Origin of the sequence: Isoptericola sp. NPDC056134 (assembly GCF_042264825.1) — a bacterium.
GTDB lineage: Bacteria > Actinomycetota > Actinomycetes > Actinomycetales > Cellulomonadaceae > Isoptericola > Isoptericola nanjingensis.
On record NZ_JBHJVM010000012.1, the window covers coordinates 41702 to 97714 of the forward strand.

Annotated in this window: 52 protein-coding genes (1 of these 52 running past the window's edge); 28 read left to right on the forward strand and 24 right to left on the reverse strand. The window is 74.8% G+C overall.

Going from position 1 to position 56013, the window contains the following annotated elements; genetic code table 11:
• Window positions 1-265 precede the first annotated feature (265 nt).
• Genes ACFCZN_RS12990 through ACFCZN_RS13000 form a run of 3 tightly spaced genes read left to right on the forward strand, consistent with a single transcriptional unit; the run spans window position 266 to window position 5180 of the window.
• Complete coding sequence (locus ACFCZN_RS12990) at window positions 266-1489, forward strand: XdhC family protein (protein ID WP_430557050.1); 1224 nt, start codon at window positions 266-268, stop codon at window positions 1487-1489.
• Window positions 1480-2334: an FAD binding domain-containing protein gene (locus tag ACFCZN_RS12995; protein WP_429762606.1), complete on the forward strand. Its 855-nt coding sequence runs from the start codon at window positions 1480-1482 to the stop codon at window positions 2332-2334. Before ACFCZN_RS12990 ends, ACFCZN_RS12995 begins: the two co-directional genes overlap by 10 nt.
• A complete protein-coding gene (locus ACFCZN_RS13000; protein WP_430557051.1) occupies window positions 2331-5180 on the forward strand; it encodes a molybdopterin-dependent oxidoreductase in 2850 nt (949 codons plus the stop codon). The genes ACFCZN_RS12995 and ACFCZN_RS13000 overlap by 4 nt, the downstream gene beginning before the upstream one ends.
• A 26-nt stretch (window positions 5181-5206) precedes the next feature.
• Here ACFCZN_RS13000 and ACFCZN_RS13005 read toward each other — a convergent pair whose 3' ends face one another.
• Both ACFCZN_RS13005 and ACFCZN_RS13010 read right to left on the reverse strand, forming a co-directional pair.
• The gene (locus ACFCZN_RS13005) at window positions 5207-5827 is read right to left on the reverse strand and encodes an NTP transferase domain-containing protein (RefSeq protein ID WP_430557052.1); all 621 of its coding nucleotides are present in this window, start codon (window positions 5825-5827) and stop codon (window positions 5207-5209) included.
• Complete coding sequence (locus ACFCZN_RS13010) at window positions 5824-6252, reverse strand: winged helix-turn-helix transcriptional regulator (RefSeq protein ID WP_430557053.1); 429 nt, start codon at window positions 6250-6252, stop codon at window positions 5824-5826. The genes ACFCZN_RS13005 and ACFCZN_RS13010 overlap by 4 nt, the downstream gene beginning before the upstream one ends.
• Before the next feature lie 160 nt (window positions 6253-6412).
• On the opposite strand from ACFCZN_RS13010, the gene ACFCZN_RS13015 reads away from it, so the two are divergent.
• The 3 genes from ACFCZN_RS13015 to ACFCZN_RS13025 all read left to right on the forward strand — a co-directional run bounded on the left by ACFCZN_RS13015 (window position 6413) and on the right by ACFCZN_RS13025 (window position 9184).
• Window positions 6413-7279: an SDR family oxidoreductase gene (locus ACFCZN_RS13015; protein ID WP_430557054.1), complete on the forward strand. Its 867-nt coding sequence runs from the start codon at window positions 6413-6415 to the stop codon at window positions 7277-7279.
• 91 nt (window positions 7280-7370) lie between these two features.
• Window positions 7371-8255, forward strand: coding sequence for a LysR family transcriptional regulator (locus ACFCZN_RS13020; protein WP_429762600.1), 885 nt, complete (start codon window positions 7371-7373; stop codon window positions 8253-8255).
• Window positions 8252-9184, forward strand: a complete 933-nt coding sequence (locus ACFCZN_RS13025; protein WP_430557055.1) for a serine hydrolase — start codon at window positions 8252-8254, stop codon at window positions 9182-9184. The genes ACFCZN_RS13020 and ACFCZN_RS13025 overlap by 4 nt, the downstream gene beginning before the upstream one ends.
• Window positions 9185-9197: 13 nt before the next feature.
• On the opposite strand, the gene ACFCZN_RS13030 is transcribed toward ACFCZN_RS13025, so the two are convergent.
• Window positions 9198-10169, reverse strand: a complete 972-nt coding sequence (locus tag ACFCZN_RS13030; protein ID WP_430557056.1) for an MBL fold metallo-hydrolase — start codon at window positions 10167-10169, stop codon at window positions 9198-9200.
• A 160-nt stretch (window positions 10170-10329) separates the two neighbouring features.
• Between ACFCZN_RS13030 and ACFCZN_RS13035 the strand changes: the two genes are divergently transcribed.
• The 4 genes from ACFCZN_RS13035 (at window position 10330) to ACFCZN_RS13050 (ending at window position 14844) form a co-directional block, all read left to right on the forward strand.
• Complete coding sequence (locus tag ACFCZN_RS13035; protein WP_430557057.1) at window positions 10330-11310, forward strand: bile acid:sodium symporter family protein; 981 nt, start codon at window positions 10330-10332, stop codon at window positions 11308-11310.
• A 230-nt stretch (window positions 11311-11540) separates the two neighbouring features.
• Window positions 11541-12815, forward strand: a complete 1275-nt coding sequence (locus ACFCZN_RS13040) for a GAF domain-containing protein (RefSeq protein ID WP_430557058.1) — start codon at window positions 11541-11543, stop codon at window positions 12813-12815.
• Between the two features lie 90 nt (window positions 12816-12905).
• Entirely contained in the window at window positions 12906-14429 is a 1524-nt protein-coding gene (locus tag ACFCZN_RS13045; RefSeq protein ID WP_430557059.1) for an aldehyde dehydrogenase family protein, read from the forward strand.
• Window positions 14430-14433: 4 nt separating this feature from the next.
• The gene (locus ACFCZN_RS13050; protein ID WP_429762594.1) at window positions 14434-14844 is read left to right on the forward strand and encodes a DUF779 domain-containing protein; all 411 of its coding nucleotides are present in this window, start codon (window positions 14434-14436) and stop codon (window positions 14842-14844) included.
• A gap of 18 nt (window positions 14845-14862) precedes the next feature.
• Here ACFCZN_RS13050 and ACFCZN_RS13055 read toward each other — a convergent pair whose 3' ends face one another.
• A complete protein-coding gene (locus ACFCZN_RS13055; protein WP_429728096.1) occupies window positions 14863-15228 on the reverse strand; it encodes a DoxX family protein in 366 nt (121 codons plus the stop codon).
• Window positions 15229-15400: 172 nt separating this feature from the next.
• On the opposite strand from ACFCZN_RS13055, the gene ACFCZN_RS13060 reads away from it, so the two are divergent.
• The gene (locus ACFCZN_RS13060) at window positions 15401-16393 is read left to right on the forward strand and encodes a hypothetical protein (protein ID WP_430557060.1); all 993 of its coding nucleotides are present in this window, start codon (window positions 15401-15403) and stop codon (window positions 16391-16393) included.
• Between the two features lie 2 nt (window positions 16394-16395).
• Here the strand turns inward: ACFCZN_RS13060 and ACFCZN_RS13065 are convergent, their stop codons facing one another.
• Window positions 16396-16875: an HNH endonuclease gene (locus ACFCZN_RS13065; protein ID WP_429762592.1), complete on the reverse strand. Its 480-nt coding sequence runs from the start codon at window positions 16873-16875 to the stop codon at window positions 16396-16398.
• A 146-nt stretch (window positions 16876-17021) separates the two neighbouring features.
• Between ACFCZN_RS13065 and ACFCZN_RS13070 the strand changes: the two genes are divergently transcribed.
• Together ACFCZN_RS13070 and ACFCZN_RS13075 are read left to right on the forward strand one after the other, a co-directional pair.
• A complete protein-coding gene (locus ACFCZN_RS13070) occupies window positions 17022-17681 on the forward strand; it encodes a dihydrofolate reductase family protein (protein ID WP_430557061.1) in 660 nt (219 codons plus the stop codon).
• 97 nt (window positions 17682-17778) lie between these two features.
• Window positions 17779-18936, forward strand: coding sequence for a glycosyltransferase (locus ACFCZN_RS13075; protein ID WP_430557062.1), 1158 nt, complete (start codon window positions 17779-17781; stop codon window positions 18934-18936).
• 20 nt (window positions 18937-18956) lie between these two features.
• On the opposite strand, the gene ACFCZN_RS13080 is transcribed toward ACFCZN_RS13075, so the two are convergent.
• From ACFCZN_RS13080 to aceA, 4 genes are all read right to left on the reverse strand, one after another.
• A complete protein-coding gene (locus ACFCZN_RS13080; protein ID WP_430557063.1) occupies window positions 18957-19379 on the reverse strand; it encodes a hypothetical protein in 423 nt (140 codons plus the stop codon).
• Window positions 19380-19455: 76 nt separating this feature from the next.
• Complete coding sequence (locus ACFCZN_RS13085; protein WP_430557064.1) at window positions 19456-20382, reverse strand: DinB family protein; 927 nt, start codon at window positions 20380-20382, stop codon at window positions 19456-19458.
• An 88-nt stretch (window positions 20383-20470) separates the two neighbouring features.
• The gene (gene aceB, locus ACFCZN_RS13090) at window positions 20471-22192 is read right to left on the reverse strand and encodes a malate synthase A (protein WP_430557065.1); all 1722 of its coding nucleotides are present in this window, start codon (window positions 22190-22192) and stop codon (window positions 20471-20473) included.
• 159 nt (window positions 22193-22351) lie between these two features.
• Window positions 22352-23665 carry an isocitrate lyase gene (gene aceA / locus ACFCZN_RS13095; protein WP_429762586.1) on the reverse strand — a complete coding sequence of 438 codons (1314 nt, stop codon included), beginning with the start codon at window positions 23663-23665 and terminating at the stop codon, window positions 22352-22354.
• Between the two features lie 150 nt (window positions 23666-23815).
• On the opposite strand from aceA, the gene ACFCZN_RS13100 reads away from it, so the two are divergent.
• Window positions 23816-25327: a helix-turn-helix domain-containing protein gene (locus ACFCZN_RS13100; RefSeq protein WP_429762585.1), complete on the forward strand. Its 1512-nt coding sequence runs from the start codon at window positions 23816-23818 to the stop codon at window positions 25325-25327.
• Between the two features lie 9 nt (window positions 25328-25336).
• Here ACFCZN_RS13100 and ACFCZN_RS13105 read toward each other — a convergent pair whose 3' ends face one another.
• The gene (locus ACFCZN_RS13105) at window positions 25337-26020 is read right to left on the reverse strand and encodes a TetR/AcrR family transcriptional regulator (RefSeq protein ID WP_430557066.1); all 684 of its coding nucleotides are present in this window, start codon (window positions 26018-26020) and stop codon (window positions 25337-25339) included.
• A 128-nt stretch (window positions 26021-26148) separates the two neighbouring features.
• Here ACFCZN_RS13105 and ACFCZN_RS13110 point away from each other — a divergent pair, with 128 nt between their 5' ends.
• Window positions 26149-27573, forward strand: a complete 1425-nt coding sequence (locus ACFCZN_RS13110; protein WP_430557067.1) for an MFS transporter — start codon at window positions 26149-26151, stop codon at window positions 27571-27573.
• A 21-nt stretch (window positions 27574-27594) separates the two neighbouring features.
• Here the strand turns inward: ACFCZN_RS13110 and ACFCZN_RS13115 are convergent, their stop codons facing one another.
• Genes ACFCZN_RS13115 through ACFCZN_RS13130 form a run of 4 tightly spaced genes read right to left on the reverse strand, consistent with a single transcriptional unit; the run spans window position 27595 to window position 31225 of the window.
• Window positions 27595-28260 carry a 3-oxoacid CoA-transferase subunit B gene (locus ACFCZN_RS13115; RefSeq protein ID WP_430557068.1) on the reverse strand — a complete coding sequence of 222 codons (666 nt, stop codon included), beginning with the start codon at window positions 28258-28260 and terminating at the stop codon, window positions 27595-27597.
• A 3-nt stretch (window positions 28261-28263) separates the two neighbouring features.
• Entirely contained in the window at window positions 28264-29070 is an 807-nt protein-coding gene (locus ACFCZN_RS13120) for a CoA transferase subunit A (RefSeq protein WP_430557069.1), read from the reverse strand.
• Window positions 29067-29846, reverse strand: a complete 780-nt coding sequence (locus ACFCZN_RS13125; RefSeq protein WP_430557070.1) for a 3-hydroxybutyrate dehydrogenase — start codon at window positions 29844-29846, stop codon at window positions 29067-29069. The genes ACFCZN_RS13120 and ACFCZN_RS13125 overlap by 4 nt, the downstream gene beginning before the upstream one ends.
• Window positions 29843-31225, reverse strand: a complete 1383-nt coding sequence (locus tag ACFCZN_RS13130; RefSeq protein WP_430557071.1) for an MFS transporter — start codon at window positions 31223-31225, stop codon at window positions 29843-29845. The genes ACFCZN_RS13125 and ACFCZN_RS13130 overlap by 4 nt, the downstream gene beginning before the upstream one ends.
• Window positions 31226-31373: 148 nt before the next feature.
• On the opposite strand from ACFCZN_RS13130, the gene ACFCZN_RS13135 reads away from it, so the two are divergent.
• Together ACFCZN_RS13135 and ACFCZN_RS13140 are read left to right on the forward strand one after the other, a co-directional pair.
• Window positions 31374-32291 (forward strand): LysR family transcriptional regulator, encoded by a 918-nt coding sequence (locus ACFCZN_RS13135; RefSeq protein ID WP_429762577.1) that lies wholly within the window; start codon window positions 31374-31376, stop codon window positions 32289-32291.
• Between the two features lie 96 nt (window positions 32292-32387).
• On the forward strand, window positions 32388-33155 hold the full coding sequence (locus ACFCZN_RS13140; protein ID WP_429762576.1) for a DedA family protein: 768 nt from the start codon (window positions 32388-32390) through the stop codon (window positions 33153-33155).
• On the opposite strand, the gene nhaA is transcribed toward ACFCZN_RS13140, so the two are convergent.
• Complete coding sequence (gene nhaA / locus ACFCZN_RS13145) at window positions 33121-34416, reverse strand: Na+/H+ antiporter NhaA (RefSeq protein ID WP_429762575.1); 1296 nt, start codon at window positions 34414-34416, stop codon at window positions 33121-33123. The genes ACFCZN_RS13140 and nhaA overlap by 35 nt on opposite strands.
• A gap of 124 nt (window positions 34417-34540) precedes the next feature.
• Window positions 34541-35125: a DUF1697 domain-containing protein gene (locus ACFCZN_RS13150; protein ID WP_429762574.1), complete on the reverse strand. Its 585-nt coding sequence runs from the start codon at window positions 35123-35125 to the stop codon at window positions 34541-34543.
• A 345-nt stretch (window positions 35126-35470) separates the two neighbouring features.
• On the opposite strand from ACFCZN_RS13150, the gene ACFCZN_RS13155 reads away from it, so the two are divergent.
• Window positions 35471-36754 carry a PhoH family protein gene (locus ACFCZN_RS13155; protein WP_430557108.1) on the forward strand — a complete coding sequence of 428 codons (1284 nt, stop codon included), beginning with the start codon at window positions 35471-35473 and terminating at the stop codon, window positions 36752-36754.
• A 51-nt stretch (window positions 36755-36805) separates the two neighbouring features.
• Here ACFCZN_RS13155 and ACFCZN_RS13160 read toward each other — a convergent pair whose 3' ends face one another.
• On the reverse strand, window positions 36806-38128 hold the full coding sequence (locus ACFCZN_RS13160) for an FUSC family protein (protein WP_430557072.1): 1323 nt from the start codon (window positions 38126-38128) through the stop codon (window positions 36806-36808).
• A 69-nt stretch (window positions 38129-38197) separates the two neighbouring features.
• Between ACFCZN_RS13160 and ACFCZN_RS13165 the strand changes: the two genes are divergently transcribed.
• Window positions 38198-38686, forward strand: coding sequence for a MarR family winged helix-turn-helix transcriptional regulator (locus ACFCZN_RS13165; protein ID WP_430557073.1), 489 nt, complete (start codon window positions 38198-38200; stop codon window positions 38684-38686).
• Window positions 38687-38877: 191 nt separating this feature from the next.
• Here ACFCZN_RS13165 and ACFCZN_RS13170 read toward each other — a convergent pair whose 3' ends face one another.
• Entirely contained in the window at window positions 38878-40314 is a 1437-nt protein-coding gene (locus ACFCZN_RS13170) for a class II fumarate hydratase (protein WP_430557074.1), read from the reverse strand.
• 94 nt (window positions 40315-40408) lie between these two features.
• Here ACFCZN_RS13170 and ACFCZN_RS13175 point away from each other — a divergent pair, with 94 nt between their 5' ends.
• Entirely contained in the window at window positions 40409-40963 is a 555-nt protein-coding gene (locus ACFCZN_RS13175) for a DUF1697 domain-containing protein (protein WP_430557075.1), read from the forward strand.
• A 25-nt stretch (window positions 40964-40988) separates the two neighbouring features.
• Here the strand turns inward: ACFCZN_RS13175 and ACFCZN_RS13180 are convergent, their stop codons facing one another.
• Genes ACFCZN_RS13180 through ACFCZN_RS13190 form a run of 3 tightly spaced genes read right to left on the reverse strand, consistent with a single transcriptional unit; the run spans window position 40989 to window position 42888 of the window.
• Window positions 40989-41630: a carbonic anhydrase gene (locus ACFCZN_RS13180; RefSeq protein WP_429762569.1), complete on the reverse strand. Its 642-nt coding sequence runs from the start codon at window positions 41628-41630 to the stop codon at window positions 40989-40991.
• Window positions 41627-42589, reverse strand: a complete 963-nt coding sequence (locus ACFCZN_RS13185; protein ID WP_430557076.1) for a carbohydrate kinase — start codon at window positions 42587-42589, stop codon at window positions 41627-41629. The genes ACFCZN_RS13180 and ACFCZN_RS13185 overlap by 4 nt, the downstream gene beginning before the upstream one ends.
• On the reverse strand, window positions 42586-42888 hold the full coding sequence (locus ACFCZN_RS13190; RefSeq protein ID WP_430557077.1) for an exodeoxyribonuclease VII small subunit: 303 nt from the start codon (window positions 42886-42888) through the stop codon (window positions 42586-42588). Before ACFCZN_RS13190 ends, ACFCZN_RS13185 begins: the two co-directional genes overlap by 4 nt.
• 102 nt (window positions 42889-42990) lie before the next feature.
• On the opposite strand from ACFCZN_RS13190, the gene ACFCZN_RS13195 reads away from it, so the two are divergent.
• Complete coding sequence (locus tag ACFCZN_RS13195) at window positions 42991-44610, forward strand: ABC-F family ATP-binding cassette domain-containing protein (protein ID WP_430557078.1); 1620 nt, start codon at window positions 42991-42993, stop codon at window positions 44608-44610.
• Window positions 44611-44613: 3 nt separating this feature from the next.
• Here ACFCZN_RS13195 and ACFCZN_RS13200 read toward each other — a convergent pair whose 3' ends face one another.
• Window positions 44614-45762: an epoxide hydrolase family protein gene (locus tag ACFCZN_RS13200; RefSeq protein ID WP_429762565.1), complete on the reverse strand. Its 1149-nt coding sequence runs from the start codon at window positions 45760-45762 to the stop codon at window positions 44614-44616.
• A gap of 73 nt (window positions 45763-45835) precedes the next feature.
• Here ACFCZN_RS13200 and ACFCZN_RS13205 point away from each other — a divergent pair, with 73 nt between their 5' ends.
• Complete coding sequence (locus tag ACFCZN_RS13205; protein ID WP_430557079.1) at window positions 45836-46798, forward strand: helix-turn-helix transcriptional regulator; 963 nt, start codon at window positions 45836-45838, stop codon at window positions 46796-46798.
• On the opposite strand, the gene xseA is transcribed toward ACFCZN_RS13205, so the two are convergent.
• Complete coding sequence (gene xseA / locus ACFCZN_RS13210; RefSeq protein ID WP_429762562.1) at window positions 46764-48059, reverse strand: exodeoxyribonuclease VII large subunit; 1296 nt, start codon at window positions 48057-48059, stop codon at window positions 46764-46766. The two genes, ACFCZN_RS13205 and xseA, sit on opposite strands and share 35 nt — an antisense overlap.
• A gap of 63 nt (window positions 48060-48122) precedes the next feature.
• Here xseA and ACFCZN_RS13215 point away from each other — a divergent pair, with 63 nt between their 5' ends.
• Window positions 48123-49166: a 4-hydroxy-3-methylbut-2-enyl diphosphate reductase gene (locus tag ACFCZN_RS13215; RefSeq protein ID WP_429762561.1), complete on the forward strand. Its 1044-nt coding sequence runs from the start codon at window positions 48123-48125 to the stop codon at window positions 49164-49166.
• Between the two features lie 10 nt (window positions 49167-49176).
• On the opposite strand, the gene rmuC is transcribed toward ACFCZN_RS13215, so the two are convergent.
• The gene (gene rmuC, locus ACFCZN_RS13220) at window positions 49177-50751 is read right to left on the reverse strand and encodes a DNA recombination protein RmuC (protein WP_430557080.1); all 1575 of its coding nucleotides are present in this window, start codon (window positions 50749-50751) and stop codon (window positions 49177-49179) included.
• A 72-nt stretch (window positions 50752-50823) separates the two neighbouring features.
• Between rmuC and ACFCZN_RS13225 the strand changes: the two genes are divergently transcribed.
• From ACFCZN_RS13225 to ychF, 5 genes are all read left to right on the forward strand, one after another.
• A complete protein-coding gene (locus ACFCZN_RS13225) occupies window positions 50824-51648 on the forward strand; it encodes an ABC transporter ATP-binding protein (protein ID WP_430557081.1) in 825 nt (274 codons plus the stop codon).
• The gene (locus ACFCZN_RS13230) at window positions 51618-53219 is read left to right on the forward strand and encodes a hypothetical protein (protein WP_430557082.1); all 1602 of its coding nucleotides are present in this window, start codon (window positions 51618-51620) and stop codon (window positions 53217-53219) included. The genes ACFCZN_RS13225 and ACFCZN_RS13230 overlap by 31 nt, the downstream gene beginning before the upstream one ends.
• A gap of 79 nt (window positions 53220-53298) precedes the next feature.
• Window positions 53299-54339: a GNAT family N-acetyltransferase gene (locus ACFCZN_RS13235; RefSeq protein WP_430557083.1), complete on the forward strand. Its 1041-nt coding sequence runs from the start codon at window positions 53299-53301 to the stop codon at window positions 54337-54339.
• 29 nt (window positions 54340-54368) lie between these two features.
• The gene (locus ACFCZN_RS13240) at window positions 54369-55169 is read left to right on the forward strand and encodes a DinB family protein (RefSeq protein WP_430557084.1); all 801 of its coding nucleotides are present in this window, start codon (window positions 54369-54371) and stop codon (window positions 55167-55169) included.
• Window positions 55170-55194: 25 nt separating this feature from the next.
• Window positions 55195-56013 carry the 5' portion of a redox-regulated ATPase YchF gene (ychF, locus tag ACFCZN_RS13245; protein ID WP_429762555.1) on the forward strand. It continues 267 nt past the right edge of the window, so only the first 819 of its 1086 coding nucleotides appear in the window; it begins with the start codon at window positions 55195-55197; its stop codon lies off the right edge, out of view.

Consider the following 56013-nt stretch of genomic DNA (forward strand, 5'->3'; position numbering starts at 1 on the left):
GTCATGGGCCGATCGTAGACGTTCCCGCCCGCGGACCCGTGACCCACGTCCGCTCGCGTGCTAGCGTGGAGTCCATCGGATGGAAGTTCAATTCCATTCAGCGGAACATCTTTCCTCTCGCGGGAGAGCGGTCCAAGGGCGGATTCAAGCCCTGTGTTTCCGGCGCGTCACAGCCGACGCGACCTCGGACACGCAGGGGACTCACCGCAAGGGTTCACTGGAAGGACGCCGGTTCGCCGGCACCCTGGCGGAAGCGAGGCCCACGATGCTCCAGATCGTCGACCAGCTCGCCCCGTGGCTCGGCCCGGGGCAGCCCCCGTTCGCCGTCGCGACGGTGGTCGGCGCGTCCGGCTCGGTGCCGCGGCCCGTCGGCACCGCGATGGCCGTGCGCGCCGACGGCGCCGTCGTCGGCAGCCTCTCCGGCGGCTGCGTGGAGGCGGCCGTGCACGCGGCCGCGCTCGACGCGATCGCCGTCGGCGAGTGCCACCGCGAGACCTTCGGCTACTCCGACGACGACGCGTTCGCCGTCGGGCTCACCTGCGGCGGCAGCCTCGAGGTGCACGTGCAGCCCGTGCGGCCGGGCGACCCGGACGACCCCGCCGCCGTCGCGCTCGCCCGCCTCGTCACCGCCGACGTCGGAGCCCCCGCCGCCCTCGTGCGGCGCCTCGACGTCGCGCGCCCCACCGCCGTGCTCCTCCCTGACCTGTCAGACAACCCGTTGCGCGGGCTGGTGGACGACGGCGCGCTGCCCGCGGTGTCCGCACAGGTCGCGGCCGTGCTGCGCGCGGGCGGGGCCGCCACCGTGCACGCCGCCCCCGGCGTTCCCGCCGGCGCGTGCGACGACGGCGCCCCGGAGGAGCCCGTCACGCTGCTCGTGGAGACCCGGCTGGCGCCGCCGCGGTTCGTGGTGGTGGGTGCCAACGACTTCGCCGGCGCGCTCGTGCGCGCCGTGCGCCTGCTCGGGTACCGCGTGACGCTCGTCGACGCCCGCGAGGTGTTCGCCGCGCCGCGCCGGTTCCCGCAGGCGGACGAGGTGGTCGTGGACTGGCCGGACCGGTACCTCGCCGCCGAGGCCGCCGCCGGCCGGCTCGACGCCCGCACCGCCGTCGCGGTCCTCACCCACGACGTGAAGTTCGACGTCCCGACGCTGCGGCTCGCGCTCGGGCTCCCGCTCGCGTACGTGGGCGCGATGGGCTCGCGCCGCTCGCACGCGCAGCGGGTGCAGGCCCTCCGCGACGAGGGCGTGACCCCCGACCGGCTGGCCCGGCTGCGCTCGCCGATCGGCCTCGACCTCGGAGCCGTGACGCCGGAGGAGGTGGCCGTGTCGGTCGTCGCCGAGCTCGTCGCGGTCCGCTACGGCCGCGACGCGCCCGTCCCCCTGAGCCGCACCGACGGGCCGCTGCACGCGGCCACCGGCACGACCCCTGGCACGGCCTCGGGCACCACCCCCAGCACCACCCGAACCAAGGAGCACCCCCGGTGGACATGAACACCGTCACCGACCTGGTCCCCACCGCCGACCCCGCCGACTGGCGCGAGGGCGACGCGTGGCTGGCCGGCGGCACCGTCCTGTTCTCGTACGGCAGCCAGACGCTACGCCGCCTGCTGGACGTCACGACCGCCGGCTGGCCCGCGCTCACCGTGACCGACGAGGGGCTGGAGATCGCCGCGACCTGCACCGTCGCCGAGCTCTACGCCTTCCCGGAGGCCGCCGCGTCGGAACCGGTGCGCGACGCGTGGCGCGCGCTCGACCTCGTGCGCCCGTGCTGCGACGCGTTCGTCGCGTCGTTCAAGATCTGGAACACCTCGACCGTCGGCGGCAACGTCGCGACGTCGCTGCCCGCGGGCCCGATGACGTCGCTCACCGCGGCGCTCGACGGCGTCGCCGAGGTGTGGGGGCCTGGCGGCGCCCGGCGCACGCAGCCCGTGGCGGAGCTCGTCACCGGCGAGATGCGCAACACCCTCGCCCCGGGCGAGCTGCTGCGCGCGATCCGGCTCGCGGCCGCGGCGCTCCGCGCCCGCACCGCCTACCGGCGGTTGTCGCTGTCGAACCTCGGACGCTCCGGGGTGCTGCTGATCGGGCGCCTCGACGCGCCCGCCGACGGCGGCGAGCTGGTGATCACCGTGACCGCGTCGACCCGTCGGCCGGTGCAGCTGCGGTTCCCCGACGGCGCGCACCCCGACGCCGCCGGGCTGGCCGCCGCGATCGACGCCGCGATCCCGTTCGACCTCTACCACGACGACATCCACGGCCTGCCCGAGTGGCGCCGCGACATGACCTACCGGCTCGCGGAGGAGATCCGCGCCGAGCTGACCGACGGAGGCCGGCGATGACCGACGCGACCACCCGCCCCACGACTCTCGCCCCGGGCGCCTCCCTCGTGCTCCGGGTGGACGGCCGCGACGTGGACGCGGTGCCGCGAGCCGGCCAGTGCCTGCGCACGTTCCTGCGCGAGCAGGGCTCGCTCGGCGTCAAGAAGGGGTGCGACGGCGGCGACTGCGGCGCGTGCACCGTGCACGTCGACGGGGTCCCCGTGCACAGCTGCGTGTACCCCGCGCGGCGTGCCGCCGGGCGCGACGTCACGACGATCGGGGGCCTCGCCGCCACGGCCGAGGAGCCGACGGCGGACGGGCTGCACCCCGTGCAGCAGCAGTTCCACGACGCGCAGGGCTTCCAGTGCGGCTTCTGCACCGCCGGCATGATCATGACGGCGGCGACCTTCGACGACGAGCAGCGCGCGAACCTGCCCCGCAACCTCAAGGGCAACCTGTGCCGGTGCACCGGGTACCGGGCGATCGAGGACGCGGTGCGGGGGACGGAGAACGCCGAGACGATCGGCGGCTGTGGCACGGCGTTCGGCACCTCGGAGCCCGCCCCCGCGAGCCGCGGCGTGGTCACCGGCCAGGTGCGCTACACGCTCGACGTCGACCCGGAGGCGTACCCGGGGCTGCTGCACCTCAAGCTGGCGAGGTCGCCGCACGCGCACGCACGGATCCTGTCGATCGACACCTCCGACGCGCTCGCCGTGCCCGGGGTCCGCGCGGTGCTCACGCACGAGGACGCGCCCGCCGCCCGGTTCAGCACGGCCCAGCACGAGCTGTGGACGGACGACCCCGACGACACCCGCATCCTCGACGACGTGGTCCGGTACGTCGGGCAGCGCGTGGCCGCCGTCGTCGCCGACTCGGTGGCCGCGGCGGAGGAGGGCGTGCGCCGGCTGCGGGTGGAGTACGAGGTGCTGCCCGCGCTGATCGACCCCGAGCAGGCGATGGTCCCCGGCGCGCCGCTCGTGCACCCCGACCTGGACGCCGCGGCGGCGCGGGTCTCGCGTCCGGAGGCGAACGTCGTCGCGGAGCTGCACTCCGACCTCGGTGACGTCGAGGCGGGCCTCGCGGAGGCCGACGTCGTGCACGAGGCCACCTACCGCACGCAGCGGGTGCAGAACGCGGCGCTCGAGACGCACGCGGCGATCGCGTCGTTCGACGACGACGGCCGGCTCGTGGTGCGGTCCTCGACCCAGGTGCCCTTCCTCGCGCGGCGCCATCTCGCGCGCGTGCTGGACCTGCCTATGGACCGCGTGCGCGTGGTGTGCGAGCGCGTGGGCGGCGGGTTCGGCGGCAAGCAGGAGGTGCTGGTCGAGGACGTCGCGGGGCTCGCGGCACTGCGGCTCGGCCGGCCGGTGCAGCTCGAGCTCACGCGCACCGACACGTTCGTCGGCACGACGACCCGGCACCCGTTCCGCATCAAGGTGCGGGCGGGTGCCCGCCGCGACGGCACGCTGACCGCGCTGCACCTCGACGTGCTGAGCAACACCGGCGCGTACGGCAACCACGGGCCGGGCGTGATGTTCCACGGCTGCGGCGAGTCGATCGCCGTCTACCGGTGCGCGAACAAGAAGGTCGACGCGCACTGCGTCTACACGCACACGCTGCCCGCGGGCGCGTTCCGCGGGTACGGCCTGAGCCAGATGATCTTCGCCGTCGAGTCCGCGATGGACGAGCTGGCCCGGCAGCTCGGCCTGGACCCGCTCGAGCTGCGGCGGCGCAACGTCGTGCACCCGGGCGTACCGATGCTGTCCACCGCGCCCGAGCCTGAGGAGGACGTGTTGTACGGCAGCTACGGCCTCGACCAGTGCATCGAGCTGGCCGACGACGCGCTGGCCCGCGGCCGAGCGCGCGACGTCGCGGCGTACGGCGCCCACCCCGCGGACGCGACGCGACCCTGGCTGGGCGACGACTGGGGCGTCGGCGAGGGCACCGCGCTGTCCATGATCGACACCGTGCCGCCGCGCGGGCACGTGGCGCACGCCCGCGCCCGGCTGCGCCCGGACGGCGTGGTCGAGGCCGAGGTCGGCACCGCCGAGTTCGGCAACGGCACCACGACGGTGCACGCCCAGCTCGTGGCCAGCGCGCTCGGGCAGCGGGCCGCCGACGTCGTCGTCAAGCAGTCCGACACGGACCTCGTGGAGCACGACACCGGCGCCTTCGGGTCCACCGGCACCGTGGTGGCGGGCAAGGCGTCGCTCGCCGCGGCCACGGAGCTGGCGGAGCGGGTGCGCGTGGTGGCGGCGTCCCTCACCGGGACGGCGCCGGCCGGCTGCCGCCTGGTGCCCGGCGGCGTCGAGCACGCGGGCGGGGCCGTCGTGCCGCTCGCCGAGGTGGCGCGCCACGCGCGGGCCGCGGGCGTGCGGCTCGAGGCCGAGGGCCGCTGGGGCGGCACGCCCCGGTCGGTCGCGTTCAACGTGCACGGCTTCCGCGTGGCCGTGCACCGCGGCACCGGCGAGATCCGCATCCTGCAGAGCGTCCAGGCCGCCGACGCCGGCGAGGTCGTCAACCCCCGGCAGTGCCGCGGCCAGGTCGAGGGCGGCATCGCGCAGGCCCTCGGCGCCGCGCTGTACGAGGACGTCGTGATCGACGACGCCGGCCGCGTCACGACCGACATCTTCCGCCAGTACCACCTGCCCACTTTCGCCGACGTGCCCCGAAGCGAGGTGTACTTCGCCGAGACGTCGGACACCACCGGGCCGATGGGGGCGAAGTCGATGAGCGAGAGCCCGTTCAACCCCGTCGCCCCCGCGCTCGCCAACGCGCTGCGCGCCGCCACGGGCGTGCGGTTCACCGAGCTGCCGCTCTCGCGCGACAAGGTCTACCTGGGCATGAAGGCCGCTGCGACGTCCTGAAGCGCCCACGACGTTTCCAGGTCGGGTCAGGCGAGCAGGTCGAGGTCGGCCTCGGTGTCGACGTCGCGGCCGTCGCCGGGGTGGACGACGACGTCGATCAGGTCGGCGTGCGCGCGGAGGAACGCGCGGGCCCCGGCGTCCCCGACGGCGCCGGCCGCGGCCGGGCCGGCGTGCGCGGCGTCCAGCACGAGCGGGTGGGCCCAGCGCGGCCGGCCGCCCTCGGGCGCCGGCGCGCCGGCCCATCGAGAGGCGGTGACCCGGCCGGGGCGGTGCGTCGCGAGCAGGCGCGCGACGTCCTCGGGTGTGACGCCGGGCTGGTCCACGTGCGCGACGACGACGCGCGCCGGAGCCTCGCCGTCGCGCGGCTCCAGGGCCGCCGCGACGCCCGCCCGCAGCGACGACGCCATGCCCGTGGCCCAGTCGTCGTTGACGACCACGCGGGCGGCGTGGAGATCGGTCGCGGCCGCGACCCGCGGAGCCTCGGCGCCGATCACGACGACGACCTGGTCGCAGCCGCCGTCGGCCAGCACGCCTGCGACGTGCTCCACGAGCGGCCGGCCGCCGTGGGGGAGGAGCGCCTTCGGTCCGCGGCCCAGGCGGGTGCCCGCGCCCGCGGCGAGCAGCACGGCGACGGTGCGACCCGTCACGAGACCTCGCGCCGCGCGTCGTAGCGCTGCTGGGCGGCGCTGACCTCGTCGACCGAGCCCTCGAGGACGTCGAGCAGGCCCACGAGCCGGTCGGCGACGCGGCGGCCGAGGTCGGTGAGCGAGTACTCGACGTGCGGCGGGATGGTGGTGCGCACCTCGCGGGCGACCATGCCGTCGCGCTCGAGCGCCTGGAGGGTCTGGGCGAGCATCTTCTCGCTCACCCCGTCGATGCGGCGGCGCAGCGCGTTGAACCGCACGGCTCCGTCGCGCAGCCCGGCCACCGTGAGCACGCCCCATCGCCCTGTGACCGCCTCCAGCGCCTGGCGCGAGGTGCACCCGCGCGAGAACACGTCGGCGATCATCGCGTCCGTCGGGCCGGCGTCGACGGCGTCGACCGGGGCGATGGCGGGGGAGTCAGGGGTCACCCGGACAGGATACGGGGCGCTCCGCCCGCAGGCACTGTGACGAGCGCCGCACATGCGTCCAGTTGGCACTAACGAATAGTAAGTGCATGCTGGGCGGGGCGGTCCGGTCGACGGGCCGGCCGCGAGTCCGACCTGAGCCTGCACCCGAAGGAGCATCACCATGACCATCGCCGTCACCGGCACCAGCGGCCACCTGGGCCGCCTCGTCGTCGAGTCCCTCCTCGCCCGCGGCGCCGCGCCCGCGGACGTCGTCGCCCTCGCCCGCTCGACGGCGAAGGCCGCGGACCTCGCGCAGCGCGGCGTCGTCGTCCGCGAGGCCGACTACGACCGCCCGGAGACGCTCGCCCCCGCCCTCGACGGCGTCGAGGTGCTGGTGCTCGTCTCCGGCTCCGCCGTCGGCCAGCGGGTCCGCCAGCACGGCGCCGTGATCGACGCGGCCAAGGGCGCCGGCGTCCGCCGCGTCGTCTACACGAGCGCCCCGCACGCCGACACCTCGCCGCTGATCCTCGCGCCGGAGCACAAGGCGACCGAGGAGCTGCTCGCGGCGTCCGGCCTGACCACGACGGTGCTGCGCAACGGCTGGTACACCGAGAACTACCTGCCCGACGTCGAGCGGGCCCGGGAGACCGGGGAGATCGTCGCCTCGGTCGGGGACGGCCGCGTCGCCAGCGCGAGCCGCGCCGACTACGCCGAGGCCGCGGCCGTCGTCGCGCTCGCCACCGACGGTGCGCACGACGACGCCGTCCACGAGCTCACCGGCGACGTCGCGTGGGACTTCGACGAGCTCGCCCGCACCGTCACGGAGCTGCTCGGCCGTCCCGTGACCTACCGTTCGGTCGAGCCCGAGGAGCAGCGCGAGGCGCTGCTCGCCGCCGGTCTCGACGAGGGCACGGCCGGTTTCCTCGTCGCGCTGGACGCCGACACCCGCGCCGGGCTGCTGGCGGAGACGACGGGCGTGCTCGCCGGGCTGATCGGCCGCCCCACCACGCCGTTGGCCGACGGCCTCCGCAAGGGCTTGAAGGGCTGAGCGCCACCGCCGTCCCGCTCTGACCCGCCGGCGTCTCGTCGTCCCGCCGGTCCTCCCCGGGGCGCGAGAGACCGGTGGGGATAATCGCCCCGTGGACCTCGAGAACACCTGCCGCGCGTTCGTCGCGGTGAGCGAGCGGCGCAGCTTCACCGGCGGCGCGGCGGCGATCGGCGTGCCGCAGCCCGTCGTGAGCCGCCGCGTCGCCGCGCTCGAGACGCACCTCGGTGGGCGCCTGTTCGACCGGACGACACGCGAGGTGTTCCTCACGGGGCTGGGGAGCCGGCTGCTCCCGGCCGCCCAGCGCGTCGTCGAGGCGGCGGACGACCTGCGGGCGGCGGCGGCGATGCGCGAGGCGCCGCCCCTGCGCCTCGTGGTCCCGGAGGACCTCTCGCCAACGGTCACGGCCACGCTGATCGCTGACGCCCGGCAGGCGGGGATCGTGCTGCGGCCGCTGCCTGCCCCTCCGGCACGACGCGCGGAGATGGTGCGCGACTCGCGCGCGGACGCCGCGCTCGTCGTGGCGACGACCGGTGCGGCGCGCTGGACCGCCCCGCTGGGGTGGGGCGGTGGCGGCCCGGACGGCGGGGCACGGGTGTACCTCGACGAGCTGGCCCCGCGCCGCGGAGACCCCGGACCGCCGCGACGCGTGTGGGTGACCCCGGAGGACGACAACGCCCTCGTCGGCGACGCCCTGGCCCGGCACGCCGCGTCCGCAGGCTGTCTGCCGCGGCAGGTGCGGGTGGCCCCGCTGGTCCCCGCGCTGGCCGCGGTGACGACCAGCGCGGACCTGCTGCTCTGCACCCCGGTGCAGGCTCGCGAGCTGGGGCTCTCCTGGACGTCGCCGGGCGGCCTCGACCTCTCCCGGGCGCACCGCCTGGAGCTGCGGCCCGGCGATCCCGTGGCGGCGACCGCCTCGATCGACGCCCTGGCCGAGGCGATCGCGCTCGCCCTCGGCGCCGCGGAGGTCGCCCCGTGATCGCGGGAGCCGCCGCGGCGGGCGAGGTCCGGCGGGTGCGGCACGAGCTCGCCGATGCCGGCCTGACCGCGGGGATCCTCGTCCGCGACCTCGACTCCGGTCGGGAGGTCGGCGTCGACCCGCACCTCGAGCTCCCGGTCGCCTCCCTCGTCAAGGTCCCGGTAGCTCTCGCGACGCTCGAGCGGATCCGTCGCCGGGAGCTCGACGCCGCCTCGACCGTGGTGGTCGACCCGGGGCGTGCGACGAGCACGGGACCGCCGGGCATCACGCGGTTCAGGCACCCGGCGTCGGTGGCCCTCGACGACCTGCTCTACCTGGCCGTCTCGCTGAGCGACAGCAGCGCCTGCGACGCGCTGCTCGCCCTGACACCTCCCGCCCACGTCAGCCGGGTGCTGCGCGAGCTCCGGGTGCCGGACGTCGAGATCCGGCACGGTCTCGGCGAGCTGGACGACACCCCGGCGGAGGCGATGGAGCACCTCGCGCCGGGGCTCGGGCACGCCTTCGCGGCGCTGGCGAGCACCGCGAGCGGAGGAAGCGTGATCCGGTCGCTCGACGTCTCGGTGTCGACGACCTCCTCGGCGCGCGTGCTGGCGGACCTCCTCGGCGCGGTCTGGGACCCGGACCGGCTGGACCCCGCGGTGTCCGGCCGCCTGCGCGAGCTCCTCGCCTCCAACGTGCACCGGCACCGCCTGGCGCCCGAGTTCGACCGCGACTCGTCCACCTGGTCGTCCAAGACGGGCACCGTGCTCAACCTGCGCCACGAGGCGGGGGTCGTCGAGCACGCGGACGGCGGCCGGTTCGTCGTCGTCGTCCTCAGCCGGTCCAGCGTGGCGGCGGGGGCGCAGCCGGCCGCGGAGATGGCGCTCGGTCGCGCCGCTCGCCGGCTGCACGACCTGGTGCGCCGCACCGCACCCTCGCCACGCCCGTGATCCCGGTGGTCCGTCAGAGCAGGTCGAGCGAGGTCCGGTAGTCCGGCACGACGACGCGGGTCCGGGGCGACGCGCGTCGGATCGCGGCCACCGTGGCACGCAGCCGGTCGGCCGTCCCGTCGTCCTGCACGGTGGGCGGGTCGGTCGGCGAGGCCTCGAAGTGGTCCCAGTGGACGGGGACGACCAGCCTGGGCCCGTCGAGGACGTCCATGAGCCGGGAGGCGTACTCGCTGGTGACGTCGTTCGCCGGCACCGGCACGGCGACCGCGTCGGGCCGCAGCCCGCGCAGCGACAGGTCGTCGAAGTCGCTCGCCCCCAGGAGCAGCACGCTGCGGCCCGACGGCGCGCGCAGGAGGTACGCCAGCGTGTCCCCCTCCGGCAGGTCGGCGATGGTCGCGGGGCGCTCCGGTACCGCGTGGCGCACCCCGGGGAACAGCACCCCACCGTTGCCGGAGCGGCTGTGCAACGACCGGACGGCGCGGACCACCAGGTCACCCACGACGATCTCCTCGCCGCCCTTGAGCACCGCGAGCTGGTCGTCGGCCACACCGAAGGACCGTGCGAGGTGATATCCCGTCAGGGTGGTGAACACCGTGCCGCCCCGGGTCGCGGCGATGTGCGGGACGTCGCCGAAGTGGTCCCAGTGGGTGTGCGTGACCAGGGTCGCGGTGACCCGGCCTGCCCGGTCGGGCCGCCCCAGGACGTCGTCGATCGCCGCCGGGTCGACCGTGAGCTGCGTGCCGCGGTCGAACAGTCCCTTCGCCAGCCCCGTGTCGAACCGGGTGAGGTAGGGGTCGACCAGCAGGTGGGAGCGCGGCGTGCGGATCTGCCAGCCCGCCACGCCGAGCCAGCGGAACGTCGCGTGGCCGGGCGCACCTCGGTCCTCCACCCGGGGCGCGGCGAGGGCAGGGGCGCCGGTGAGCGCTCCGGCAGCGGCGGTTCCGGCCAAGCCGAACAGGGTCCGGCGGCGGACGGTCACGGTCATGTCGTCTCCTCGGGTCGTCGTGGCCACGACCGTGCCACCCCGCGACCGATGCCCACCAAGACTCGTGACCGCCCGGTCATGCGCTTCGGGAATGAGTGGTCCGGTCGGCGCCGGGCGGACGTGTCCGCGCCTCCGGCGCTGCACTCCCTACACTCGCCCGGTGCGTCGTGTGCTGAGCCGTTGGGTGGACCCGTTCGTCGTCACGCTGGTCGTGGTGATGGTGCTGGGGCTGGTGGTGCCCGTCGGCCCGGGGGTGCAGCAGGTCGTCGACGTCGCGGCCGACGTCGCGGTGACGATCCTGTTCCTCGTCTACGGCGCGCGCCTGTCGACCCGCGAGGTGTGGGCGGGGCTGCGCAACTGGCGCCTGCAGGGCGGCATCCTCGTCGCCACGTACGTGCTGTTCCCGGTGCTCGGCCTCGTCGTCGCGTGGGCGATCACCCCGCTGGTCGGTGCGCCGCTCGCCGCCGGGATGCTCTACCTGTCGCTGCTGCCGTCGACCGTGCAGTCGTCGGTGGCGTTCACGTCGGTGGCGCGCGGCAACGTCGCGGGCGCGATCTGCGGCGCCACCGTGTCCAACGTGCTCGGCATGGTGCTCACCCCGCTGCTGGTGCTGTGGCTCATGACCGACGCCGACGGCGGCGCAGGCGCGACCGCCGGTCACGGCCTCGACGGGCTGCAGACCGTGCTGCTGCAGCTTCTGCTCCCGTTCGTCGTGGGCCAGCTGCTGCAGCCGTGGGTGGGCGACTGGGTCCGCGCCCGCCGCTGGCTCACCCTGTCCGTGGACCGGGGCACGATCCTCGTCGTGGTGTTCTCCGCCGTCGCGGCGGCGAGCTCCGCGGGCGTGTGGGCCGGCACCTCCGCCTGGGCGATCGTCGTGCTGCTCGTGGTGAGCGGGGTGTTCCTGGCGATCATGCTCGGGCTCACGTGGTGGGGCGGCGCCGCGCTCAAGCTGCCCGTCGAGGACCGGATCGCGCTGCTCATGTGCGGGTCCAAGAAGTCCCTCGCCACCGGCCTGCCCATGGCGAGCGTGCTGTTCCCGGTCGCCGCGGCCGGCGTCATCGCCGTCCCGGTGATCATCTTCCACCAGCTCCAGCTCGTGGTCTGCGCCGTGCTCGCCCGCCGCCTCGCCCTGCGGGACTGAGCAACGGGGCGGCGGCGAGCATCCCGGCGGCGCAGCGCAGCGGGGTCCGCGGCCGCTGCGGCCCGGGCCGGCCGTCACGGCGCTCCGCGTTCGGGTCGTCCCACAGGATCGCAAGCGCCCCACGGTGCCCGACGGTGCGGGGGGTGATCCAGGGTCCGGCGATCCGTGGCTGGGCTGTCCGCCCCCTAGACTGTGCCGCACGCACCGGACGACGACGTCGGGAGGTCGCGGTGGAACGCTCGGCCATGTCGATGGCCCGCGGGGACGGGGCCCGCGCGGCAGGGGTGCGTCGTGACCCCCGCAGCGTGCGCGCCGCGTACGAGCGGTTCCTCGGCACGGGCGAGCCGCCCGGCGGCATCGACCCCGTCGTCGCCGACTCCTGGCGCCGCTCCCTGCGCAGCGGCGTCGACCCGGACACCCCGCACCCGCAGGTCGCGCTCGCCGACGCCGAGCTGGCCGCCTACCGCGCCGCCCATCCCCTCGCCGCCGTCATGCCGGTGGTCCGCGAGCTCGTGGTCGACGGCGCCGCGGACGACGGCCTGGTCGTCGCCGTCTCCGACGAGATCGGCCGCCTGCTCTGGGTGGAGGGCAACCGCCGGCTGCGCGGCACGGTCGACCGGGTCGGGTTCGTCGAGGGTGCCGTGTGGGGCGAGGAGAGCGTGGGCACCAACGCGCCGGGCACGGCTCTGGCGACCCGCCGTGCCGTCCAGGTGATCGGCGCCGAGCACTTCGCCCGCCCCGTGCAGGAGCTCAGCTGCGCCGCCGCGCCCATCCGCGACCCTCGCACCGGACGGGTGCTGGGCGTCCTCGACGTCACCGGCCGACGGGCCGCGGCGACGCACGTCGTGCTGTCCCTCGTGCGGGCCACGGTCGCCACCGTGGAGCGCGAGCTCGCGACCCGCGCCGCCGCGGCCCTGCACCCGTCCGGCGTCGCGCCGGTCGACCTCCGTGTGCTCGGCCGGCCCGTGCTGCGGACGCCCGCGGGGGAGCGGCCGCTGTCGCTGCGGCACGCCGAGATCCTGCTGCTGCTCGCGGAGCACCCGCGCGGCCTCGCCGCCGACGAGCTCGCCGTGCTGCTGCACCCCGGCGTGCTGTCCGACGTCACCGTCCGGGCCGAGGTCTCCCGGCTGCGGCACGTCGTCGGCGCGCTGCTCGCCGGGTCGCGGCCGTACCGGCTCGCCCGCCCCCTGCGCACCGACGCGGGCGACGTGCGCGCGGCCCTCGCCGCCGGCGACGTCCGCGCCGCCGTCGGCGCCTACGCGCCGCTGCTGCCGCGGTCCGTGGCCCCCGGCATCGAGCAGCTGCGGGCGGAGCTGTCCGCGGAGGTGCGCGCCGCCGTCCTGGCCTCCGGCGACCCCGACGCCCTGGACGCCTGGGTGCGCGGCGCCGAGGGCGCCGACGACCACGCCGCCTGGACCCGCCTGCTCGACGTCGCCCCGGCCGGCAGCCCGCAGGCCGTGCGCGCCCGCGCCCGCGCCGGGCTGCTCGACGAGACGCTCTCGTGACGGCCTGACTGCAACGGGGCTGCAACCCTCGCCGTCCTACGGTCGCGTCCAACGCGGCGCGACGAGGCGCCGCACGTGCGAGGAGGCAGCATGACCGTCTACGCAGCCCCCGGTCAGCCCGGGGCGGTCGCCGAGTACCGCGCCCGGTACGACCACTGGATCGGCGGCGAGTACGTGCCGCCGGCGAGCGGGCAGTACTTCGAGAACCCCAGCCCGGTCACCGGGCAGACCTTCACCGAGGTGGCCCGCGGCAACGCCGAGGACATCGAGCGCGCGCTCGACGCCGCCCACGGCGCGGCGCCCGCGTGGGGGCGTACGTCCGTCACGGAGCGGGCGAACGTGCTCCACAGGATCGCGGACCGGATGGAGGCGAACCTCGAGAAGATCGCCGTCGCGGAGACGTGGGAGAACGGCAAGCCCGTCCGCGAGACGCTCGCCGCCGACATCCCGCTCGCCATCGACCACTTCCGCTACTTCGCCGGCGCCATCCGCGCGCAGGAGGGGTCGATCTCGGAGATCGACGAGGACACCGTCGCGTACCACTTCCACGAGCCGCTCGGCGTCGTCGGGCAGATCATCCCGTGGAACTTCCCGATCCTCATGGCCACGTGGAAGCTGGCGCCGGCGCTCGCGGCGGGCAACGCCGTCGTGCTCAAGCCGGCCGAGCAGACGCCGGCGTCCATCCTGTTCCTCATGGACCTCATCGGCGACCTGCTGCCGCCGGGGGTCGTCAACGTCGTCAACGGGTTCGGCGTCGAGGCGGGCAAGCCGCTCGCGTCGAGCTCGCGCATCCGCAAGATCGCGTTCACCGGCGAGACCACGACCGGCCGCCTGATCATGCAGTACGCGTCGCAGAACATCATCCCGGTCACGCTGGAGCTGGGCGGCAAGAGCCCGAACATCTTCTTCTCGGACGTCGCGTCGGCCAGGGACGACTACTACGACAAGGCGCTCGAGGGGTTCACGATGTTCGCCCTCAACCAGGGGGAGGTGTGCACCTGCCCGTCGCGCGCGCTCATCCAGGCCGACATCTACGACCAGTTCCTGGGCGACGCCCTGGAGCGCACCAAGGCGGTCAAGCAGGGCAACCCGCTGGACACCGACACGATGATCGGCGCGCAGGCGAGCAACGACCAGCTCGAGAAGATCCTGTCGTACATCGACATCGGCAAGGCGGAGGGGGCCAAGTTGCTCACGGGCGGGCACCGGGCCGAGCTCGACGGCGACCTGGCGGGCGGCTACTACGTGACGCCCACCGTGTTCGAGGGCAAGAACTCCATGCGGATCTTCCAGGAGGAGATCTTCGGGCCGGTCGTGTCCGTGACGGAGTTCGCCGACTTCGACGACGCGATGAAGATCGCCAACGACACCCTCTACGGCCTGGGCGCCGGCGTCTGGTCCCGTCAGGGCGAGACGGCGTACCGCGCCGGCCGCACGATCGAGGCCGGGCGGGTGTGGACGAACTGCTACCACGCGTACCCCGCGGCCGCGGCGTTCGGCGGGTACAAGGGCTCCGGCGTCGGGCGCGAGAACCACAAGATGATGCTCGACCACTACCAGCAGACCAAGAACCTCCTGGTCAGCTACTCGGGCCAGAAGCTCGGGTTCTTCTAGACCGATGACCGACGACACGATCTCCCGTGTCGCCGTGACGGACGCCGCGGCCGGGCTCCTCGCCCGGCTGCGGCGCCAGCACGGCGAGCTGATGTTCCACCAGTCCGGCGGCTGCTGCGACGGGTCCAGCCCGATGTGCTACCCGGACGGCGACTTCCTGCTGGGCGACGCCGACGTGCACCTGGGCGACCTGCGCCTCGTCGACGGGCCGGACGACGCACCCGGCGCGACGGGGGAGGCGTTCACCGTCGCGGTGTGGATGAGTCGCGCCCAGTTCGAGTACTGGCAGCACACGCACCTGACGATCGACGTCGTGCCCGGCCGTGGCGCCGGCTTCAGCGTCGAGGCGCCTGAGGGCGTGCGGTTCCTCATCCGCTCGCGGCTGCTCACCGACTCGGAGTGGGCCGGGGCCTGACGGGCGTCGTCGGCCAGGTCACCAGCCGGCGAACCGCCCGACGGCGACGAACGCGGCGGCCAGCAGCAGGAGCACGTTGACCCACAGCTGCGCGAGCTCGCGGCGGCGCACGTGCACCGAGATCGCCAGCGCCTGCAGCACGACGAGGCAGGTCGCCGCGGTCGGGGTCAGCCATGGCTGGACGTCGGTGGCGAGCGGGAGGATCAGGCCCAGCGCGCCCGCGATCTCCGCCAGGCCGATGAGCCGCACCACGACGACCGGGAAGTCCTCCACCCACCCCATGGACGCGCGCAGGCGCTCGCGGCTGCGGGTCAGCTTGACGAAGCCCACCGCCAGGTAGAGCAGGGCCAGCAGCCCGGCGGCGACCCACAGTCCGATGTTCATCCGTGCCTCCTCGCGGCAGAAGCTCGTCGGCGGGGCGGCGGCGGTGCCTGGTGTCGTGCACGGTGCGGAGCGGCGACGCCGTCGTGCCTGCTCGGAACCTAGCGCGGGGACGTCGCGACCGGAACGACCTCGCCCGTGGTGTCGGAGGGTCGGCGCCCGATATGTTCTCCCGGTGACCCGAGAGACCCTCCCCTCCCTGTCGGCGCTGCCCGCGTGGCTCGTGCCGTCCGTGTACCTCCACTGGTCGGCCGACTGGCTGACGGAGTCCGTCGCGATCGCGACCCGCTCGCCGGAGCACCGGCTGCCGGCCGGCCCGGACGGCCCGCAGCGGGGCGACGTCGTCGTCACCGTGCTCGGCGACGCCGGTGTGGTCGCCGCCGTCGAGCTCATGGGCGCCAGCGACGGCGAGAGCTGGGTCAGCGACGACCTCTTCGGCCCGGACCGCCCGATCGTGTGGGCCGACCTGTTCGAGGGCGCCGACACCTACACGGGTACGTCCGGCTGGCTGCCGCCCGAGCACGCCCGGCTCGTGCTCGACGGCGTCGCGGAGCAGTTCCGCGGCGGCCCCGTGCACACGCTGGACCCGGGTGACTGCGGCGCCGGCGCCACCGCGCCCGACGTGCACGCCCTGCGCATCCTGGGCCACCGCGCCGTGACGGGCTGGTCGATGCGCCGCGAGGAGCGCTGCGCCACCTGCGAGCGGTTCGTCGACGTGCACCGCATGCAGGCCCACGACGACGGCGCGGTCCGCCTCGGCACCACCACCGCGGGCGGGCGCACCCTCGAGCAGCTCGTGCGCGACGTGCACCTGCTGTGCGGCCAGTGCCACGACCTGCTGCACGCGCACACCGTGGCGTCGCAGCGCGCGCGGATGCGCCCCCAGTGCCCGGGCTGCGGAGCGCGCGGCAAGACCAAGCGGATCGTGTGGGGCATGACGTTCCAGGACGACGTGATGAACGCCGAGCCGGACGTCGTCTACGGCGGCTTCGAGGTGCCCGTGCCCACGCCCGAGTGGTACTGCACCGAGTGCCACGCGAACTTCGCGAGCAGCGTCATCGCGTCGCGCGCGCTCACGCCGGCGGACCGGAGCGGCGCGAACGCCCTGCCGGCGACCGGGTCGCTCACCGTGGTGCCCGACCTTCCGGAGGACGAGCCCGCGGCCTGAGCTCAGGCCGCGGCCGGCGCGGTGGCGCGCCGTCGCCGGCGCACGAGCCCGTGCTCCGCGGGCGGGACGAACGGTGCGAGCAGCAGCGGCATGCCGGCCTCCAGCGGGGTGCGGTCGGCCTTGCGCCCGTTGCACGTCTCGCACGCGGCGACGAGGTTGAGCCACGACGAGTCGCCGCCACGGGAGCGGGGGACCACGTGGTCGACCGTCTCCGCGGGGCCGCCGCAGTAGGCGCACGCGCCGTCCCGGCGCTTCACGCCGTCCTTGGTGACCGCCGGCCGGCCCGCGCTGCGGTACCGCCAGCGCATCGCGACGTACCGCACCAGGCGCAGCACGCGGGGCATCGGGTAGGGGCCGAAGCGGTGGCCCTCTACCGCCTCCTCGACGACCGCGACCTCGCGGACGAGCATCGTGATGGCGTGCTTGACCGACACGCGGTGCAGGGGCTCGTAGCCCGCGTTGAGCACCAGGACGTCGGCCACGGCCTCGCTCCCTCCAGCTCGTCCGTCCGGCGGATCCGGTAGCGTGTGTGAATCCGGTCACAGCATGCTGCCGAGGTGAAAATATGCCGCCGAGGCGCGGAAGTCCAGGGCAAAGGTCGGCCGGGCGGTCGATGACGGAGGATGCCATGCGGCTGAGCGTCAACATCTTCACCTCGCTCGACGGTGTGGTGCAGGGCCCCGGAGGGCCCGAGGAGGACACCCGCGGCGGCTTCACCGAGGGCGGCTGGTTCGTGCCGTTCACCACGGACCCGGTGTTCGGGGACGTCGTGGACGGGTGGTTCGCGGACGTCGACGCCTTCCTGCTCGGCCGCACCACCTACGACATGTTCTGGGCGTCGTGGGGGCAGGTCACCGACCCGGACGACGCGCTCGCCGCGCGCATCGACGCCGGCCCGCGCTACGTCGTCTCCTCGACCCTGCGCGACCCGGAGTGGGCCGGGACCACCGTGATCGACCCCGCCGACCTGGCCGCCCGGGTGCAGGCGCTCAAGGACGGCCCGGACGGCGAGCTGCAGGTGCACGGCAGCGCGCGCCTCGCGAGCACGCTGCACGACCTGGGGCTCGTGGACGTCTGGCGCCTCGTCGTCGCGCCCGTCGTCGTCGGCTCCGGCGCACGCCTGTTCGACGACGGCGCCGCCCCCTCCGGCTTCGACGTCACGCGGTCGCGGCTCGGCGAGAGCGGGCTGGTGTTCCTGGACCTCGAGCCGCGCGAGCTGCGGCACGGCACCGCCGACGTCGTCGACGGCGCGCAGTCGGTGCGCGTCGACCCGGGATCGATTGGCTAGAAGCCGGCCGGGCTAGGGTCGGCCGGGCGAGGTCGTCAGCGCCAGGTGGGGATCCTCCTCGCGGACGGGCACACCACGCGCGACCTACCCTCGAAGGATGCGGGTGCTGTTCGCGACCACGGGCGGCCAGGGCCACTTCCGGCCGATGGTGCCCCTCGCCCGCGCGGTCGCCGACTCCGGCCGCGAGGTGCGCGTCGCCGCGCCCGCCTCCTTCGCGGAGCACGTCGCGACGACCGGTCTGCGACACGAACCGTTCGACGACGCGGACCCCGTTGCGCTGGGAGCCGTCTTCGCCGCGCTGCCGAGCCTGTCGCGGCAGGAGGCGAACGCGCGGGTGATGACGGAGGTCTTCGGCCGCCTCGACCCCGTCGCGGCGCTGCCGGCGGTGACCGGCCTCCTGGCCGCGTGGCGCCCCGACGTCGTGGTCCGCGAGCCCGCGGAGGTGGCCTCCCTCGTCGCCGCGGAGGCGGCAGGGGTCCCGCACGTCCAGGTGGCGATCGGGCTGTGCTCGCTGATCAGGACGTTCGTCGACGAGCTGACCGGTCCGCTGGCCGAGCTCGCGGCCCGGGAGGGCGTCGAGGCCGACCTCGCCGCAGCGGCGGCGGCCGAGCCCGTGTTCACCAGCGTGCCGCCATCGTTCGACGACGATCGCGAGGGTGACGGCGTCGCGCCCGTGCGCTACCGGATCCCGGCGCCGCGCACGCAGGCCCCGCCGTTGCCTGCGTGGGGAGATCCTGACGCCCCGCTCGTCTACGTCTCCTTCGGCACGGTCGCCGCGGCGCAGGGGGTGTTCGACAGCACCTACTCCGCCGCCGTCGACGCCCTGGCCGGGGTGGAGGCCCGGGCCCTGGTGACGGTCGGCGCTCACGGCGACCCGGAGGCCTGGGCCCCGTGGCCGCCCAACGTGCGCGTCGAGCGCTGGTGGCCGCAGGAGGCGGTGATGCCGCTCGCGGCGGCGATGGTCGGGCACGGCGGTTTCGGCACCACGACGCTCGCGCTCGGGGCGGGCGTCCCGCAGGTGGTCGTCCCGCTGTTCGCGTCGGACCAGTGGATCAACGCCCGCCGGGTCGCCGAGGTGCGGGCGGGGCTCGCCGTCGAGTCGGGCCCGGGGCTCGTCGCCCGGCTCGGGGACGCGGTGCGCGCCGTCCTGCACGAGCCGCGCTACAGGTCCGCGGCACGGGGGATGGCCGAGGAGATGGGTCGGCTCCCGGCGCCGCGCGCCGTCGTCGGAGACCTGCTCGCGCACGCCCGGTGAGCGGCCGACGGGGCCGGCCCTCACGCGTCGTCCAGCGCCAGCGGCCGTACCTGCCCGCCGGCGGCGACGAAGAACCCGCGCAGCCGCACGCGCTGGGCGTCGGCCTGCTCGCGCAGGTCGCGGTTCCAGGCGCGGTCGTCGGCCGTGAGCGTGGCGTCGCCGGGCCGCTCGAGCACGACGACGGCGCTGCCGCCGGGCGCCTCGTCGTCGACGACGCCGCGCAGCACGGTGCCCAGGCCGACGAGAGCGGCGGGGTCGGGCCGGCGGGGCACGTCGTCGATGGGCAGCGCGAGCCCGAGGAGCCGGTCGTCGGCGTCGAGCCAGGTGACGGTGAGCGTGCGCCGTCGTGGGTGGACGCCGCCCGCGAGGAAGTGGGCGAGCTCCAGCAGCTCGGCGTCGTCGGCGACCTCGTCGCCCGGGCGGAACGGGGTGATGGTGTCCATGCGCCGTCACCCTGCCGCACCCGAGCCGCCGTCCGCCGGCGTTATCCACAGGCCGCTGCCCCGCGCTGCTCGGCAGTCAGGGGGTGAGGACCTCCGCGAGCTCGGCCCGGCCCAGGAAGTCCGCCCAGCCGGCCGGCGTCGTCCCGAAGCGTCCGTCGACGGCGCTGGGATCGGCGCCGTGGTCGAGCAGCAGCCGGGCGTCGTCCGGGGTGCCGGTGGTCGCCGCGTAGTGCAGGGCCGTGGAGCCGTCGTCGGCCGCGACGGTGACCGGGAAGCCGCGCGCCGCGAGCGACCGCACCGCGTCCCAGCGGCCGAGCCCCGCCAGCTCGACGACCAGCGTCGGGTGCCGGTCGGCCAGGTCGCCCAGGCCGCCGTCGAGCCGGAGCATCCGCTCGAGATCGGCCGGGCTGCCCCCGAGCGCCGTCGCGACGACGGGGTCGCGGCGCTCGCGCTGCGCGCGGTAGAGGTCGCGCAGCAGGCAGATCTCGGCGCCGTGCGCCATCGCCTCGCGGTTGAGGTGCACGACGAGCGCCGCGAGCGAGTCGCTCGCGTAGGGACCGCCGCGTGGCCCGAGCGGCTCGGCGAGCGCGTCGTCGTCGAGCCGCGAGAGGTGGTCGCGCCACAGCTCGTAGCCCTCGCGCAGCAGGTCGAGCCCGCCGGCGGCCGTGAGGGGCAGGGGCTCCGGCCAGTGCCGCGCGTCGAACATGTCGGCGTCGGTGGGGGCGGTCGTCGGCCCGAAGAGCGCGCGGCCGCGCTTGCCCCAGACGTCGCGGCCCAGGTGCGCGGCGCGCCACGCGATCGTCGTCACCGGCGGCACGGGCGGGTCCACCGGCGTCAGCTCGATCCGGACCGTGCCGTCGTCGTCGCGCCGCAGGCTCCACGCCCCGTCGACCGGCTCCCAGAGGTACTCGTCGTCGGTCAGCCCCTGCAGCCGCGGCCACAGGTGGGCGTCCCAGTAGAACTCGACCTGGCCGAGCAGGAGCGTGCGCAGGGTCGTCGTCATCCTCCGATCCTGCCCTGGAGGCGGTCGCCGAGCATGCAGCTGCGCACGTTCTCACGACTGAGAACGTGCGCAGTTGCATGCTCCGCGCTCAGCCGGCGAGGTAGCGGGCGTACGCGCCGGTCGTGAGGAACGGCGGGAACTCCTCGCCCAGCGCCACCTCGCGGAACAGGGCCGCGGCGTCCTCGAAGCGGTCGCCGGCGGACCGCGGGAGGCCGCGCAGGACGTCGCGCAGCACAGCCTCGCAGCGCACGCGGGTGATGGGCAGGCCGTCGTCCGTCGTCGTGCCGGACGCGACCCACTGCCACACCTGCGACCGGGAGATCTCGGCGGTGGCCGCGTCCTCCATGAGGTGGTCGATCGCCGCCGCGCCGGTGCCGCGCAGCCACGACTCGATGTAGCGCAGCCCCACGGACACGTTCGTCCGGAGCCCGGCCGCCGTGACGGTGGCGCCCCCGCGCCGCGCCGACGCGACGTCGAGCAGCTCCGCCTGGCCCACCACGACGTCGTCGCGCAGGCGGGCGACCTGGTTCTCGCGCTCGCCGAGCACCTCGTCGAACGCGCCGCGTGCCACCTCGACCAGGTCGGGGTGGGCCACCCATGTGCCGTCGAAGCCGTCGTGGGCCTCGCGCGTCTTGTCGGCCCACACCTGCTCGACGGCGCGCTCGGTCACCTCGGGGGAGCGGCGGTCGGGGATGAAGGCGCTCATGCCGCCGATGGCGTGCGCCCCGCGCTTGTGGCACGTGGCGACGAGCAGCTCGGTGTACGCCCGCATGAACGGCGCGGTCATCGTGACCTGCGCGCGGTCCGGCAGCACGTACGACGACCCCCGCTTCCGGAAGCATTTGATCACGCTGAACAGGTAGTCCCAGCGGCCGGCGTTGAGGCCGGCGCAGTGGTCGCGCAGCTCGTAGAGGATCTCCTCCATCTCGAAGGCGGCGGGCAGCGTCTCGATGAGGACCGTCGCGCGGATCGTGCCCCGCGGGATGCCGAGCGCGTCCTGGGCCGCCTCGAACACCTCGTTCCACAGCCGCGCCTCGCGGTACCCCTCGAGCTTCGGCAGGTAGAAGTACGGTCCGCGCCCGCGGGAGACCAGCTCGTGGGCGTTGTGGAACAGGTACAGGCCGAAGTCGACCAGCGACCCCGACGCCGGCTGCGTCGACCCGTCGGGGCCGGTGTACGCCAGGTGCGACTCGAACAGGTGCCACCCGCGGGGCCGGAACACGATGGTCGGAAGCTCGGTGAGGTCCGTCGACCGGAGCGCGTACTCCTTGCCCGCCGGGTTGGTGAACCTCAGCGTGCCGCGGATCGCGTCGTGCAGGGCGAGCTGCCCCTCCACGACGTTGCGCCACGTCGGGGACTGCGCGTCCTCGGCGTCGGCCAGCCAGCACCGGGCGCCCGAGTTGAGCGCGTTGATCGTCATCTTCGGGTCCGTCGGGCCCGTGATCTCCACGCGGCGGTCGCTCAGCCCCGGAGCCCCGGCCGCGCCCGCCACCCGCCAGGACGGGTCGTCGCGCACGGGCCGGGTGGCGGGGTGGAAGTCCGGGTCCTCGCCGTCGGCGACGCTCCGCATCCGCCGCTGCCGCTCCAGCAGCAGCGCGGTGCGGTCGTCGGCGAACCGGTCGTGCAGCATCGCCAGGAACGCCAGCGCCTCCGGGGTGAGGATCTCCTCGTCGCGCGCCTCCAGCGGGGCGGTGACGGTGAGGTGCCCCTCCGCGAGCGACGTCCCGCCCCAGACGAACGGGTCGGGCGCCGTGTCGGCGAGAGGCGTCGCCGTGGTCTGGCTGGTGGTGGGGGGAGCGAGCGTGGTCATGACGTGCCTCCGGGCGGGTCGTCGGCGAGATAGAGAGGGGGATCCGCCGAGATAGAGAGCCTGGATCGCCGAGATAGAGAGGGGCGGGCGACGAGATAGATCGAACTCTCTATCTCGGCGATGCGCCCTCTCTATCTCGCCGGGCTCTCTGTCTCGCGGTCAGAACTGTGCGGCCTCGGTGGAGCCCGCGAGCGCGAGGGTGGCGGCGTCGGGGTTGAGCGCCGTTGACACGCGGTCGAAGTAGCCGGTGCCGACCTCGCGCTGGTGCTTGGTCGCGGTGTAACCGCGCTCCTCGGCGGCGAATTCGGCCTCCTGCAGCCGCACGTAGGCGGACATCTGCTCGCGGGCGTAGCCGTGGGCGAGGTCGAACATCGAGTAGTTGAGGGCGTGGAAGCCGGCCAGGGTGATGAACTGGAAGCGGAAGCCCATGGCGCCCAGCTCGCGCTGGAACCTCGCGATCGTGTCGTCGTCCAGGTGCTTCTTCCAGTTGAACGACGGCGAGCAGTTGTACGCCAGCATCTGGTCCGGGAAGTCGGCCTTGACGGCCTCCGCGAACGTCCGCGCGAGCTCGAGGTCCGGGGTGCCGGTCTCCATCCAGATGAGGTCGGCGTACGGGGCGTAGGCCTTGGCCCGCGCGATGCACGGCTCGACGCCGTTGCGCACCTCGTAGAAGCCCTCGCCCGTGCGACCGCCGGTGAGGAACGGACGGTCGCGCTCGTCGACGTCGGACGTGATCAGCGTGGCTGCCTCGGCGTCGGTGCGGGCGATGACGACGCTCGGCACGTCGGAGACGTCGGCCGCGAGGCGTGCCGCGTTGAGGGTGCGCACGTGCTGCTGGGTGGGGATGAGCACCTTGCCGCCCAGGTGGCCGCACTTCTTCTCGCTCGCGAGCTGGTCCTCCCAGTGCACGCCCGCGGCGCCCGACGCGATCATCGACCGCATCAGCTCGTACGCGTTGAGCGGGCCGCCGAAGCCGGCCTCGGCGTCCGCGACGATCGGGGCGAGCCAGTCGCGCGTCGGGGCGCCGTTCTCGGAGACGTCGATCTGGTCGGCGCGCAGCAGCGCGTTGTTGATGCGGCGCACGACGGCGGGCACGGAGTTCGCCGGGTAGAGGGACTGGTCGGGGTAGGTCTGGCCCGCGAGGTTCGCGTCGCCGGCCACCTGCCAGCCCGAGAGGTAGATGGCCTGGAGACCGGCCTTCACCTGCTGCACGGCCTGGTTGCCGGTCAGCGCGCCGAGCGCGTTGATGAAGTCCTCCTCGTGCAGCTGGCGCCACAGCCGCTCGGCGCCGCGGCGGGCCAGGGTGAACTCCTCGCCGACCGACCCGCGCAGCGCGACGACGTCCTCCGCGGTGTAGTCACGGCTGATGCCGTCCCAGCGCGGGTCGGCGGCCCACTGCTCGGCGAGCTGTGCGGCCGTCTGGGCCTGGTCGCCGGCGCGGGTGGTGCTGCGGGAGTCGAGGATGGCGGTCATGTCGAGCCTCTTTCGTGTGTCTCGGTCGTCGGTGGCGGTGCCGATGACCACGACCCTCGCGCGCCCCGCCACCCCGCGGCCAGGAAATCTGAGGAGAAATTCCGGCGTTCTTCTCCTGGACGGAAGGTGTGGCACGTGTCACCCTCGAGCATGGCCATCTCGACCGATTCCGCGCCCGGTACCCGGGACGACGCCACGCTGCCGCGCGGCATCCCCATCAGCCAGGAGGCGGACGCCCTCACGATCGGCCGCCGCATCCGGCACCTGCGCACCCGCCGCGGCATGACCCTGGAGCAGCTCGGAGAGGCCATCGGACGTGCGCCGTCGCAGGTCTCCATGCTCGAGAACGGCAAGCGCGAACCCACGATCGCGCGCCTGCAGGCCGTGGCCCGCGCCCTCGGCGCCACGGTCGAGGACCTGCTCTCGGCCGAGCCGCCGTCGCACCGCGACGCCCTGGAGATCGAGCTGGAGCGCGTGCAAAGGGGCTCGCTCTTCTCCGCGCTGGGTGTGCGCCCTGTGAAGGTGGGCAAGTCCCTCCCGTCGGACGCGCTCGAGGCGATCGTCGGGCTGCAGCGCGAGCTGGAGCGGCTGCACTCCGAGCGCGCGCTGACACCCGAGGAGGCGCGCCGGGCCAACACCGAGCTGCGCGCGGACATGCGCGCGCAGGACAACTACTTCCCCGACCTGGAGATCGTCGCGCGCGGGCTGCTCGACGACGTCGGGCACGGGCGAGGACCGCTGCCGCAGCGCGCGGTGGGGGAGCTCGCCGCCCACCTCGGCTTCTCGATCCACTACGAGCCGGACCTGCCGCAGTCCACGCGCGCCGTCATCGACCAGCTCCACCGCCGGGTCTACCTGCCGAGCAACGGGATCCGCGGCCGGTCCGAGGCGCGCTCGGCGGTGCTCCAGGCCCTCGCCTCGCACGTGCTGGAGCACGCAGAGCCGCGCGACTACCGCGAGTTCCTGCGCCAGCGCGTCGAGGCCAACTACCTGTGCGCGGCGCTGCTGGTGCCGGAGCGGGAGGCGGTCAAGCAGCTGCGCGAGGCCAAGGAGCGGCGGTCGATCTCGCTGGAGGACCTGCGCGACGCGTTCGCCGTCTCCTACGAGACGGTGGCCCACCGCTTCACGAACCTGGCGACCCGGCACCTGGGCATCCCGGTGCACTTCATGAAGGTCCACGAGTCGGGGTCGATCCACAAGGCGTACGAGAACGACGGCGTGCGGTTCCCCGCCGACCCGCTGGGCACCGTGGAGGGGCAGCACGTGTGTCGCCACTGGACCGCCCGCGTGGTGTTCGGCATCGCCGACCGGCTCAGCCCGTACTACCAGTACACCGACACCCCGACCGGCACGTACTGGTGCACCTCGCGCGTGCAGGACACGCCCGACGGGCGGTTCTCCGTGAGTGTCGGCGTGCCGTACGCGCAGGTCAAGTGGTTCCTGGGCCGGGAGACGACGGCGCGCAGCACGTCGCGCTGCCCCGACGAGAGCTGCTGCCGGCGGCCGGCCGAGCCGCTCGCCCGCCGCTGGGTCGGGCACGCGTTCCCGAGCGCCCGCCCGCACGCCTCGATGCTCGCGGCCATGCCGTCGGGTGCGTTCCCCGGCGTCGACACCACCGAGGTCTACGAGTTCCTGGAGCGGCACGCACCGGCAGACGCATGACGCCTGTGCTCAGTCGTGCCAGGCGCCGACCCACTCGTCCCAGCTCGGGCCGTCGCCGAGCCCGACGTCGTCGCGCGCCCCTGCCCGCAGGCCGGCCAGGACGAGCCGGAGGTAGCGCAGGTGCAGGGCGTCCGCCTCGGCGCGGGGGAAGGGGAGCGTCGGGCGCAGGTGCAGCAGCAGCTGCATGACGTCGGCGGTGGTGAAGCCCTCGGGCAGCAGGCCCGCCGCGCGGTCGTGCGCGATCAGCCGCCCGAGCCCCGCGTGCAGCTCGGCGGTGGCGGCCGCGAGGTCCTTCGGCAGCGGGCCGGTCGCACCCGTCGGGCGCAGGATCGGGCCGCTGGCGCCCGTGATCTGCCGTGCCAGGAACGCCCCCACCGCGCCGTCGCCCGCCTGCTCCGGAGCCGTCGCCGCGAACTCGTCGGCGACCTCGGCGGCGAGGCGGGCGGCCTCGCGCACGCCGTGCACGCGCAGCGCCTCCACCAGCGCCTCCTTGGTGGGGTAGCGGCGGTACACCGAGCCGACGCCGACGCCGGCGTGGCGCGCGACGTCGGCCATGGACGCGCCGTGCCCCTGGGCCGCGAACACCTCGCGGGCGGCGGCCAGCACCGCCGTGTCGTTGGCGCGGGCCTCTCGCTTCCGGCCGGGCAGCGGCCGGTCGGCGCGCTCGTCGGCGGGGACGTCGGGGGAGGGCATGGGCACACGGTAGCCCGCGACACGGTGCTAGGGTGAATCGGAACGGTGATTCCGTTCCGATTCGTCTTCCCGCCCGTCGGCCCGCGCGACGAGGCGCAGCCACCCTCACCACGAGAGCGAGCCCACCCGTGCCTCCGACCCGCCCTGCCCCCGACCATGCCCCCGATCTGCCGACCGAGGGCACCGTCGTCCGCCACCCCGGCCGCGCGACCTTCGCGCTGAGCGCCGCCGTCCTGGCGTTCTCGCTGATGCAGACGCTCGTCGTGCCCGCCCTGCCGACGCTGGGCCGGGAGCTCGGCGCCACCGCCCAGGGGACCGGCTGGATCCTCACGGCGTTCCTGCTCGCCGGGGCGGTCTTCGCGCCCGTCGTCGGCAACCTCGGCGACCGGTTCGGCCACCGCCGCGTGCTGCTCGGCACCGTCGTCGTGTTCGCAGCGGCGACGCTCCTGGCGGCCGCCGCACCGACGCTCGGCGTGCTGCTCGTGGCGCGCGTGGTGCAGGGCGTGAGCACCGCGACGTTCCCGCTCGCGCTGGCGATCGCCCGGTCCGCGCTGGCGGGGCCGCGGCTCGCGGCCGCGTTCGGCTGGATCCCCGGCATGATCGGCCTCGGCGCGGGCGCGGCCCTCGTGGTGGGCGGCGTGGTCGTCGACGCCCTGGGCTGGCGTTGGCTGTTCGTCCTGGGCGCCGTGCTGATCCTCGGTTCGGGCGCGCTCGTCGCGGCCTGGGTGCCGCGCGGTGGCGCGCCCGCCGTGCAGCGCCGGACGGACTGGCCCGGCATCGCTCTGCTGGCGGGCGGCCTCGTGGGCGTGCTGCTCGCCGTCTCGCAGGGCGGCTCGTGGGGCTGGACCTCGGCGCGGACGGTCGTCGTCGGCGTGGCCGGCCTCGTGCTGCTCGCCGGGCTCGTCCTCGTCGAGCGGCGCACGGACGCGCCCGTGGTCGACGTGCGCACCTTCCGCCACGGGCCGATCGTGCTCGTCAGCCTGCTGACGGTGGCCGTGGGCTTCGTGCCCTACGTCTGCTACGTCGCCCTGCCGCTGCTCATGCAGGCGCCCGCCGGCACCGGGTACGGCCACGGGATGAGCGTGACGGTGTCCGGCCTGGCGATGCTCCCCAGCGCCGTCCTCGTCTTCCTCGGCGGGCGCGCGACACCGGCGCTCGTCCGCCGGGTCGGCCCTGGCGGCACGGGGGCTGTCGCGGCGGCCGTGATGCTCCTCGGCGCGGTGGGGCTGGCGCTGTGGCCGGCGACGCCGTGGGCGGTCGTGGTGGCCTTCTCCGTGCTCGGCCTCGGCAACGGGATCGGGTACGCGATCTGCGCCCAGCTCGTCGTCTCCTGGTCGCCGCCCACCGAGACCGGCGCCGCGACCGGGCTGAACAGCGTGGTGCGGACCGTCGGCTCGGCGGCAGCGGCGCCCGTCGTCACCGCGCTCCTCGCGGCCGGCACGGCCGACCCCGCCGCCGCCTACTCCTCCGCGTTCTGGGTCGCGGCGGCGGCGAGCGTCGTCGGCGTGCTGGTCGCCCTCGCCCTCGCGGTCCGTTCCCGCCGGGCCGCCTGAGGTCGTCCGGCGGGCCGGCGGTCACGCGACGGCCGCGTCGGCGTCCCGGCGGTCGAGGGCGAGCGTGACGGGCGCGCCGGTCGCCGCCACGACGTCGTCGACGGCGACGCCCGGCGCCAGCTCGCGGAGCACGAAGCCGTCGGGCGTGACGTCGAGCACCGCGAGGTCGGTGATGACGCGGTGCACCACGCCTCGCCCCGTGAGGGGGAGCGTGCACTCCGGCAGGAGCTTGGGGGACCCGTCCTTGGCGGAGTGCTCCATGAGCACGATCACGCGCCGCGCGCCGTGCACCAGGTCCATCGCGCCGCCCGGCCCCTTGACCGTCTTGCCGGGGATCATCCAGTTGGCGAGGTCGCCGGCGGCGCTGACCTGCATGCCGCCGAGGACGGCCGCGTCGATCTTGCCCCCGCGGATCATGCCGAAGCTGGTCGCCGAGTCGAACACGGAGGCGCCGGGCAGCAGCGTGACCGTCTCCTTGCCGGCGTTGATCAGGTCAGGGTCCACGTCGGCGTCGGAGGGATAGGGGCCGACGCCGAGCAGGCCGTTCTCGGACTGGAGCACGAGGTGACGGCCGGCGGGCACGTGGTTCGGCACGAGCGTCGGCAGCCCGATGCCCAGGTTCACGTACCAGCCGTCGGCCAGCTCCGCCGCCGCGCGCGCGGCCATCTCGTCGCGGGTGAGCGGCACGGCTCAGCCCTCCTTCGTCGTCGCGGTCGGCATGGCGGTCGCCGGTGTCGTGGTGCGCTTCTCGATCCGCTTCTCGCCGCCGGGCACGTGCACCACGCGGTGCACGAAGACGCCGGGCAGGTGCACGTCGTCGGGGTCGATCTCGCCCGGCTCGAGGAGCTCCTCGACCTGGGCCACGCACACCCGGCCCGCCATGGCGGCGAGCGGTGAGAAGTTCCGGGCCGAGCGGTGGAACACGAGGTTGCCGTGCCGGTCGCCCCTCGCCGCGTGCACGAGGGCGTAGTCGGTCGTGATCGCCTCCTCGAGCACGAAGTCGGCGCTCGTGCCGTCCGCGGCCGTGAAGGCGCGGACCTCCTTGCGCGGCGAGGCGACGGCGACGCCGCCGGCGCCGTCGTACCGCCGCGGCAGGCCGCCGTCGGCCACCTGCGTGCCGACGCCGGTCCGCGTCCAGAACGCCGCGATCCCGGAACCGCCCGCGCGCAGCTGCTCGGCGAGCGTGCCCTGCGGCGTGAGGACCAGCTCGAGCTCGCCCGCCAGGAACTGCCGCTCGAACTCCCTGTTCTCGCCCACGTACGAGCTGGTCATCCGGCGGATGCGCCCGGCGCCCAGCAGCAGGCCCAGGCCCCAGTCGTCGACGCCGCAGTTGTTGCTCACCACGGACAGGCCCGTGGTGCCGCGGGCGAGGAGCGCCTCGATCAGCGCGACCGGGTTGCCGGACAGCCCGAAGCCGCCGACGGCGAGCGAGGCGCCGTCGGGGACGTCCGCGACGGCGTCGGCCGCCGTCGCGACGGTCTTGTCGAGACCGGTCATCGTGCGCTCCATCCGCCGTCGATCGTCCACGAGGCGCCGGTGACCATCGAGGCGTCCGGCCCGGTGAGCCACCCGACCAGCGACGCGACCTCCTCCGGCTCCACCAGGCGTTTCACGGCCGGCTCGGCGAGCATCACCTGCGCCAGCACGTCCGCCTCGGAGATGCCGTGCACGGCGGCCTGGTCGGCGACCTGCTTCTCGACGAGCGGCGTGCGCACGTAGCCCGGGTTCACGCAGACGCTGGTGACCCCGTGCGGCCCGCCCTCGAGCGCCACCGTCTTGGACAGGCCCTCGAGCCCGTGCTTCGCGGACACGTACGCCGACTTGAACGGCGACGCGACGAGCCCGTGCACGGACGAGACGTTGACGACCCGCCCCCAGCCGCGGGCGTACATGTGGGGAAGCGCCGCCCGCACCAGCAGGAACGGCGCCTCGAGCATGAGGCGGTGGACGAGCCGGAAGTCGTCGGGCGCGAAGTCCTCGACCGGGCTGACCCGCTGGACGCCGGCGTTGTTCACGAGCACGTCGACGTCGAGCCGCAGGTCGTCGAGGGCGCGGGTGTCGGCGAGGTCGACGACCCACGCCTCGCCGCCGAGCTCGTCGGCGAGACGCTTCGCGCCGTCGGGCTCCACGTCCGCGACGACCACGTGGGCGCCGCGCGCGGCCAGCTCGCGAGCGCAGGCCGCGCCGATGCCGGACGCGCCGCCGGTGACCAGGGCCCGGCGCCCGGCGAGCGCCGGCCCGCCGGGCGCCGGGCGAGCGGTACGGCCCGTCATGCGACCGCCCCGGCGGCGGCGCGGTCGCGGGCGTCGAGGTCGCGCAGGGAGATGCCACGGGTCTCGCGCATGCTCAGCACGGCCACGGTCGTGATCGCGCCGGCCACCAGCAGGTACACGGCGGTGGGCCACCACGAGCCGGTGGTCTTGAGCCAGGTCGTGGCAAGGATCGGGGCCAGGGAGCCCGCCACGATCGACGTCACCTGGTACGAGATGGACACCCCCGAGTACCGCATCCGGGTCGGGAACATCTCGGCCATGATGGCCGGCTGCCCGGCGTACATGAGGGCGTGGAACAGCAGGCCCACCATGATGACCACCAGCGCCACGACCGTGCTCCTCGTGCCGAACGCGGGGAACGCCCACAGGCCCCAGGTGCCGCCGAGGACCGCCCCCGCGAGGTACACCGGCTTGCGCCCGAGTCGGTCGGCCAGGCGCCCGACCCAGAGGATCACGACGAAGTGGAACGCGTGCGCGATCGCGATGACGCCGAGGATCGACGCCGTGTCCATGCCCAGCCCGGTGCCGAGGTAGACGATCGAGAAGCTCACCACCAGGTAGTACATGATGTTCTCCGCGAACCGCAGGCCCATGCCGGTGAGCACGCCGCGGGGGTACCGCCGGACGACGTCGCGGACGCCGTAGCCCGACGTCTTGCCCTCCTCGAGCTCGGCCTTCGCCTCCTCGAAGATCGGCGCGTCCGTGATGGTCGTGCGGATCCAGTAGCCGACGAGCACGACGACGGCCGACAGCCAGAAGGCGACGCGCCAGCCCCACGAGAGGAACGCGGCGTCGGACAGCGTGGTGGACATGACCCACAGCACGGCGGTGGCGAGCAGGTTGCCCACCGGGACGGCGGCCTGCGGCCATGCGGCCCACCGGGCACGGCTGCTGTCGGGCGCGTGCTCCGCCACGAGCAGGACGGCGCCGCCCCACTCGCCGCCCAGCGCGATGCCCTGCACGAAGCGCAGCAGCACGAGGAGCGCCGGCGCGGCGAGACCGATCGCGTCGTAGCTCGGCAGGCAGCCCATGAGCACGGTCGCGGCGCCGATCATCATGATCGTCACCTGCAGGGTGTGCTTGCGGCCCAGCTTGTCGCCGAGGTGGCCGAAGATCACGCCGCCCAGCGGGCGGGCGAGGAAGCCGATCGCGTACGTGACGAAGGCGGCGATGATGCCGTCGTACTCGTTGCCCATGGCGGGCATCAGCACCTTGTCGAAGACGAGCGCCGCGGCGGTCGCGTAGAGGAAGAAGTCGTACCACTCGACGACCGTGCCGGCCATCGAGGCGGACACGATCCTGGTGAGCAGCGAATGGTCGCTGCCGTCGCCCGTGCCGTGCGTCGCGCCGTCCGGCGCCGTGTTCTGGCCCGCGGCCATGGTTCCTCCGTGTCGTCGTTGACACCGTGGCGGTCGCCACCTGACGCCGAGGATGCTGCCGGGCGCAGACGTGTGCGCGCAACGACCAACCGAGCACGCGTGGTGTGCACGGATGCAGATCGGGCGCGGCGGGCAGTAGGGTGCCGGCGTGCCGACGACGCCGCCCTCGCCCGACCAGCTCCTCGTGCTGCTCGAGGTCGCCCGCACCGGCCGGTACACGACCGCGGCCGAGGTGCTCGGCGTCAACCACACGACCGTCGCGCGCAACGTGGCCGCGCTCGAGCGCGCGCTCGGCGGCCGGGTCCTGGTGCGCGGCGCCGACGGCTGGGAGCTCACCGGGCTGGGGGAGCGCGCTGCCCGTGCCGCCGAGGCCGTCGCGGCAGCGGTCGCCGGCCTGGCCGCCCCGGACGGCGAGCCCGACCCGGTCACGGGCGTCGTGCGGATGACGGCGACCGACGGGTTCAGCGCGTACGTCGCGTCGCCGGCCGTGGCCGCGCTGCGCCGCCGCCACCCGGACCTGTCCGTCGAGCTGGTCACCGTCACCCGGCACGCCACGCAGCACCGCTCCGGCGTCGACGTGGAGGTCGTGGTCGGCGAGCCCCAGGTGGGCCGGGCCAAGGCGGCGCGGCTCGGCGACTACGAGCTCGGCATGTACGCCTCGCGGGACTACCTCGCCCGCCGCGGCGTCCCGGCGTCGGCCGCTGACCTGGCGGACCACGGGCTGGTCTACTTCGTGAACTCGATGCTCCAGGTGGACGCCCTCGACGCCCCGCGGCGCCTGGTGCCGGGGATGCGCGACGCGCTCACGTCCACCAACGTCTTCGTGCACGTCGAGGCCACCCGGGCGGGCGCGGGCGTGGGGTTCCTGCCGTGCTTCATGGCCGACCGGCACGCCGACCTGGTGCGGCTGCTCCCGGGCGAGGTGCGCGACCGGCTGCCCTACTGGGCCGTCGTGCACCCGGAGTCCTGGCGCCGGCCCGCCGTCGCCGCGCTGCTGGGGGCGCTGCGCGAGCAGGTGGAGCGCAGCCGCGACCTGCTGCGCGGCAGCCCGGCGCGCGACGCCTGACCCCGGCCCGACCGGGGCGGCTCAGGGTTCCCCCAGGGTCGAACCGGGGGCACACCCCATGGTGGCGGGCGGCCCCGACGCCGGAGGGTGGGAGGCATGATCGACGCGATCGCCTCGCTCTGGGGGCAGCTTGAGAGCACGCTGTTCGCGCTCGTGTCCTCCGCCTGGGCGTTCCCCGCCCTGTTCGGGGCGACCGCGGCAGACGGCTTCTTCCCGCCCGTGCCCGGCGAGACCGTGATCATCATGATGGCGGTGGGCGCCGAGACCGGGCAGGCGGTGAACCTCGCGCTCGTGATCCTCGTCGCGGCCCTCGGCGCCTGGTGCGGCGACCAGATCGCCTACGCCCTCGGCCGCGCGCTCGGCACGTCCCGGGTCCCCTTCCTGCGCGGCCCGCGCGGTCAGCGTGCCGTGGCCTGGGCAGCGCGCTCCTTCGAGCGGCGCGGCGCGTCCGTCGTCCTCGGGGCGCGGTTCGTGCCCGTGGGACGGATGGCGGTCAACGTCACCGCCGGCGCGGTCGGGTTCTCGCGGCGCCGCTTCATGGGGCTGTCGGCCGTCGCGTCCCTCGCGTGGGCGACGTGGTCCGTGCTCCTCGGGGTGGTGGCCGCCCAGCCGCTGGGCGACCACCCGCTGCTCGCCGTCGCCGTCGGGATCGTCGTGGGCACGGTGCTCGGGTTCGTCGTCGACCGGGCCCTCACGGCCTGGGCCGCCCGCGGACGCCGCGCCGCTCCGGCGGCGCGGACGGCACCGCGGGCGGTCGCCGTGGCGCAGCGGGAGCCGGCGCTCGCGGCGGCCAGCGCCCCGCGGATCCCCGCCCGCGGAGCGGCCGCCCTCAGTGCTCCTTGCGGTCCTTCTCGTCCCCGATGAAGTCGGTGACGGCGTCGTCGATGTCGTCACGGTTCATGTCGGAGGTGCGTGCCTGACGGGCGTCCCACCGAAGCATGAGCGCCCCGAGGATTGCGGCGATGACGGAGGCGATGAGGATCGCCGACTTCGCGCCGAGGGTGTGCTCGGACTCGTGGCCGAAGGAGAGCTCCGAGATCAGCAGGGAGACGGTGAACCCGATCCCGGCGAGCAGCGCGACCGGCAGGAGGTCGCGCACGCCGATGCCCTGTGCGAGCCGCAGCGGGGTCACGCGGGTGACGAGCCAGGTGGTGCCGAGCACGCCCAGAAGCTTGCCGACGACCAGCCCGCAGACGATGGCGAGGACCACGGGCTGGCCCAGGATCTCGGCGACGCCGCCACCGTCGCGCAGGTCCACGCCTGCGGCGAAGAACGCGAAGATCGGCAGCGCCAGCCCCTGCGACCAGGGCTTGACCGCGTGCTCGTAGCGCTGCGTGCGGCTGATCTCCTCGCCGTGCGTGGGGCGCGCCGCCACGGTGAAGCCCATGAGCACGCCGGCGACCGTGGCGTGCACCCCGGACGCGTGCATGAAGGCCCAGCCGACGACGAACAGGGGGATCAGCAGCCACCAGCGAGGCTTGCGGGAGCGCACGTACCAGCCGAAGACGGCGATCACGACCAGCGCCGCCGCGAGGTACCCGAACTGCAGGTCGTCCGTGTAGAAGACGGCGATGACGATGATCGCCAGCAGGTCGTCGACGACCGCCAGCGTGAGCAGGAACGTACGGATCGCGACGGGCAGGCCCTTGCCGAAGACGGCGAGCACGGCGAGCGCGAAGGCGATGTCGGTGGCGGTGGGGATCGCCCAGCCCTCCAGCGCCCCGGAGTCGCCCAGCGTGACGACCAGCACCGAGTAGATGATCGCGGGGACCGCCATGCCGCCGACGGCGGCGATCATCGGCACCCCCGCCTCCTTGGGACTGCGGAGGCTGCCCGCGACGAACTCGTGCTTGAGCTCGAGGCCTACCACGAAGAAGAAGATCGCCAGCAGACCGTCTGCAGCCCACGCGGCGACGGTGAGGTCGAGGTGGATGTGCAGCGGACCCAGGTACGCGAACCCGAGGACCGTCTCCGACAGGTCGAGGTACCACTGGCGCCAGCCGGAGTTCGCGAGCACCAGCGCGACGAGCGCGGCGCCGATGAGGAGCGCGCCGCCGGTCGTCTCGCGCGAGACGAAGCGGCTCAGGCGGGCGGGGAAGGACGGCGCGGTGACGTCGGTGCTCATGGGCTCCCTGTCGGGTAGGGGTCGTCGTGGGTCACCGGCGTCCCAGCCGGTGCCACCGACCAGACTTCCCGGCTCACCGCGGGCCAGCCTAACGTCCGTCGGGCCGTCCGCGTGCCGGTGCCCGTCATGAGGCGTCGTGGGCCATCGTCACCAGCCTGGAGAAGGTGTTCCAGTTCCGCGCGGTGGTCCAGGTGCCCGCGGCCCTGTCGACCAGCCCGGGGGTGAGCTTCGACCGGCCGATGCCCGCCACGTAGTCCACGTAGAGCACGCCGTCGACGACGGCGAAGCGTTCGGGCCGCCCCTCGGCGAGCCGCGCGAGGGCATCGGCGTCCACGGGCTCGGGGGAGACGTGCACCTGCACGTGGGACGGGTGGTCGGCCACGGCGTCGGGGAACGGGTCGGCGGCGAGGACGGCGGCCGCGCGCTCCGCCGTCAGCGCGACGACGCGCAGGTCGCCTTCGAGGCGGTCGGCCAGCGCGGCCGCGACGCGCCCGGCGACGTCGCCGTCGTCCGCCGCCCCGACGGCCACGAGGTTGCCGCTGTTGGCGTAGGTCCGGGCGTCGGCCAGGCCCGCCGCGGCGGCGGCCTCGCGCAGGTCGGCGGAGGTCACGCGACGGGAACCGCCGACGTTCACGCCGCGCAGCAGCACGACCCAGGCCGTCGCGTCGTCGCCGGCAGGCGTGGGGGGCGTCGAGGGCTTCGGGGTCACGGCACCATGGTGCTCGCCCTTCCTGCCCGCGTCGCGGCGGGGTCCGGCGCGTGAACGGCGGGTGACAACTTCCCGACCCGCCGACGTGGGGGTGGTGGCGCGAATCACAGCGTCGTAGTTTGGCGGCAGGGACGGTGTCCAGCCGTCCTCGGGGAGGCCAGCCGATGGGGTTCACGCTCCGTGCGGGAGGGCCGGCTCCGGCCCGGCGCCGCACGGCGCCCCCGGGGCGGCCGCCCGTCCACCTGGAGGGAGCTCGCCGTGGCCCGAACTGCACCCGTCCCTGAGCGCGACACCGTCGACGACCCGGACGGCACCACCCCCCGCACGTTCGTCGTCGACACGTCCGTGCTGTTGTCCGACCCGCGGGCGATCCACCGCTTCGCCGAGCACGACGTCGTCCTGCCGGTCGTCGTCATCACGGAGCTGGAGGCCAAGCGGCACCACGCCGAGCTCGGCTACTTCGCGCGCAGCGCGCTGCGGATGCTCGACGAGCTGCGCCTCAAGCACGGCCGTCTCGATGCGCCCATCCCGGTGGGCGAGGCGGGCGGCACGCTGCGGGTGGAGCTCAACCACACCGATCCGCAGGTGCTGCCCGCCGGGTTCCGGCTCGGCGACAACGACACCCGGATCCTCTCGGTCGCGGCGAACCTCGCGGCCGAGGGCTGCGACGTCACCGTGGTCTCCAAGGACCTGCCGATGCGGGTCAAGGCGTCGGCCGTGGGCCTGCGCGCGGAGGAGTACCGCCACGAGCTCGCCGTCGACTCGGGCTGGACGGGGATGCGCGAGATCGACGTCGCCGACGAGCAGGTGGGCACCCTGTACGAGGGCGGCGAGGTGGAGCTGGCCGCCCTGGACCCGGCGGTCGTCGAGGCCGCCTCGCCGCTGCTGTGCCACACCGGGCTGGTGATCCACTCGCCAGGCGGGTCGGCCCTCGGGCGGGTCACGGCCGACAAGACGGTCCGGCTCGTGCGCGGGGACCAGGACGTCTTCGGCGTGCACGGCCGTTCTGCGGAGCAGCGCATCGCCATCGACCTGCTGCTGGACCCGGAGGTCGGGATCCTGTCGCTCGGCGGGCGCGCCGGTACCGGCAAGTCGGCGCTTGCGCTGTGCGCCGGCCTGGAGGCGGTGCTCGAGCGCCGGCAGCACCGCAAGGTGATCGTGTTCCGCCCGTTGTACGCGGTGGGCGGGCAGGAGCTCGGCTACCTGCCCGGATCCGAGTCCGAGAAGATGAATCCCTGGGCGCAGGCGGTCTACGACACGCTCGGCGCGCTCGTCTCGCCCGACGTCGTCGACGAGGTGATCGACCGCGAGATGCTCGAGGTGCTGCCGCTGACCCACATCCGCGGGCGCTCGCTGCACGACGCGTTCGTCATCGTGGACGAGGCCCAGTCCCTCGAGCGGAACGTGCTCCTCACGGTGCTGTCCCGCATCGGGCAGGACTCGCGCGTGGTCCTCACGCACGACGTCGCGCAGCGCGACAACCTGCGGGTCGGCCGGCACGACGGCGTCGCCGCCGTGATCGAGGCGATGAAGGGGCATCCGCTGTTCGCGCACGTGACCCTCACGCGCTCCGAGCGGTCGCCCGTCGCGGCGCTGGTCACCGAGATGCTGGAGTCGCTGGAGATCTGACCCGGCCGCCGGTCGAGCCTGTCGAGACCCGGGGACGTGGTGTCGACAGGTTCAACCGGCGGTGCGGCGGCGCGGGTGCACCAGGACGACGGCGAGCACCCCCACCACGGCGCCGAGCACGGTGTCGAGGGCGCGCGACGCCGCGATCCCGGCCGGGTCGACCGACCCGCCGAGGGACGTCATCAGCAGCGCCATCGGCGTGATGGTGAGCATCGCCAGGCCGTAGTGGCGGCCGACGACGACCTCCGTGACGACCTGCAGCACCACGACGACGACGCAGGTCGCGGCGAAGGACAGGTGCGCCGCGAGCAGCGGCCAGGCGAGCAGGGCGCCGAGCACCGTGCCGCCCCCGCGCTGCAGCGCGCGGACCACGGCGTGGTGCGTGCTCGCTCCCTGCAGGGTGGCCGTGGCGCCGAGCTGCGCCCACGCGGGGTGGCTCAGCCCGGCGGCGAGCGTGCCCGCGCCGGCGACGACGCTCGCCAGCACCACGCGGACCCCGGCGAGGCGCCAGCCGGGGACGCGCCAGCCGGCGCGGACGTCGTCGCGCAGGCGGCGACGCGGCGGCAGGGCCTCGGCGGGCGCCCCGCCCGAGCCGTGGCCGGGGGCCCCGGGCTCGAGTGCCGCATCGACAGCGGCGAGCTCGGCGGCGAGCACCCGCGCGGTGTCCCGGGTGCGCCGGCGGGACAGGTCGTCCGCCAGCACCTCGCGGGCCCGGGCGACGGAGGCCGACGCGGCCCGCGCGGCGCCGGGGGCGTCGGGTCCGGCGTCGAGCGACGTCCGCACCGCGTCCGCGGCCCGGCGGACGGCCAGGCGGGCCGGCGCGCTCGGGCGCACGAGCCAGCCGCTCATCCCGACGAGCCAGGCGACCGCGGCGCCGAGCGTGAAGGCGACGCCACGCTCGGCGACGTCGGCCCACGCCAGGGGGCCGACCATGCCGCCCGCCGCGGCGAAGACGACGATGCTTGCCCCGGGCGGCCCGGTGCGGACCAGGGTGCACAGGGCGGTGGCCACGCCGGCCACCAGGGCCACGACCGCGAGGACGACGAGGGTCGGCGCGCCGGCGGCGGTGAGGGAGGCCGTGAGCAGGAAGGCCACGACGAACACGGCGGAGACGCCGGCCAGCAGGGACGCGCGCAGCCGGTACGGCTCGTACCGGCCGTACAGGATGACGAGCGCACCCAGGGAGGCGAAGGCCGCCAGGTCGGTGCGGCCGACGGCGGCGCTCAGCGCGAGGACGACGGCGGCCGCGGCGCCGACGCGCAGGGCGGCCGCGAGCGTCGCGTCGGCGGGGTTGATGCGCAGCGCCGCGCGCAGGTGGGCAGGGTCGAGGACGTCGCGGGCGCTCGTGAGGACCGGGGAGGAGGTGGGAGGCATTGCCGACGATGATAGTTCACAGGTAAATCATCATGGAAGTAGTTGCGGTGTGACCTCTATCCTGTCGCCGTGGACTACATCGAGCGCGTGCGCGCGCAGTGGGCCGAGCGGCTCCCCGCCGTCGACACGTCCCCGGCCGACGTGGGCGCGCGGGTGCGCCGGATCGCCGCCCTGCTGGAGGCCGAGGTGTCCGACGACCTCGCCGCCCGCGACGTCACGCGGGCCGAGCTCGACGTCCTCACCGCGCTGCGCCGGTCCGGGCGCCCGCTGCGCGCCGGCGAGATCACCACGATGACGGGCTCGCCCGGGGCGTCGATCACCAAGCGCCTGGACCGGCTGGAGCGCGCCGGCCTGGTGGGACGTGCCGTGCACGAGCGCGACAAGCGCGGCGTGCTCGTGGCGCTGACCACGGAGGGGGAGGCGCTCGTCGACGAGCTGTTCCCCCGGCAGATCGAGCACGAGCGCGCGGCCCTGGCGGACCTGTCCGGGGCGGAGCGGGCCGAGCTCGGCCGGCTGCTCGCCGTCGTCCTGCGTCGCCTGGACCCGAAGGACTACTGATCGCGGGGAGGCGCCGCACGTCTCAGGTGGAACCCCCCAGCCCCGCGCCCCGAGGGGCGCCTCCCCGCGTACGCCGACAGTAGCAGGTGAGGTTAGCCTTACCAACCCCGAGCTCGGGATGCGGTCGCTCCCCGGGAGACGCCGACGGCGGCGCTCCCCGAGGGGAGCGCCGCCGTCGCGGGGCAGGGACGTCAGGCCTGCGGGGGCTTCGTCATCTTGAGGACGTCGAGGGCCGAGTCGAGCTGGGCCTCGGTGACCTCGCCGCGCTCCACGAAGCCGAGGTCGATCACGGCCTCGCGGACCGTCATGCCCTGCTTCACCGAGTGCTTCGCGACCTTGGCCGCGGCCTCGTAGCCGATCACGCGGTTGAGCGGCGTGACGATCGACGGCGACGACTCGGCGAACGCGCGGGCGCGGTCCACGTTGGCGGTGATGCCCGAGACCGTCTTGTCGGCCAGGACGCGCGACGCGTTGCCGAGCAGGCGGATCGACTCCAGCACGCCCTGCGCGATGACGGGGATCTGCACGTTGAGCTCGAACGAGCCGCTGGCGCCGGCCCACGCGACGGTGGCGTCGTTGCCGATCACCCGGGCGGCCACCATGAGCACGGCCTCCGGGATCACCGGGTTGACCTTGCCCGGCATGATCGAGGAGCCCGGCTGCAGGTCGGGGATCGCGATCTCGCCCAGGCCGGTGTTGGGGCCCGAGCCCATCCAGCGCAGGTCGTTGCAGATCTTCGTGATCGACACGGCGATGGTGCGCAGCGCGCCCGAGAGCTCCACGAGGCCGTCGCGCGCCGACTGCGCCTCGAAGTGGTCCCGTGCCTCGGTCAGCGGCAGGCCCGTGTCCTCGCGCAGCAGCTCGATGACGCGCTGCGGGAAGCCGGCCGGGGTGTTGATGCCGGTGCCGACCGCGGTGCCGCCCAGCGGGACCTCGGCCGCGCGGGGCAGCGCCGCCTCGACGCGCTCGACGCCGTAGCGGATCGCCGCGGCGTAGCCGCCGAACTCCTGGCCCAGCGTCACCGGGGTGGCGTCCATGAGGTGCGTGCGGCCGGACTTCACGACGCCCCCGAACTCGTCGGCCTTCGCGCCCAGGGCGTCGGCCAGGTGCTTCAGACCCGGGATCAGGTCGTGGATCGCGCCGGCGGCGGCGGCCACGTGCACCGACGTCGGGAAGACGTCGTTGGACGACTGCGAGGCGTTGACGTGGTCGTTCGGGTGCACGTCCTTGCCCAGCGAGCGCGTGGCGAGCGTGGCCAGCACCTCGTTGGTGTTCATGTTCGACGACGTGCCCGAGCCGGTCTGGAAGACGTCGATCGGGAAGTGCGCGTCGTGCGCGCCCGAGGCGACCTCGTCGGCCGCGGCGACGATCGCGTCGGCGATGTCCTGGTCGAGCACGCCCAGCTCGGCGTTGGCGCGCGCGGCGGCCTTCTTGATGCGCGCCAGGGCCTCGATGTGCCCGCGCTCGAGCGTGGTGCCGGAGATGGGGAAGTTCTCCACGGCCCGCTGCGTCTGCGCGCGGTAGAGCGCGTGCGCCGGGACGCGCACCTCGCCCATCGTGTCGTGCTCGATGCGGTACTCGGTCTCGCCCGCGCCGGACGCGCCGGGGACGACGGTGTCGGAAGTCATGCCTCTATCGTGCCGCACCCGCGCGGGCGGTCCGTCGTGAGCCGGGTCACTCCGCACGGGTGCCGCTGTCGGTGCGGTGGTGGAGGATCGCGGGGTGACGTTCACCCACGTGGTGCTCTACCGCGCGATGAACCTCGGGCACCGGGGCAGCCCGGTGCGCGACGTCCTCGAGCGCGCCCTGCTCGACGGCGGCGGCGCCGCGGTGCGGTCGTTCCAGACCAACGGCACGGTGCTGCTCGACGTGGGCCCGGGCGGCGGCGCGGCGGAGGCCGTCGTCCGGGCCGCGGCGCCGCTGCTCGCCGAGCGGTGCGGGTACTCCGGCGCGGCGCTGGTGCGCCCTCTCGACGACGTCACCGCGGCGATCGACGGCGACCCGTTCGCGCTCACCCGCGACGAGCGGACGTACCGCGACACCCTGACGTTCGTGGACGGCGGGCACCCGCTGCCGCTGGACCTGCCGTGGACCGACGAGCGCGACCTGCTCGACCTCGTCGCCGCGCGGCCGGGCGTCGTCCTCGGCGTGGTGCGGGGCGGGCCGGGCACCTGGGCCGACCCGAACTCGCTCGTCGAGCGGCTCACCGGGGGCGTCGCGACGACGCGCACCCTCGGCACCGTGCGGCGGCTGCTGGCGGCCGCCGCACGGGCCTGAGCGGGCGGGACCCGGGTCGTCGCCCTCAGGCGGCGGCCGGCTCCTCGCCGATCTCGCCATCGACCGCCACGAGGTGCGCGCTGCCGTCGTCCAGGTCGTAGACGACGCCGACGACGGCCAGGCGGCCCTCGTCGATGGCCGCGGCGATCGCTGCCGAGTAGCCGCGCAGCAGCGCGACGGTGTGCTTGACGTGCTCCGTGCGCAGCACGGCCGGGTCGATCGGCCCGGTGACGCCCTGGCGGCTCGTGAGCTCCGCGACCGAGGGGATGACCTTGTCGACGACGGCGCGCACGAAGCCCGGGGGCTGCTCGCCGGTCGCGAGGGTGTGCGCGGTCGCCGCGACGGCGCCGCACGAGTCGTGCCCCAGCACCACCACGAGGGGAGTGTGCAGCACCTCCGTGCCGTACTCGATGGAGCCGAGCACGGTCGTGTCGACCACGTGCCCCGCGGTCCGCACGACGAAGACGTCGCCCAGGCCCTGGTCGAAGACGATCTCCGCCGCCACCCGCGAGTCGGAGCACCCGAAGATCACGGTGTGCGGGTGCTGGACCGAACGCAGCTCGCGCCGGCGGACGGCGTCCTGGTCGGGGTGGTCCGGCTCGTCGCGGACGAAGCGGCCGTTGCCGGCCCGCAGCCGGGCCCAGGCTTCGGTGGGGGTCAGGGTCATGAGTGCTCCTCTGTTCCGTGCTCGCCGACCCGCACGCGGTCCGGCCCGATGAGATCGCGGGGCCACGGCGGGTTCGCGCCGGCCCGGGAGACGGTGACGGCGGCCACGGCGACCGCGCGCACGAGCATCCGGGCCGTCGCCGCGCGGTCGATGGCGCGCAGCGCGTCGCGGCGGTCCGCGCCCAGCAGGTCCGCGCCCCAAAACCAGTCCAGGAGGGCGCCCATGAACGAGTCGCCGGCACCGACGGTGTCCACGACGTCGACCCGCGGCGCGGCGACGGCGACCTCGCCGGCCGCCGTCATCGCCGTCGCTCCCTCGCCGCCGAACGTCACCACGACGACCGCCGGGCCGGTGGCCTGCCAGCCGCGCGCGACGTCGAGCGGCGCCCGGTCGGGGTAGAGCCACGCCAGGTCCTCGTCGCTGACCTTCACCACGTCGGAGAGCGCGACGATCTCCTCGACCCGCGGCCGGACGACGTCGGCGTCGCCCATGATCGCGGGCCTCGCGTTGGGGTCATAGGTCACTGTCGACGTCGCCCGGGCGACCTCCACCAGCCCCCGCACGTCGGCGTCCCCGGGCGGGAGCATGGCGGCGATGGAGCCGGTGTGCACCGCGAGCGTCTCGGGGGTGGCGCCCGCGCCCGCGGGCACCTGCCACTCGAGGTCGAACTCGTAGGTCGCGGCGCCGGTGTCGTCGAGGGTCGCCTGCGCGACGCTCGTGCGCGCCGCGCCGTCGCTACCCGGGGCCAGGGCCACGCGGGACTCCGCGAGCCACGACCGGACGACGTCGCCGCGCGCGTCGCGGCCGAGCCAGGTCGCGAGCCGCACGTCGCGGCCGAGACGGCCGAGCGTGAGCGCGACGTTCGCCAAGCTGCCGCCGGGGTGCTCCTCGCTGCTCCCGTCGGGGCGGTGCACCGCGTCCACCAGCGCCTCGCCCACCGCGAGGACGTGCGCGCTCACGCGTCGTCCTCCTCGGCGTCGTCGTCGCCGTCGTCGCCGTCGGCGCCGTCGGCGCCGGACGAGATCGCGGACGAGGCGGCCTGCGCCGCCGCGAGCCGCTGCCGCGCTCCGTCGAGCCACTGCTGGCAGCGGGCGGCGAGGGCCTCGCCGCGCTCCCAGAGGGCGAGCGACGCCTCGAGGGGCTCGCTGCCGGCCTCGAGCCGGGCGACCACCTGGACGAGCTCGTCGCGGGCTTCCTCGTAGGTCAGGTCGGAGACGTCGGCGGGCAGGTCCGGGGCACCGGGGTTCGCATCGGTCACGGGGGACAGTCAACAACACCGGGCCGACAGGCCGTCGACGTCGTCCGCGCAGCGGGCGGAAATGCCTTGCGGGCGGACGGGTGGTCGGGCAGCGTGCGCCGCATGGGTCATCTGGAGGTGGCGCACGTCGAGCACGTGCTGCCGGACGGGCGCACGCTGCTCGACGACGTCTCGTTCCGCGTCCCCGAGGGGAGCGCCACCGCGCTGGTGGGGCCCAACGGCTCCGGGAAGACCACCCTGCTGCGCCTGCTGTCGGACGACCTCGTGCCGCAGGCCGGGTCGGTCACGGTGACGGGCGGGCTCGGCGTCATGCGGCAGTTCGTCGGCTCCGTGCGGGACGAGTCGACGGTGCGCGACCTGCTCGTCTCCGTCGCGCCGCCCCGGATCCGCGACACGGCCCGCGCGGTCGACGCGGCCGAGCTGGCGATCATGGAGGTCGACGACGAGCCGGCGCAGCTCGCCTACGCGCAGGCGCTCGCCGACTGGGCCGAGGCGCAGGGCTACGAGGCCGAGACGCTGTGGGACGTGTGCACGGTCGCCGCGCTCGGCGTCCCGTACGAGCAGGCGCGGTGGCGCGAGGTGCGCACGCTCTCCGGCGGCGAGCAGAAGCGGCTCGTCCTCGAGGCGCTGCTGCGCGGCCCCGACGAGGTGCTGCTGCTCGACGAGCCGGACAACTACCTCGACGTACCCGGCAAGCGATGGCTCGAGGACCAGCTCCGCGCCACCCGGAAGACCGTGCTCTTCGTCTCGCACGACCGCGAGCTGCTCGCCCGCGTCGCGGACCGCATCGTCTCCCTCGAGCCCGCGCCGTCCGGCGCCGACGCGTGGGTGCACGGCGGCGGTTTCGCGACGTTCCACGAGGCACGCCGGGAGCGGTTCGCGCGGTTCGAGGAGCTGCGCCGGCGCTGGGACGAGAAGCACGCCCAGCTCACGAGGCTCGTGCGCGAGCTGCGGCAGGCGGCCGCGAACAGCGACGCGATGGCCTCCCGGTACCGGGCGGCCCAGACCCGACTGAGCAAGTTCGAGGAGGCCGGCCCGCCGCCCGAACCCCCGCGCGAGCAGGACATCCGCATGCGCCTGCGCGGCGGCCGCACGGGCGTGCGGGCGCTGACCTGCGAGCGGCTCGGGCTCACCGGCCTGATGCAGCCGTTCGACCTCGAGGTCTTCTACGGCGAGCGCGTCGCCGTCCTCGGGTCGAACGGGTCGGGCAAGTCGCACTTCCTGCGGCTGCTCGGCGGCGACGACGTCGCGCACACGGGGGAGTGGCGGCTCGGCGCGCGCGTGGTGCCGGGCGTGTTCGCGCAGACGCACGCCCACCCGGAGCTGTTCGGCCGCACGCTCACCCAGATCCTGTGGGAGGACCATGCCCGCGACCGCGGGGCGGCGATGTCGGTGCTGCGCCGCTACGAGCTGACCGTCGCCGCCGACCGCGCGTTCGACCGGCTGTCGGGCGGGCAGCAGGCGCGGTTCCAGATCCTGCTGCTCGAGCTCGCCGGCTGCACCGCGCTGCTGCTCGACGAGCCCACCGACAATCTCGACCTCGCCAGCGCCGAGGCGCTGCAGGAGGGCCTGGAGGCGTTCGACGGCACCGTCCTCGCGGTGACGCACGACCGCTGGTTCGCGCGGTCGTTCGACCGGTTCCTGGTGTTCGGCGAGGACGGCACCGTGCGCGAGACGCCCGAGCCCGTCTGGGACGAGGGGCGGGTCGTCCGCGCACGGTGACGGTCAGGACCGGCCGTCGAAGAAGGCGTGCAGGTCGTCGGCCAGCAGCCGCGGCTCCTCCATCGCGGGGAAGTGCCCGCCCTCGGCGTGCTCCACCCAGCGGTCGATCGCGCCCCAGCCGTTGAACACCTTGGCCATGAGCGGGTGGGTGTCGAACACGGACCACGCGGAGGGGACCTCCGAGGCGGAGAGCCAGTCGAGGCCGGAGTGCGAGGCCTCGTAGTAGAACTGCGCGCTGGACGCCCCGCTGCGGGTGAACCAGTACAGCGCCACGTTCGTGAGGAGCTGGTCGCGGTCGACGGCCTCGTCCGGCGTGCGGGACGCCGGGTTCGTCCACGTCTGGAACTTCTCGGCCATCCACGCGAGCTGCCCGACGGGGGAGTCCGTCAGGGCGGCGCCGATCGTGTCCGGGCGGTGGTTCTGCATCTCGAAGTAGCCGTGCTCGGCGGCGTCGGCCGCGCGCACCGCGTCGATCTGGGCGATCTCGTCGTCGGTCAGCCCGTCCGGCATCGGGTAGGCCGCGCCCACCATGCCGAGCGACCGGCCGTCGCTGCCGACGTGGGTGCCGATCACGCGCTCCGGGTAGAGCGCGGCGAGCCGGCCGGTGGTGCCGGCGCCGATGTCGGTGCCGTGCACGGCGAACCGCTCGTACCCGAGCCGCGTCATGATCTCGGCGTAGGCCTCGGTGGTGCGCGCGACCTCCCAGCCCGTGCCGGACAGGGGCGTCGAGAACCCGAAACCGGGCAGCGAGGGCACGACGACGTGGAACGCGTCGGTGAGCAGCGGGAGCAGCCGCTGGTACTCGACGAACGACCCCGGCCACCCGTGGCACAGCAGCAGCGGGGTGGCGTCCGGGTTCGCGGAACGGGCGTGGACGACGTGGAACGTCTGGCCGTCGACGACGGTCGTGACCTGCTCGTGCGCGTTCAGCGCGGCCTCCTGCGCGCGCCAGTCGAAGCCGTCGCGCCAGTACTCGGCGAGCTCGCGCAGGTACGGCAGGGGGATGCCGCGGCTGAAGTCCGTGCGGTCGTCGCGACCGGGCACGGGCAGGGGCCAGCGGGTGCGCGCCAGCCGGTCGCGCAGGTCGTCGAGGTCCGCCTGCGGGACGTCGACGCGGAAGGGGACGAGGGCGGTGTCTGCGGTGGGGCTCATGACTCGGTTCATGGCTCCACGCTCGCAGCAATAGCGGAAGACCTGCTTCCGCGATCGGTGAGATGCTCCGAAGATGCTCGAGACCTCGGCCCGCCTGCTCCAGCTCCTGTCCCTGCTGCAGCTGCGGCGCGACTGGACCAGCGGCGACCTCGCCGAGCGGCTCGAGGTGAGCACCCGCACCGTGCGCACCGACGTCGGCAGGCTGCGCTCGCTCGGCTACCCGGTCGAGGCCCGCCCCGGCGTCGCCGGCGGCTACCGGCTCGCCGCCGGGTCGGCGATGCCGCCGCTGGTGCTGGACGACGACGAGGCGGTCGCGGTCGCGATCGGGCTGGCCGCGGCCGCGCACGGGCAGCACGGCGAGGGGGAGACGGCCCTCACCGCGCTCGCGAAGGTCGAGCAGGTCATGCCCGCGCACCTGCGGCGCCGCGTCGAGGCCGTCCGGGAGGCGACGAGCGTCGTGCCGGGCGGGGACCCGGCGCCGGACCTGCAGGTGCTCGGGGGTGTCGCCGCCGCGATCCGTTCCGGTGAGCGGCTCCGGTTCCGCTACGCCTCCCACGACGGCGCCGAGTCCTCCCGGCACACGGAGCCGCACCGCCTGGTGCGCTGGGGGTCGCGCTGGTACCTGCTGGCCTGGGACCTCGACCGGCTGGACTGGCGTGTCTTCCGGGTCGACCGGATCACGCTGCGCCCGCCCACCGGGGCCCGGTTCCGGCCGCGCGTCATCCCCGAGGACGCGGTGCTGCGGCACGTCGTGGCGCGGGTGGGCCGGGCGACCTGGCGCTACCGGGCGCGGATCCTCGTGCACGCCACCGCCGCGCAGGTCGTGGCGAAGGTCGGCTCCCCGCTGGAGGTCGAGGAGGTCGGGCCGTCCACCTGCCGGATCGAGGTGGGCAGCGACGACCCCGACCAGCTCGCCCTGTGGATCACCCGGCTCGACATGGACGTCGAGGTGCTCGAGGGGGAGGAGCTCGCCGCGGCGTTCGGCCGGCTCGCGGACCGGTTCAGGCGGGCGGCGCGGGTGCCGCCGTCGCGGTGACGGCGGCCTCCAGCGAACCCTCGGCCACGCGCACGTGCACGGCGTCGCCGGCCGTGACGTCGTGGCTCGCCCGCACCACGTGCCCGTCCGCGCGCTGCACGACGGCGTACCCGCGCTCCAGCGTGGCCTGCGGGGAGAGCGCCCGGACCTGGGCCGCGAGGCGGCCCACCTCTCCGGACGCGCGCAGCAGCGCGGCGTCCAGGCAGTGGCGGGCGTGCCGCACGTGCTGGGCGATCTCGCGCTCGCGGACGTCGACCGTCGTCTGCGGCCGGGCCAGCGCCGGGCGCGACCGCAGGGCGTCCAGCCCGTGCTGCTCGCGCTCGACCCGACCGGCCACCGCGGCGCGCATCCGCCGTCGCGCCTGGTCGAGGCGCAGCCGCTCCTCGGCGACGTCGGGCACGACCTGCTTCGCGGCGTCGGTCGGCGTGGACGCGCGGTGGTCCGCGACGAGGTCGAGCAGCGGGGTGTCCGTCTCGTGCCCGATGGCGCTGACCAGCGGGGTCGTGCACGAGGCCGCCGCCCGCACCAGGGCCTCGTTGCTGAACGGCAGCAGGTCCTCGACGGAGCCGCCGCCGCGCGCCACGACGATCACCTCGACCTCGGGGCGGGAGTCGAGGTCGGCGATCGCGGCGCTCACCTCGCGGACGGCGTCGACGCCCTGCACCGCGACCTCGCGGATCTCGAACCGGACCTGCGGCCAACGCGCCCGCGCGTTCACGACGACGTCGTGCTCCGCCTTCGACTCGCGCCCGCACACGAGGCCCACCACGGCGGGCAGGAACGGCAGCGGGCGCTTGCGGTCGAGGTCGAACAGGCCCTCCGCGGCGAGCACGCGGCGCAGCTGGTCGATGCGGGCGAGCAGCTCGCCGACGCCCACCTGACGCACCGCCGTCGCGCGCATCGAGAGGCGGCCCGTCTTGACCCAGAACTCGGGCCTCGCCTGCACCACCACGTGGTCGCCCACCTCGGGCTTGTGGTGGAGGCCCTCGTAGATCCGCGACAGCAGGTGCACCGGCAGGGAGGCCTCGGCGTCGGTGTCCCGCAGGGTGACGAACTGCATGCCGGCCCGGGGGCGGTAGGTGTGCTCCACGACCTGGCCCTCGACCCAGACCGACGACATCCTCGCGACGTAGTCCCGGATCTTCGCGGACAGCAGCCGCACCGGCCACGGGCGGTCCGCGGTCGTGTCGCGGGCGAGCTCGGGCAGGGGCTGCGGCTGGGGGGCTTGCGGCTGGGACTGGTCCGACACGGCGTCCAGCATGCCCCACGCCCCCGACGGAGCCTCGTCACCGGTTGTCCACAGTCCGTACCTAGACTGTTGCCCGTGACTGTGACCAGCCCGGCCCCCGCCACCCCGACGTCCACCAAGCGCGTGCTCCTGGCCGCGCCGCGCGGCTACTGCGCGGGGGTGGACCGCGCGGTGGTCGCGGTCGAGAAGGCGCTCGAGACGTACGGCGCGCCCGTGTACGTGCGCAAGGAGATCGTGCACAACAAGCACGTCGTCGAGACGCTGCGCGACCGCGGCGCGATCTTCGTCAACGAGACCGACGAGGTGCCCGAGGGCGCCCGCCTGGTGTTCTCCGCGCACGGCGTCTCCCCGGCGGTGCGCGCGTCCGCCGTGGCCCGCCGCCTCGACACCATCGACGCGACCTGCCCCCTGGTGACCAAGGTGCACAAGGAGGCCGTCCGGTTCGCCCAGGACGACTACGACATCCTGCTCATCGGCCACACCGGGCACGAGGAGGTCGAGGGCACCGCCGGCGAGGCTCCCGACCACGTGCAGGTCGTCAACTCCCCGGACGAGGTCGACCAGGTGCAGGTCCGCGACCCGGAGAAGGTCGTGTGGATCTCGCAGACCACCCTGTCGGTGGACGAGACCATGGAGACCGTCCGCCGCCTGCGCGACCGGTTCCCCGAGATGCAGGACCCGCCCAGCGACGACATCTGCTACGCCACGCAGAACCGCCAGGTCGCGGTGAAGAAGCTGGCCCCGGAGTGCGACGTCGTCATCGTCGTGGGCTCCGCGAACTCGTCGAACTCGGTGCGGCTCGTCGAGGTGGCGCTGCAGGCCGGCGCCCGGACGTCGTACCGCGTGGACCGCGCGACCGAGATCGAGGACGCCTGGCTCGACGGCGCGACGACGGTGGGCGTCACGTCCGGCGCGTCGGTGCCGGAGATCCTCGTGCAGGACGTCATCGCGCACCTGGACAGCCACGGCTTCGGCGAGGTCGAGGAGGTGCGCACCGCCACCGAGGACCTGATGTTCTCGCTGCCGCGCGAGCTGGCGCGGGGCCTCAAGGCCGCCGGCCAGCAGGAGAAGCGGCCCCGCCGCGGCGCGCGCACCGCGCTGCCCGTCGAGCCGGCCTGACGCCGCCGACTCAGCCCGCGGCCGACTCGCCCTTCTCGTCCGCCTCGGTCGCGCGCTCGAGACCGTCCTGGTCGGCGTCCACGAGGGAGTCGACGGACGAGCGGTCGCCCGGCGCGGTGAGGTCCGCCAGCTCGACGAACGACCCGTCGGTCCCGGCCAGGAGCTCGGGCTTGGTGATCTCGCGGGTGGCGCCGTCGACCACCTTGAGCGCCTCGAGCCCCACGGTCGCGTCCACCACCTTGAGCTCGACCATCTTGCGCGCTGACGGCACCACCCGGGTCTCGAGCGTGGCGATGAACTTGTTGTAGTCGTTCGTCACCGTGGTGATCGACCGGCCCAGCTTGGTGACCTTCTCGGTCATGCCGACGAGGCGGCCGTACAGCTCCTTGCCGACCTGCAGCACCTTCTGCGCGTCCTCGGCGATCGCCTCCTGCTGCCACGCGTACGCGACGGTCCGCAGCATCGCGACGAGCGTCATCGGCGTGGCGACGAGCACCCGCTTGCGGATGGCCGTCTCGAGCAGGTCCGGCTGGTGCTCGACGGCCGCCGCCAGGATGGGCTCGGCCGGGACGAACAGCACCACGAACTCGGGGGCGGCGTCGAACTGCGCCCAGTAGGCCTTGCCCGCGAGCACGTCCACGTGCTTGGCGAGGTCCTTGGCATGGGCGCCGAGCTCCTTGTCGCCCTCGGCGGAGCTCTCGGCCTGCTGCGCCCGCAGGTACGCGCTGAGCGGCACCTTCGCGTCGACGACGATGTTCTTGCCGCCCGCCAGGCTGACGACCAGGTCGGGGATCAAGGTCTCGCCCTCGGCCGTCGTGCGGTGCACCTGGGCCTCGAAGTCGACGTGGTCCACCATCCCGGCGGCCTCGACCACGCGCTTGAGCTGGAGCTCGCCCCACACGCCGCGCGTCTGGTTGGAGCGCAGGGCCGAGACCAGGTCGCTCGTGCCCACGCGCAGCTGCGAGTTGACCGTCTCGAGCTGGCGCAGCTGCTCCGTGAGGGCCGTGTGCCCCTGGAGGCGCGCCTGCTCGGCGGTGTCCACGCGCGCGTTCACCTTGTCGAGGGTCTTGCTCATCGGGTCGAGCAGCGCGCGGATCGCCTGCTCCCGCTGGGCGAGCGTCTCGTCGTTCCTCTGCGTGCTGCGGCGCAGCCGCTCGTCCGCGAGGTCGAGGAACTGCTTCTGGTTCGCGGTGAGGACGTCGTTGGCGAGCGCGCGGAACCGCTGCGCCGCGGCCTCCTGGTCGCCCTTGGCCTCGGCGAGCTGCTCCTCGAGGTTCTCGCGCACCTGGGCGAGCAGCCGGTCGGCCTGCTCGCGGGCCTCCGTCGCGCGCCGGTCCGCCTCCTCGCGGGCCTGCGCGCGCTGCTCGGCCAGACGCCGCTCGCTCTCCTGCGTCGCCTGAGCGAGGCGGCTGCGCAGCTCCGCGGCGTCGCGGCGCAGCACCTCGAGCTCGCCGTGCTCCTGGACCCGCTGCAGCTCGTCCGACCGGCCCGCCTTCGCGGCGCGGGTCGCGTGCCACAGCCAGCCCACCAGCACTCCCACGCCCAGGGCGCCGAGGATGAGGATCACTGCGAGGCTCGTCGTCATGCGGCACACGGTGTCATGGGGCACCGACACGTCCCAGCCCCCACGCGGCGCCCCGCGCACTACGGTTGACCCGTGAGCGACCAGACCGGGCCGCCGCCCGCCGCCCCCGCCCCCGTCCCTCCGCCCGACGTCTCCGCCGCCCTGAGCCTGCGCGGCCTGTGGAAGAGGTTTGGCCAGAAGATCGCCGTCGCCGGCGTCGACCTCGACGTGCCGACCGGCTCGTTCTTCGGCCTCGTCGGCCCCAACGGCGCGGGCAAGACGACGTCCCTGTCGATGGCGACCGGGCTGCTGCGGCCGGACTTCGGCACGGTGCACGTGCACGGCACGGACCTGTGGGCGCTGCCCGAGCGGGCCAAGGCCGAGCTCGGCGTGCTGCCGGACGGCGTCCGCCTGTTCGACCGGCTCACCGGCGCACAGCTGCTCACCTACGCGGGCCTCCTGCGCGGGCTGGACCGGGACACCGTCGCGGAGCGCACCGAGGACCTGCTGCAGGCGATGGACCTGGTCGGAGACCGCGACACGTTCGTCGTCGACTACTCCGCCGGCATGACGAAGAAGATCGGCCTGGCGTCGGCGATGATCCACGCGCCGCGCGTGCTCGTGCTGGACGAGCCCTTCGAGGCGGTCGACCCCGTCAGCGCCGCGAACATCCGCGACATCCTGCACGGGTACGTGGCCGACGGCGGCACGGTCGTGGTGTCGAGCCACGTCATGGACCTGGTGCAGAGGATGTGCTCGCACGTGGCGGTCATCGCCGGCGGGCACGTGCTCGCCGCGGGCACCGTCGCCGGGGTGCGCGGGGAGCAGAGCCTCGAGGACCGCTTCGTGGACCTCGTCGGCGGCCGTCGGGAGTCGGAGGGACTGGCGTGGTTGCGCAGCTCGTCCGCCTCAAGCTGACCCTCCTGGCCAACACGTTCCGCCGGAGCGTGTGGCAGACGATCGGCCTGGTGGTCGGGTCCCTGTACGGGCTCGGCGTGCTGGTCCTGGTGGTGGCCGCCGCCGTGGCGGGCGGCACCGCGGACCCGGTCGTGACCGGCCACGTGCTCACCCTGGCGGGCGCGCTGGTGGTCCTCGCGTGGTGGGTGGTGCCCGTCTTCGCGTTCGGCGTCGACGCGACCCTGGACCCGCGGCGCTTCGTCACCTTCGCCATCCCGCGGCGCACGCTGCTGGCCGGGCTCGCCCTGGCGGGGCTCGTCTCCATCCCGGCGGCCGTCACGACGCTCGGCGCGCTGGGCGTCTCCTTCGCCTGGTGGCGGCAGCCGGCCGCGCTCGTCGCAGCGCTGGTCGGCGGCGTCCTCGCCACCGCGCTGTGCGTCGTGGGCTCCCGGGCGGCGACGACGGCCCTCGCGCCGCTGCTCGACTCGCGGCGGTACCGCGAGGTGCTGGCGATCGTCGCCGTCGTGCCGCTCCTGCTCATCGGGCCCGCGGTCGGCTGGCTGGCGGACGGCGTCGAGGTGACCGTCGACGGGGCCGGCTCCGACGCGCTGGGGGCGGCGATCGCGCCGCTGGCCGGCGTCGTGGGCTGGACGCCGCTGGGGGCGCCGTGGGCGCTGGCCTCGGCGGTCCACGACGGCGCGTGGGCCCTCCTCGCGGCCCGGGTCGCGATCTGCCTGGGCACGCTCGCCCTCGCCGGAGTGGTGTGGGACCGCGCGCTCGCCCGCGAGCTCGTGACGCCGCGCGGCGGAGGCTCGTCGGCCACGGCGGCGAAGGGCCTCGGCTGGTTCGGCCGGCTGCCCGCCACGCCGCTGGGGGCGGTCGCCGCGCGGACCGCGACCTACTGGGTGCGCGACCCCCGGTACGCGGCGTCGATCGCGATGGTGCCGCTGCTGCCGCTGGTGCTGCTCGCCGTGGGGACGACGAACGGCGCGGGCGGCGTGGTCCTGCTCCTCGTGGCGCCCCTGGCGGCGTGGCTGCTCGGGTTCGGCATCTCGAACGACGTCGGCTACGACAACACGGCGTTCGCGCTGCACGTCGCGACCGGCGTCCGGGGCCGGGTCGACCGGTGGGGTCGCGTGCTGCCCGTGCTGGTGGCGGGGCTGCCCCTGTGCGTCGCGTTCGCCGTGGTCGGGTGCGCCGTCGCGGGCCGCTGGGACGCGCTGCCCGCCATGCTCGGCCTCACGGCCGGCACGCTGGGCGCGTCGCTCGGGATCTCGAGCGCGGTGTCCGCGCGGCTCGTCTACCCCGTGCCGAAGCCGGGGGAGAGCCCGTTCAAGTCCCCGCAGGGCGCCACGATGGCAACCATGCTCGCCCAGATGGCGACGATGGGGATCATCCTCGCGGTGAGCGTGCCCACGCTCGCGCTCGCCCTGCCCGCGATCCTGCTGCCGCAGGCCGCGCTCGGCTGGGCGGCGCTCGGCGTCGGCCTCGTCACCGGCGTGCTCGTGCTCCTGCTGGGAGTGCGCTGGGGCGCCCGGACGTACGACCGCCGCCTGCCCGAGCTGCTGCAGCAGGTGATGGCCTTCGGGTGACGTCCCGACGGGCTCCCTCGGGGCTTCGTGACGGGGCGGTCATGGGGAGCCCAAGGGACCCTTTGCGACAATGGGACGCGTGACCTCCGAGAACCTCGAGCACCTGCCCCTGCCTGACGGCTGGACGACGTCGGCCCCCGACCTGGCCGACCTGCCCCGCCTCGGCGAGCTGCGCGGGGCCGTCGCCGCCCCGTTCACGGGGTCGTCGGTGGTGAACCAGGACGCCCTCGCCGCCGAGGTGGCGGGCCCGGTCTCGTGGACGCGGCGCCAGGTCGTGGCACGCGACCCGGACGGCGTGGTTCAGGCCTGGGCGTGGGCGCACGACCGCGCCGCGGGGCGCGTCGTCGTGGGGGTCGACGTCGACCGCGCGACCCCGGTGGCCGACGAGCTGGCGGCCGCGGGCTACGCCTGGGCGGCGCGGCAGGGGCGCGGGCTCGCGGCCCAGCGCGGGGTGCCCCGCACCCAGCTCGACGCCGGCGCGTTCGCGGGCGACACGACCCAGCAGGCCTGGCTCGCCGCGGCCGGGTACGCCAAGGCCCGCTCGTGGCTGCAGATGTCTCGGCCCGTCGTGGCGGAGGAGGCGCACCGGGGCGTGCTGCCGGACCCGCGCCCGGGCGTGACCGTGCGGCGGGTCGCGACGCACGACGACGGGATGCCCGTCGCCGAGGAGCTGCAGACCGTGCACCGGGTGCTCGAGAGCGCGTTCGAGGACCACTTCAACTCCTACCGGGAGAGCTTCGGCGAGTTCCTGGTGCGGCTGCGCTCGGACCCGGGGCACCGGTGGGACCACTGGTGGCTGGCGTTCGTCTCCGACCCGCAGCAGCCCGACGCGGCCCCCGAGCCGATGGGCGCCCTCGTGGGCGCCGTCCTGCCCTCCGGCGCGTCGGGCAAGGAGGGCAGCTACATCGAGTACCTGGGCGCCGACCGCCGGGCCCGTGGCCGCGGGGTCGCGACGGCGCTGCTGTTCGCCGTCGTGCGCGACGCGGCGGCGCGGGGCCGCGACCGCGTGGGGCTCGAGGTCGACGCCGACAGCCCCACCGGCGCCGCGTCGTTGTACGAGAGCTGGGGCTGGCGCACCTCCTACGTCACGGAGTCCTGGCACCAGGACGTCGACGTCTGAGTGTCGGTGCCCGGTCCTACGGTCGTCGCATGACCAGCGCTGAGGCACGGTTCGGGTCGGACGACGAGCTGCGGGGCGCCCGCTTCGTCGAGGCCGACATGACGGGCTCGACGTTCCGCCTCGTGCAGCTCGACGGCGCACGGTTCGACCAGAGCTTCATGCCGGGGGCAGTGATGCGCGGCGTCGACCTCACGGACGCCGACCTCGACGGCGAGATCACCGGCCTGCGCGTCAACGGCGTCGACGTCGCGCCGCTGGTCGAGGCGGAGCTGAACCGGCGGTACCCGGGGCGCGAGCAGGCCCGGTCCGCGGACCTCGCCGAGCAGCGGGCGTCGCTGGACGCGGCGCTGCGCGCCTGGGACGCGCACCTCGCGCGGGCGGCGGCGCTGGCGCCCGGCGCGGTGGACGAGCAGGTCGACGGCGAGTGGTCGACGGCGCAGACCCTGCGGCACCTGGTGTTCGCGATGGACGGCTGGATCCGGTACGGGCTGCGGGGGATCGACGACCCGTTCTGGTACGCCGGGCTGCCGTTCACGGAGTACGAGCCCGAGGTGGCGGCGCTGGGCGTCGACCTGGCGGCGACGCCGCCGCTGGAGGAGACCCTCGCGGCGCACGCCGACCGGATCGCCCAGGTGCACGCCGTCTACGACGAGCTCGCCGGCAGCGACGTCACGGTCGACGCCCCGCGCCTCCCGCCGTGGGCGCCCGAGGGCCTCACGCGCGCGGTGCACCAGAGCCTCGGCGTCGTCGCCCGGGAGCACTGGGCGCACCTGCAGTTCGTCGAGCGCGACCTCACGACGCTGGAGCAGCGCGCCCGGGCGGCCCGCTGACCCCCGCCACGTAGACTCTCCCGACGTGGCACTCACCATCGGCATCGTCGGCCTGCCCAACGTCGGCAAGTCCACGCTCTTCAACGCCCTGACCCGCAACCAGGTGCTCGCGGCGAACTACCCGTTCGCGACGATCGAGCCCAACGTCGGCGTGGTCCCGCTCCCGGACCCGCGGCTGGACAAGCTCGCGGAGATCTTCGGCAGCGAGCGGATCCTGCCCGCGACGGTGTCGTTCGTCGACATCGCGGGCATCGTCAAGGGCGCCTCGGAGGGCGAGGGGCTGGGCAACAAGTTCCTCGCGAACATCCGCGAGGCGGACGCGATCTGCCAGGTCACGCGGGTGTTCGACGACGGCGACGTCGTCCGTGTCGAGGGCTCGGTGGACGCCGAGGGCGACATCGAGACCATCTCCACCGAGCTGATCCTCGCCGACCTCCAGACGCTGGAGAAGGCGCTGCCGCGGATGGAGAAGGAGGTCAAGATCAAGCGGGGCGACGCCGCGCTGTTCGCGGCCGCCACCACCGCGCAGAAGATCCTCGAGTCCGGGACCACGCTCTTCCAGGGCGCGAAGGCCGAGGGGCTCGACCTCGCCGACGTCGCGTCGCTGCAGCTGCTCACGGCCAAGCCGTTCATCTACGTGTTCAACACCGACGAGGCCGGCCTCGCCGACACGGGGATGCAGCAGCGCCTGCGCGACCTCGTCGCCCCCGCGGACGCCGTCTTCCTCGACGCGAAGTTCGAGTCCGAGCTCGTCGAGCTCGAGCCGGAGGACGCCAAGGAGATGCTCGCCGACTCGGGCCAGGAGGAGGCCGGCCTCGACCAGCTTGCCCGCGTCGGCTTCCAC

Bases quoted from the DNA above. Each gene is read 5' to 3' on its own strand.
- ACFCZN_RS12990 (WP_430557050.1), top strand. From the start codon at position 266: ATGCTCCAGATCGTCGACCAGCTCGCCCCGTGGCTCGGCCCGGGGCAG.
- ACFCZN_RS13000 (WP_430557051.1), top strand. From the start codon at position 2,331: ATGACCGACGCGACCACCCGCCCCACGACTCTCGCCCCGGGCGCCTCC.
- ACFCZN_RS13015 (WP_430557054.1), top strand. From the start codon at position 6,413: ATGACCATCGCCGTCACCGGCACCAGCGGCCACCTGGGCCGCCTCGTC.
- ACFCZN_RS13030 (WP_430557056.1), bottom strand. From the start codon at position 10,169: ATGACCGTGACCGTCCGCCGCCGGACCCTGTTCGGCTTGGCCGGAACC.
- ACFCZN_RS13045 (WP_430557059.1), top strand. From the start codon at position 12,906: ATGACCGTCTACGCAGCCCCCGGTCAGCCCGGGGCGGTCGCCGAGTAC.
- ACFCZN_RS13050 (WP_429762594.1), top strand. From the start codon at position 14,434: ATGACCGACGACACGATCTCCCGTGTCGCCGTGACGGACGCCGCGGCC.
- ACFCZN_RS13055 (WP_429728096.1), bottom strand. From the start codon at position 15,228: ATGAACATCGGACTGTGGGTCGCCGCCGGGCTGCTGGCCCTGCTCTAC.
- ACFCZN_RS13070 (WP_430557061.1), top strand. From the start codon at position 17,022: ATGCGGCTGAGCGTCAACATCTTCACCTCGCTCGACGGTGTGGTGCAG.
- ACFCZN_RS13075 (WP_430557062.1), top strand. From the start codon at position 17,779: ATGCGGGTGCTGTTCGCGACCACGGGCGGCCAGGGCCACTTCCGGCCG.
- ACFCZN_RS13080 (WP_430557063.1), bottom strand. From the start codon at position 19,379: ATGGACACCATCACCCCGTTCCGCCCGGGCGACGAGGTCGCCGACGAC.
- ACFCZN_RS13085 (WP_430557064.1), bottom strand. From the start codon at position 20,382: ATGACGACGACCCTGCGCACGCTCCTGCTCGGCCAGGTCGAGTTCTAC.
- aceB (WP_430557065.1), bottom strand. From the start codon at position 22,192: ATGACCACGCTCGCTCCCCCCACCACCAGCCAGACCACGGCGACGCCT.
- aceA (WP_429762586.1), bottom strand. From the start codon at position 23,665: ATGACCGCCATCCTCGACTCCCGCAGCACCACCCGCGCCGGCGACCAG.
- ACFCZN_RS13100 (WP_429762585.1), top strand. From the start codon at position 23,816: ATGGCCATCTCGACCGATTCCGCGCCCGGTACCCGGGACGACGCCACG.
- ACFCZN_RS13105 (WP_430557066.1), bottom strand. From the start codon at position 26,020: ATGCCCTCCCCCGACGTCCCCGCCGACGAGCGCGCCGACCGGCCGCTG.
- ACFCZN_RS13120 (WP_430557069.1), bottom strand. From the start codon at position 29,070: ATGACCGGTCTCGACAAGACCGTCGCGACGGCGGCCGACGCCGTCGCG.
- ACFCZN_RS13125 (WP_430557070.1), bottom strand. From the start codon at position 29,846: ATGACGGGCCGTACCGCTCGCCCGGCGCCCGGCGGGCCGGCGCTCGCC.
- ACFCZN_RS13130 (WP_430557071.1), bottom strand. From the start codon at position 31,225: ATGGCCGCGGGCCAGAACACGGCGCCGGACGGCGCGACGCACGGCACG.
- ACFCZN_RS13140 (WP_429762576.1), top strand. From the start codon at position 32,388: ATGATCGACGCGATCGCCTCGCTCTGGGGGCAGCTTGAGAGCACGCTG.
- nhaA (WP_429762575.1), bottom strand. From the start codon at position 34,416: ATGAGCACCGACGTCACCGCGCCGTCCTTCCCCGCCCGCCTGAGCCGC.
- ACFCZN_RS13160 (WP_430557072.1), bottom strand. From the start codon at position 38,128: ATGCCTCCCACCTCCTCCCCGGTCCTCACGAGCGCCCGCGACGTCCTC.
- ACFCZN_RS13170 (WP_430557074.1), bottom strand. From the start codon at position 40,314: ATGACTTCCGACACCGTCGTCCCCGGCGCGTCCGGCGCGGGCGAGACC.
- ACFCZN_RS13180 (WP_429762569.1), bottom strand. From the start codon at position 41,630: ATGACCCTGACCCCCACCGAAGCCTGGGCCCGGCTGCGGGCCGGCAAC.
- ACFCZN_RS13195 (WP_430557078.1), top strand. From the start codon at position 42,991: ATGGGTCATCTGGAGGTGGCGCACGTCGAGCACGTGCTGCCGGACGGG.
- ACFCZN_RS13200 (WP_429762565.1), bottom strand. From the start codon at position 45,762: ATGAGCCCCACCGCAGACACCGCCCTCGTCCCCTTCCGCGTCGACGTC.
- ACFCZN_RS13205 (WP_430557079.1), top strand. From the start codon at position 45,836: ATGCTCGAGACCTCGGCCCGCCTGCTCCAGCTCCTGTCCCTGCTGCAG.
- xseA (WP_429762562.1), bottom strand. From the start codon at position 48,059: ATGCTGGACGCCGTGTCGGACCAGTCCCAGCCGCAAGCCCCCCAGCCG.
- rmuC (WP_430557080.1), bottom strand. From the start codon at position 50,751: ATGACGACGAGCCTCGCAGTGATCCTCATCCTCGGCGCCCTGGGCGTG.
- ACFCZN_RS13240 (WP_430557084.1), top strand. From the start codon at position 54,369: ATGACCAGCGCTGAGGCACGGTTCGGGTCGGACGACGAGCTGCGGGGC.